Origin of the sequence: Streptomyces albipurpureus (genome assembly GCF_023701525.1) — a bacterium.
In the GTDB taxonomy this organism is placed as follows: Bacteria; Actinomycetota; Actinomycetes; order Streptomycetales; family Streptomycetaceae; genus Streptomyces; species Streptomyces albipurpureus.
The window spans coordinates 1-45,587 of the sequence record NZ_JAMQAW010000057.1 but is presented as its reverse complement, the minus strand read 5'-3'; the positions used below and the strand labels follow the sequence as shown (position 1 = coordinate 45,587).

The 45,587-nt window shown below is 67.9% G+C and carries 50 protein-coding genes, 4 tRNA genes and 2 pseudogenes; 31 read left to right on the top strand and 25 right to left on the bottom strand.

Annotated features, from left to right (window positions below; all coding sequences use genetic code 11):
• Nucleotides 1-97 precede the first annotated feature (97 nt).
• Nucleotides 98-1,144 (top strand): adenosine deaminase, encoded by a 1,047-nt coding sequence (locus NBG84_RS33255; RefSeq protein WP_250923406.1) that lies wholly within the window; start codon nt 98-100, stop codon nt 1,142-1,144.
• Here the strand turns inward: NBG84_RS33255 and NBG84_RS33250 are convergent.
• Nucleotides 1,141-1,755 carry a TetR/AcrR family transcriptional regulator gene (locus NBG84_RS33250; protein ID WP_250923405.1) on the bottom strand — a complete coding sequence of 205 codons (615 nt, stop codon included), beginning with the start codon at nt 1,753-1,755 and terminating at the stop codon, nt 1,141-1,143. The genes NBG84_RS33255 and NBG84_RS33250 overlap by 4 nt on opposite strands.
• Before the next feature lie 110 nt (nt 1,756-1,865).
• Between NBG84_RS33250 and NBG84_RS33245 the strand changes: the two genes are divergently transcribed.
• Nucleotides 1,866-2,498, top strand: coding sequence for an NAD(P)-dependent oxidoreductase (locus tag NBG84_RS33245; RefSeq protein WP_250923404.1), 633 nt, complete (start codon nt 1,866-1,868; stop codon nt 2,496-2,498).
• Nucleotides 2,499-2,556: 58 nt separating this feature from the next.
• On the opposite strand, the gene NBG84_RS33240 is transcribed toward NBG84_RS33245, so the two are convergent.
• The 7 genes from NBG84_RS33240 to NBG84_RS33210 form a co-directional block, all read right to left on the bottom strand.
• Nucleotides 2,557-3,612, bottom strand: a complete 1,056-nt coding sequence (locus tag NBG84_RS33240) for a UDP-N-acetylmuramate dehydrogenase (protein ID WP_250923403.1) — start codon at nt 3,610-3,612, stop codon at nt 2,557-2,559.
• 125 nt (nt 3,613-3,737) lie between these two features.
• On the bottom strand, nt 3,738-4,400 hold the full coding sequence (locus NBG84_RS33235) for a TetR/AcrR family transcriptional regulator (RefSeq protein ID WP_308312144.1): 663 nt from the start codon (nt 4,398-4,400) through the stop codon (nt 3,738-3,740).
• Between the two features lie 136 nt (nt 4,401-4,536).
• Nucleotides 4,537-4,965, bottom strand: coding sequence for a MaoC family dehydratase (locus NBG84_RS33230; RefSeq protein WP_250923402.1), 429 nt, complete (start codon nt 4,963-4,965; stop codon nt 4,537-4,539).
• The gene (locus tag NBG84_RS33225) at nt 4,965-5,417 is read right to left on the bottom strand and encodes an FAS1-like dehydratase domain-containing protein (RefSeq protein WP_250923401.1); all 453 of its coding nucleotides are present in this window, start codon (nt 5,415-5,417) and stop codon (nt 4,965-4,967) included. Before NBG84_RS33225 ends, NBG84_RS33230 begins: the two co-directional genes overlap by 1 nt.
• Nucleotides 5,418-5,545: 128 nt before the next feature.
• Nucleotides 5,546-5,710, bottom strand: coding sequence for a 50S ribosomal protein L33 (rpmG, locus tag NBG84_RS33220; protein ID WP_006347275.1), 165 nt, complete (start codon nt 5,708-5,710; stop codon nt 5,546-5,548).
• 93 nt (nt 5,711-5,803) lie between these two features.
• Nucleotides 5,804-5,876: transfer RNA gene (locus NBG84_RS33215), tRNA-Met, on the bottom strand.
• Nucleotides 5,877-5,924: 48 nt separating this feature from the next.
• Nucleotides 5,925-5,997: transfer RNA gene (locus NBG84_RS33210), tRNA-Thr, on the bottom strand.
• Between the two features lie 348 nt (nt 5,998-6,345).
• Between NBG84_RS33210 and NBG84_RS33205 the strand changes: the two genes are divergently transcribed.
• The 3 genes from NBG84_RS33205 to NBG84_RS33195 all read left to right on the top strand — a co-directional run bounded on the left by NBG84_RS33205 (nt 6,346) and on the right by NBG84_RS33195 (nt 9,062).
• Nucleotides 6,346-7,566, top strand: a complete 1,221-nt coding sequence (locus tag NBG84_RS33205) for an amidohydrolase family protein (protein ID WP_250923400.1) — start codon at nt 6,346-6,348, stop codon at nt 7,564-7,566.
• A 91-nt stretch (nt 7,567-7,657) separates the two neighbouring features.
• Nucleotides 7,658-8,314: an NAD(P)H-binding protein gene (locus NBG84_RS33200; protein ID WP_250923399.1), complete on the top strand. Its 657-nt coding sequence runs from the start codon at nt 7,658-7,660 to the stop codon at nt 8,312-8,314.
• Nucleotides 8,315-8,564: 250 nt separating this feature from the next.
• Nucleotides 8,565-9,062: a GyrI-like domain-containing protein gene (locus tag NBG84_RS33195; protein ID WP_250923398.1), complete on the top strand. Its 498-nt coding sequence runs from the start codon at nt 8,565-8,567 to the stop codon at nt 9,060-9,062.
• A gap of 70 nt (nt 9,063-9,132) precedes the next feature.
• On the opposite strand, the gene NBG84_RS33190 is transcribed toward NBG84_RS33195, so the two are convergent.
• Nucleotides 9,133-9,211 (bottom strand) — tRNA-OTHER (locus NBG84_RS33190).
• A 544-nt stretch (nt 9,212-9,755) separates the two neighbouring features.
• On the opposite strand from NBG84_RS33190, the gene NBG84_RS33185 reads away from it, so the two are divergent.
• Nucleotides 9,756-10,316, top strand: coding sequence for a hypothetical protein (locus NBG84_RS33185; RefSeq protein ID WP_250923397.1), 561 nt, complete (start codon nt 9,756-9,758; stop codon nt 10,314-10,316).
• Here NBG84_RS33185 and NBG84_RS33180 read toward each other — a convergent pair.
• Nucleotides 10,311-11,072 (bottom strand): glycosyltransferase family 2 protein, encoded by a 762-nt coding sequence (locus NBG84_RS33180; RefSeq protein WP_250923396.1) that lies wholly within the window; start codon nt 11,070-11,072, stop codon nt 10,311-10,313. The genes NBG84_RS33185 and NBG84_RS33180 overlap by 6 nt on opposite strands.
• 2 nt (nt 11,073-11,074) lie before the next feature.
• Nucleotides 11,075-11,863 carry a GntR family transcriptional regulator gene (locus NBG84_RS33175; RefSeq protein ID WP_250923395.1) on the bottom strand — a complete coding sequence of 263 codons (789 nt, stop codon included), beginning with the start codon at nt 11,861-11,863 and terminating at the stop codon, nt 11,075-11,077.
• Between the two features lie 725 nt (nt 11,864-12,588).
• Between NBG84_RS33175 and NBG84_RS33170 the strand changes: the two genes are divergently transcribed.
• From NBG84_RS33170 to NBG84_RS33090, 18 genes are all read left to right on the top strand, one after another.
• On the top strand, nt 12,589-12,798 hold the full coding sequence (locus NBG84_RS33170) for a hypothetical protein (protein ID WP_250923394.1): 210 nt from the start codon (nt 12,589-12,591) through the stop codon (nt 12,796-12,798).
• A gap of 5 nt (nt 12,799-12,803) precedes the next feature.
• Nucleotides 12,804-13,001, top strand: a complete 198-nt coding sequence (locus tag NBG84_RS33165; protein ID WP_250923393.1) for a hypothetical protein — start codon at nt 12,804-12,806, stop codon at nt 12,999-13,001.
• Between the two features lie 144 nt (nt 13,002-13,145).
• Entirely contained in the window at nt 13,146-13,409 is a 264-nt protein-coding gene (locus NBG84_RS33160; RefSeq protein WP_250923392.1) for a DUF6284 family protein, read from the top strand.
• Nucleotides 13,406-13,852: a hypothetical protein gene (locus NBG84_RS33155; protein ID WP_250923391.1), complete on the top strand. Its 447-nt coding sequence runs from the start codon at nt 13,406-13,408 to the stop codon at nt 13,850-13,852. The genes NBG84_RS33160 and NBG84_RS33155 overlap by 4 nt, the downstream gene beginning before the upstream one ends.
• Nucleotides 13,849-13,998, top strand: coding sequence for a hypothetical protein (locus tag NBG84_RS33150; RefSeq protein WP_250923390.1), 150 nt, complete (start codon nt 13,849-13,851; stop codon nt 13,996-13,998). Before NBG84_RS33155 ends, NBG84_RS33150 begins: the two co-directional genes overlap by 4 nt.
• Nucleotides 13,995-14,831, top strand: a complete 837-nt coding sequence (locus NBG84_RS33145) for a DUF2637 domain-containing protein (protein ID WP_250923389.1) — start codon at nt 13,995-13,997, stop codon at nt 14,829-14,831. Before NBG84_RS33150 ends, NBG84_RS33145 begins: the two co-directional genes overlap by 4 nt.
• Nucleotides 14,832-14,841: 10 nt before the next feature.
• Nucleotides 14,842-15,042, top strand: coding sequence for a hypothetical protein (locus NBG84_RS33140; RefSeq protein WP_250923388.1), 201 nt, complete (start codon nt 14,842-14,844; stop codon nt 15,040-15,042).
• Nucleotides 15,042-15,419, top strand: a complete 378-nt coding sequence (locus NBG84_RS33135) for a DUF6251 family protein (RefSeq protein WP_250923387.1) — start codon at nt 15,042-15,044, stop codon at nt 15,417-15,419. The genes NBG84_RS33140 and NBG84_RS33135 overlap by 1 nt, the downstream gene beginning before the upstream one ends.
• A 74-nt stretch (nt 15,420-15,493) precedes the next feature.
• Entirely contained in the window at nt 15,494-15,655 is a 162-nt protein-coding gene (locus NBG84_RS33130) for a hypothetical protein (RefSeq protein ID WP_250923386.1), read from the top strand.
• Complete coding sequence (locus NBG84_RS33125; RefSeq protein ID WP_250923385.1) at nt 15,652-15,855, top strand: DUF6257 family protein; 204 nt, start codon at nt 15,652-15,654, stop codon at nt 15,853-15,855. Before NBG84_RS33130 ends, NBG84_RS33125 begins: the two co-directional genes overlap by 4 nt.
• Nucleotides 15,856-15,943: 88 nt before the next feature.
• Nucleotides 15,944-18,196 (top strand): P-loop NTPase family protein, encoded by a 2,253-nt coding sequence (locus NBG84_RS33120; protein WP_250923384.1) that lies wholly within the window; start codon nt 15,944-15,946, stop codon nt 18,194-18,196.
• Nucleotides 18,197-18,337: 141 nt separating this feature from the next.
• Complete coding sequence (locus NBG84_RS33115) at nt 18,338-18,589, top strand: hypothetical protein (RefSeq protein WP_250923383.1); 252 nt, start codon at nt 18,338-18,340, stop codon at nt 18,587-18,589.
• Between the two features lie 26 nt (nt 18,590-18,615).
• Complete coding sequence (locus NBG84_RS33110; protein WP_250923382.1) at nt 18,616-18,804, top strand: hypothetical protein; 189 nt, start codon at nt 18,616-18,618, stop codon at nt 18,802-18,804.
• A 9-nt stretch (nt 18,805-18,813) separates the two neighbouring features.
• The gene (locus NBG84_RS40835) at nt 18,814-18,948 is read left to right on the top strand and encodes a hypothetical protein (protein ID WP_285368428.1); all 135 of its coding nucleotides are present in this window, start codon (nt 18,814-18,816) and stop codon (nt 18,946-18,948) included.
• 80 nt (nt 18,949-19,028) lie between these two features.
• Nucleotides 19,029-19,898, top strand: coding sequence for a bifunctional DNA primase/polymerase (locus tag NBG84_RS33105; RefSeq protein WP_250923381.1), 870 nt, complete (start codon nt 19,029-19,031; stop codon nt 19,896-19,898).
• A 2-nt stretch (nt 19,899-19,900) separates the two neighbouring features.
• Nucleotides 19,901-21,373, top strand: a complete 1,473-nt coding sequence (locus tag NBG84_RS33100) for an ATP-binding protein (RefSeq protein ID WP_250923380.1) — start codon at nt 19,901-19,903, stop codon at nt 21,371-21,373.
• A gap of 491 nt (nt 21,374-21,864) precedes the next feature.
• Entirely contained in the window at nt 21,865-22,074 is a 210-nt protein-coding gene (locus tag NBG84_RS33095; protein WP_250923379.1) for a helix-turn-helix transcriptional regulator, read from the top strand.
• Nucleotides 22,071-23,447, top strand: coding sequence for a tyrosine-type recombinase/integrase (locus tag NBG84_RS33090; protein WP_250923378.1), 1,377 nt, complete (start codon nt 22,071-22,073; stop codon nt 23,445-23,447). The genes NBG84_RS33095 and NBG84_RS33090 overlap by 4 nt, the downstream gene beginning before the upstream one ends.
• 175 nt (nt 23,448-23,622) lie before the next feature.
• Here the strand turns inward: NBG84_RS33090 and NBG84_RS33085 are convergent.
• A tRNA-Tyr gene (locus NBG84_RS33085) sits at nt 23,623-23,704 on the bottom strand.
• A gap of 192 nt (nt 23,705-23,896) precedes the next feature.
• Here NBG84_RS33085 and NBG84_RS33080 point away from each other — a divergent pair.
• From NBG84_RS33080 to NBG84_RS33070, 3 genes are all read left to right on the top strand, one after another.
• Complete coding sequence (locus NBG84_RS33080; RefSeq protein WP_250923377.1) at nt 23,897-24,385, top strand: YajQ family cyclic di-GMP-binding protein; 489 nt, start codon at nt 23,897-23,899, stop codon at nt 24,383-24,385.
• Nucleotides 24,386-24,539: 154 nt separating this feature from the next.
• Entirely contained in the window at nt 24,540-25,043 is a 504-nt protein-coding gene (locus tag NBG84_RS33075) for a methylated-DNA--[protein]-cysteine S-methyltransferase (protein ID WP_250923465.1), read from the top strand.
• Between the two features lie 13 nt (nt 25,044-25,056).
• The gene (locus NBG84_RS33070; RefSeq protein WP_250923376.1) at nt 25,057-25,722 is read left to right on the top strand and encodes an alpha-ketoglutarate-dependent dioxygenase AlkB family protein; all 666 of its coding nucleotides are present in this window, start codon (nt 25,057-25,059) and stop codon (nt 25,720-25,722) included.
• A gap of 161 nt (nt 25,723-25,883) precedes the next feature.
• On the opposite strand, the gene NBG84_RS33065 is transcribed toward NBG84_RS33070, so the two are convergent.
• The 13 genes and pseudogenes from NBG84_RS33065 to NBG84_RS33005 form a co-directional block, all read right to left on the bottom strand.
• A complete protein-coding gene (locus NBG84_RS33065; RefSeq protein ID WP_250923375.1) occupies nt 25,884-26,153 on the bottom strand; it encodes a GlsB/YeaQ/YmgE family stress response membrane protein in 270 nt (89 codons plus the stop codon).
• Nucleotides 26,154-26,536: 383 nt separating this feature from the next.
• Nucleotides 26,537-26,929, bottom strand: coding sequence for a YccF domain-containing protein (locus NBG84_RS33060; protein WP_250923374.1), 393 nt, complete (start codon nt 26,927-26,929; stop codon nt 26,537-26,539).
• A 2-nt stretch (nt 26,930-26,931) separates the two neighbouring features.
• Nucleotides 26,932-27,786, bottom strand: coding sequence for a zinc metalloprotease HtpX (gene htpX / locus NBG84_RS33055; protein ID WP_250923373.1), 855 nt, complete (start codon nt 27,784-27,786; stop codon nt 26,932-26,934).
• A gap of 169 nt (nt 27,787-27,955) precedes the next feature.
• Complete coding sequence (locus NBG84_RS33050; RefSeq protein ID WP_250923464.1) at nt 27,956-29,521, bottom strand: NADH-quinone oxidoreductase subunit N; 1,566 nt, start codon at nt 29,519-29,521, stop codon at nt 27,956-27,958.
• An 86-nt stretch (nt 29,522-29,607) separates the two neighbouring features.
• Nucleotides 29,608-31,194, bottom strand: coding sequence for an NADH-quinone oxidoreductase subunit M (locus tag NBG84_RS33045; protein ID WP_250923372.1), 1,587 nt, complete (start codon nt 31,192-31,194; stop codon nt 29,608-29,610).
• A gap of 3 nt (nt 31,195-31,197) precedes the next feature.
• Entirely contained in the window at nt 31,198-33,207 is a 2,010-nt protein-coding gene (locus tag NBG84_RS33040) for an NADH-quinone oxidoreductase subunit 5 family protein (protein ID WP_250923371.1), read from the bottom strand.
• On the bottom strand, nt 33,204-33,584 hold the full coding sequence (gene nuoK / locus NBG84_RS33035; RefSeq protein WP_250923370.1) for an NADH-quinone oxidoreductase subunit NuoK: 381 nt from the start codon (nt 33,582-33,584) through the stop codon (nt 33,204-33,206). Before nuoK ends, NBG84_RS33040 begins: the two co-directional genes overlap by 4 nt.
• Nucleotides 33,585-34,008: 424 nt before the next feature.
• A pseudogene (locus NBG84_RS33030) lies at nt 34,009-34,585 on the bottom strand (NADH-quinone oxidoreductase subunit J family protein); the annotation flags it as partial.
• Nucleotides 34,586-34,911: 326 nt separating this feature from the next.
• Nucleotides 34,912-35,532 (bottom strand): annotated as a pseudogene (locus tag NBG84_RS33025) (NuoI/complex I 23 kDa subunit family protein); the annotation flags it as partial.
• Nucleotides 35,533-35,534: 2 nt separating this feature from the next.
• Nucleotides 35,535-36,500 (bottom strand): complex I subunit 1/NuoH family protein, encoded by a 966-nt coding sequence (locus tag NBG84_RS33020; protein ID WP_250923368.1) that lies wholly within the window; start codon nt 36,498-36,500, stop codon nt 35,535-35,537.
• A complete protein-coding gene (locus NBG84_RS33015) occupies nt 36,497-38,461 on the bottom strand; it encodes an NADH-quinone oxidoreductase subunit C (RefSeq protein WP_250923367.1) in 1,965 nt (654 codons plus the stop codon). The genes NBG84_RS33020 and NBG84_RS33015 overlap by 4 nt, the downstream gene beginning before the upstream one ends.
• On the bottom strand, nt 38,458-39,111 hold the full coding sequence (locus NBG84_RS33010) for an NADH-quinone oxidoreductase subunit B (protein WP_250923366.1): 654 nt from the start codon (nt 39,109-39,111) through the stop codon (nt 38,458-38,460). The genes NBG84_RS33015 and NBG84_RS33010 overlap by 4 nt, the downstream gene beginning before the upstream one ends.
• Nucleotides 39,102-39,500, bottom strand: a complete 399-nt coding sequence (locus NBG84_RS33005) for an NADH-quinone oxidoreductase subunit A (protein WP_250923365.1) — start codon at nt 39,498-39,500, stop codon at nt 39,102-39,104. The genes NBG84_RS33010 and NBG84_RS33005 overlap by 10 nt, the downstream gene beginning before the upstream one ends.
• Before the next feature lie 240 nt (nt 39,501-39,740).
• On the opposite strand from NBG84_RS33005, the gene NBG84_RS33000 reads away from it, so the two are divergent.
• From NBG84_RS33000 to NBG84_RS32985, 4 genes are all read left to right on the top strand, one after another.
• Nucleotides 39,741-40,949, top strand: a complete 1,209-nt coding sequence (locus NBG84_RS33000; protein ID WP_250923364.1) for a sensor histidine kinase — start codon at nt 39,741-39,743, stop codon at nt 40,947-40,949.
• Between the two features lie 784 nt (nt 40,950-41,733).
• The gene (locus NBG84_RS32995) at nt 41,734-42,177 is read left to right on the top strand and encodes an MFS transporter (RefSeq protein WP_250923363.1); all 444 of its coding nucleotides are present in this window, start codon (nt 41,734-41,736) and stop codon (nt 42,175-42,177) included.
• A 604-nt stretch (nt 42,178-42,781) separates the two neighbouring features.
• Nucleotides 42,782-44,125, top strand: coding sequence for a sensor histidine kinase (locus tag NBG84_RS32990; protein ID WP_250923463.1), 1,344 nt, complete (start codon nt 42,782-42,784; stop codon nt 44,123-44,125).
• A 334-nt stretch (nt 44,126-44,459) separates the two neighbouring features.
• A complete protein-coding gene (locus NBG84_RS32985) occupies nt 44,460-45,158 on the top strand; it encodes a response regulator transcription factor (protein ID WP_285368425.1) in 699 nt (232 codons plus the stop codon).
• The last annotated feature ends 429 nt before the right edge of the window (nt 45,159-45,587 follow it).

Here is a 45,587-nt window from a genome sequence, read left to right as displayed (position 1 = left end):
GCGCCCGCCCGCGGCAAGGGCCGATTCTTCGTTCGGGCAAGACCCCGATCAGGGAATCCGGTTACGGGGCGGCGGGGCGGTACGGCAAGATCCTGGAATGGACCACGTACGTGACGTCAGCCGGCTCCCCAAAGCCCATCTCCATCTGCACTTCACCGGCTCGATGCGGCCCTCCACCATGCTTGAACTCGCCGATAAGTACGGCGTCCACCTACCCGACGCCCTCACGAGCGGCGAGCCCCCCAAACTGCGTGCCACCGACGAGCGCGGCTGGTTCCGCTTCCAGCGCCTCTATGACATCGCGCGCTCCTGTCTGCGCAGCCCCGAGGACATCCAGCGACTGGTGCGGGAGGCCGCCGAGGAGGACGTGCGGGACGGCTCCGGCTGGCTGGAGATCCAGGTCGACCCCACCTCGTACGCACCGATGCTCGGTGGCCTGATCCCCGCGCTGGAGATCATCTTGGACGCGGTGAACAGCGCGGCGCGCGAGACCGGCCTCGGGATGCGGGTCCTGGTCGCCGCGAACCGTATGAAGCACCCGCTGGAGGCCCGTACGTTGGCGCGGCTCGCCGTGCGGTACGCGGATCACGGGATCGTGGGCTTCGGGCTCTCCAACGACGAGCGTCGGGGCATGGCCAGGGACTTCGACCGTGCCTTCGCGATCGCCCGGACGGGCGGGCTGCTGGCCGCGCCGCACGGCGGGGAGCTGAGCGGCCCGTCGTCGGTGCGGGACTGTCTGGACGATCTCCACGCGGCCCGGATCGGACATGGGGTGCGGGCGGCGGAGGACCCCCGGCTACTGCGCCAGCTGGCCGACCGCAGGGTGACCTGCGAGGTGTGCCCGGCGTCGAATGTGGCCCTGGGGGTGTACGAGAAGCCCTCGGACGTACCGCTGCGGACGTTGTTCGAAGCCGGCGTGCCGATGGCGTTGGGCGCGGATGACCCGCTGCTCTTCGGCTCCCGGCTGGCCGCCCAGTACGAGTTCGCCCGTAGGCACCACGGTTTCACCGACGGGGAACTGGCGGAGCTGGCCCGGCAGTCGGTGCGGGGTTCGGCGGCTCCGCTGGACGTACGGACCAAGCTGCTCGCCGGGATCGACGACTGGCTGGCTGACGAGTCGGCCAGCCGGGCCGCACTGGCCTAACCCGGCGATCCGATTCCGCTGAGCAGGGTACGGGCGAGGCCCTGGGCGAACTCGTCGAGTGGTGGCGCGGCGGTCCCGCCCGCCGCGCTGTCGTAGGCGAAGGCGCGGTGGGTGCAGGCGCCGAGGAGGAGCGAGGCCGCGGCGTAGGTGTCGGCGTCGGCGTGGATACGGGCGGCTCGCTGCTCGGCCCGCAGATAGGCGTCGAGGCGCTGGATCGGCTTGTACGGTCCGGTGCCCATCTCCCGCAGCGCGGCTTCATGACGGGCCTTGAGCCTGGGGTCGGCATAGAGCGACGCGGCGATCGGGACGGTCTGGGCGTAGAAGCGGGCGGCCTGTCGGGCCACTTCGGTGAGGTTCTCCTCAAGGTCTCCCTCACCGGGCCGGGCGGTGAGTTCACTGAGCAGGGGGCCCAGCTTCGGCAACCGCTCGTCCAGGACGGCGATGAACAACTCCTCCTTGCTGCTGAAGCTCTTGTAGAGCGCCGCCTCCGAACAGTCCGCCGCCTTGGCGATCTCCTTGGTCGTGGTGCGGGCGAGCCCCAGGGTGAGCATCAGGACGTGCGCCGCGTCGAGGATGCGGGCACGGGCCGGCTTCTGTACCGGTTTCTGCATGGACTCTGTTCCTTCTCCGGCCGGGCTGCGGCGAATGGGCTTGACGGGTGGGTGAGTACTTACCCACCCTAGAGGTGAGTGAACACTTACCCACCTCGGAGGGACGCACGATGAAGCTCACGGTATTCGGCGCGACCGGCGGCATCGGCCAGGAGATCGTCAAGCAGGGTCTGGAGGCCGGCCACGAGGTGACGGCGGTCGTGCGCGACCCGGCCCGCCTGACCGTCACCGGCTCCGGTCTCACGGTGTTCCCGGCCGATCTGGCACAGCCCGAGTCACTGCGCGCGGCCGTCGGGGGCCGCGACGCGGTCCTCTCCGGCCTGGGAGCCAACACCCGGGCCGACGCCGGGATCGCGGTGAAGCTGACGCGCTCGGTGCTGGCCGCGATGGAGGCGGAGGGGACCCGCCGGCTCCTGGTGGTGAGCGCGTCCCCACTCGGCGACCCCTCGGCGGATGAACCGCTGCTCGACCGGTTGATGACCAAGGTGGTCAGCGCCGTGTACAAGGACATCTACGTGGATCTGACCGCGATGGAGGCGGAACTGTCCCGCAGCACCACCGACTGGACCTCGGTACGTCCACCCCGACTGCTGGACAAGCCACTGACCGGCACCTATCGGACGGTCATCGGCGGCAATCCGGTCAGCCCCAGGTTTATCGCCAGGGCTGATGTGGCCCATGCGATGCTCGCGCTGATCGATCGGGCCGAGACGGTGAAGCAGGCCGTGGGGGTGGCGTACTAGCTCGCCCCATCCGCACACCGGTGTCCAAGGTCACCGAGGATGGGTGTGCACCGGCCGCTCAGAGGCTCACACCGACGGTCACCGGCTCCGGGACCAGGGTGACACCAAAGGCGTCCCGGACCCCGGCGACCACCTCACGGGCGAGGGCGAGCAGGTCCTCGGTGGTGGCCTCGCCTCGGTTGGTCAGTGCGAGGGTGTGCTTGCTGGAGATACGGGCCGGGCCGCCGCCGTACCCCTTGGTGAAGCCCGCCTTGTCGATCAGCCAGGCCGCGGAGGTCTTGGTCAGCCCCTCCCCCGCGGGGAAGGCCGGCGGGGCGGCCTCCTCGCCCAGCCGTTCGCGGGCACGGTCGAGAAAGGCCGCGTACCGCTCGGCGCTCAGGATCGGGTTGGTGAAGAAGGACCCCGCCGACCAGGTGTCATGATCGTCGGGGTCGAGGACCATGCCCTTGCTGGCGCGCAGTCCCAGCACGGTTCGACGGACCTCGGCGAGGTCCGCGCGGTCGCCGGGTTCCACACCGAGGCCCCGGGCGGTCTCCGCGTACCGGATGGGGGCCGAGAGCCCGTCCGCGTCCTCCAACCGGAAGCGGACCCGCAGGACCACATAGCGGCCGGGGTGCTCCTTGAAACGACTGTGCCGGTACGAGAAGTCACACGCGGCATTGGCCAGGGTGACCGTCTCACCGCGGTGGCGGTCGTAGGCGATGACCTCGGTGATGGTGGAGGAGACCTCCTGGCCGTAGGCGCCGACGTTCTGGATCGGGGTCGCACCGGCCGAGCCGGGGATTCCCGCCAGACACTCGATTCCCGCCAGTCCCCTGGCCACGGTTCGGGCAACGGCCTCGGTCCAGACCTCGCCCGCGGCGAGTTCGAGTTCCCGGCCATCGAGATCGAAGCCCTCGGTGGCGACGCGCAGCGCGGTTCCCTCGAAGCCCTTGTCGCCGATGACCAGATTGCTACCACCGCCGATGATCAGCAGCGGGGTGCCGGCACTGTCCGCTTCCCGTACGGCCGCGATCACCTCGTCATCGGTGGTGGCCGTGAGGAGGCGGGTGGCGGGGCCACCGAGCCGGAAGGTGGTCAGGGGGGCGAGGGGAGCATCCTGGAGTTCCTGCACGGCACCAGGGTACGGTCCCGGGCCGCTGCTCCCCGGTGGGGCCACGGCGGGTGCCAACCGCTCGCGGCGGGCCGCCGCGATGCGGCGGGGTGAGGCCCGCGACGACGAGTCGCCGGCCGCCGACTTCACGGCCCGACGGCGCCGCCGCCCGGCTCATGGTCAAGATCGTCCCCCGCCGCGGCGCCCAGCGGGGAACCGTCCGGCTTGGCGGCGGCTGACTGCCGCGCATCCGTCGGCGAGGGGGGCGGATATCCGCCTGCGAAGCCAGCCCAGACCCGGTGGTCCCCGGGGAAGCCCATCGTCACCAGGGCGTTGACCAACATGCCCATGCTCATGAACTCGGTGGTGGCCTTGACCTCCCCGCCGAACGCGACCGAAGCCTGGTCCCAGATCCCGACCCAGGCGGTGCGTATCACCTCGCCGAACTCATGATCGCCGGTGGCCTCGGCCGAGGCCACCGCCACATACGTCTGCATCAGCATCAGCAGCTGCTCCCGGTCATCGAGGAGTTGCAGATAGGCAGCCGCCATCACATCTTCCGGAGGGGCGTCGGGCTGCTCGGCCAGGGCCTGTGCGAACGCCTTCGGCGTCTCTTCGAGGCACCGCACGGCCGCGGCGAGGAACAACTCGCGCTTGTTCCTGAAGAGCCGGAAGAGATACGGCTGTGAGACGCCGACCCGCTTGGCGATCGCCTCGGTCGAGGTGCCGGCATAGCCCCCCATCGCGAACTCGCTGATCGCCGCGCGGATCACACTCTTGCGCCGCTCCTCCGCACTCATCCTGACCATGGAGAGAAAGTTAGTGACAATCACTAAGGAGTCAAGCGCGCTGCGGTGCGGCCCCACGGCCAAGGGGCACCCCTTCGAGGAAAGAAGGAGCGCCCCTTGGCGACGGCCCGGGAGCCGGGCCGAGGGAAAGTGCTTCTCAGCCGAGCTGGACCACCGCGCGGGACATGGTCAGGACCTTCTCGTCAGCGCTGGTCACCGTCAGATCGACCCGCACCCGGTTGTCATCGAGGAGGGCGGCGACCTTCCCGCTGACCTCGATGACGGCACCCTTGTCATCGTTCGGCACGACGACCGGCTTGGTGAAGCGAACGCCGTACTCCACGACCGCACCGGGGTCCCCGGTCCAGTCGGTCACCACGCGAACCGCCTCGGCCATGGTGAACATGCCGTGGGCGATCACATCCGGAAGCCCGACCGCGACGGCGAACTTCTCGTTCCAGTGGATCGGATTGAAATCACCGGAAGCACCCGCGTACCGGACGAGTGTGGCGCGATCCACCGGAAAGCTCCGGGCCGGCAGCTCGGTGCCGACCTCGACATCGGCGAAAGCGATCTTCGACGTCATCACGCCTCCTCGGCGGCGCGGGCCACCAGCTTGGTCCACGCGGTCACCACATGCTCACCGGCTTCGTCGCTCACGTCACCGCGGATCTCCACCACATCATTGCCCGCCAGGGTCTTGATGCTCTCAATCGTGGAAACGACGCTGAGCCTGTCACCCGCCCGTACCGGCCTGGCATAGGCGAACCTCTGCTCACGGTGCACCACACGGTCGTAGTCAAGACCCAACTGCGGATCTTGGACAACCGCCGCGGCAGCCCGAAAACTGATGGCAAAGGCAAAAGTCGGCGGAGCGATCACATCGGGATACCCAAGCGCCTTCGCGGCCTCCGGGTCGATGTATACGGGATGGCCATCCCCCACCGCCTCGGCGAACTCGCGGATCTTTTCCCGGCCGACCTCATAGGACGAGGTGGGCGGATAGGTCCGTCCTACGAAGGACTGGTCGAGCGCCATGAACTGGCTCCCTCCTGACAGATTGACCATTCTGATCAACGGCCCCACTCATCGGGACATGGAGCCGTCGCAACAAATGCCACGAGGCCGCCCCCGAAAAAGGGGGCGGCCTCGTGGGACGAACCTGATCAGCGCGTCTCGCGATGCGCAGTGTGCGCCTTGCAGCGCGGGCAGTGCTTCTTCATTTCAAGGCGGTCCGGGTTGTTACGCCGGTTCTTCTTGGTGATGTAGTTCCGCTCCTTGCACTCCACGCAGGCCAGCGTGATCTTCGGGCGGACGTCGGTGGCAGCCACGTGAGTGCTCCTTGGACGGACTTAAACGAATGAGGTTGAACGCATAAAAGAGTAGCCGATCGGAGGACCGACCCCGCAATCGGCTACTGTGTGTAGCGGTGACCGGACTTGAACCGGTGACACAGCGATTATGAGCCGCTTGCTCTACCGACTGAGCTACACCGCTGCGATACCGGATCCCCTCGCCAAAAACGACGAGGATCACCGACATCAGAGCCCCAATACGGAATCGAACCGTAGACCTTCTCCTTACCATGGAGACGCTCTACCGACTGAGCTATTGGGGCGAGCGATGAAGACATTACACGGTCGCCCGCCGATCGCCCAAATCCGTTTCGTCGCCTGATGCCTGCGGCGACCGGTCTGCTCTCACCAGGCCCTCGCCAGGCCTTGCGGGACGCCCCACCGGGCCGACTTCCGCCCCTTCTCGGCCGACTCGGAACAACCCCGTCGAGCCCCACCCCACCCCGCCCCACCTCGCCCGGGATTCGCCGAGAACCTCACGCCGGCCACACCGGTACGACTATTTCGCTCTTCCCTGAAGCCCGGCCCAAGCGCCCCTAGGCTCGTCTCACGCTATGTGATCTTTCACTCCCTCACACGGCCCCGAGCCCGACCTCCCCCGCAGGAGCGCGATGCCCGACAGCCAGCCGCAGCCACCCGACGGTGCAACCGCGGACACCACCGCGTTGCTCCTGTGCGGCGCCCGGCTCACCGACGGCCGGACCGTCGACGTACGGCTCAGCGGCGGGCGCATCGAGGCGGTCGGCACCGCGGGCAGCCTCACCCCGCACTCCAGCCGGGTCGATCTGAGCGGCTACCTCCTGCTCCCCGCCCCCGCCGAACCGCACAGCCACAGCGACACAGCGCTGAGCGCGGACTCCTGCGGGCCCGTCTCCTACGCCATCCAGGAAGTGCAGCGCCGGGCCACCGAAGCCGCGCTGCTCCAGCTGGGACACGGGGCGACAGCGCTGCGCTCGCACGTACGGATCGGCGATGTCCAGGGCCTTGGCCCACTGGAGGCCGTACTCCAGGCCAGGCGGTCCCTGCGCGGGCTGGCGGATCTGACCACGGTCGCCGTGCCCCGGCTCCTCACCGGCGTGGCGGGCGCCGACGGGCTGGCGATACTGCGGGACGCGGTGAAGATGGGCGCCGGCGTGGTGGGTGGCTGCCCGGACGCCGACCCCGATCCGACCGGATATGTGGAGGCGGTGCTGGAGGTCGCCGCCGAGCACGGGTGCCCGGTCGATCTGCATACCCACGGTGACGATCCGGCCCGGCTCGCCCGCCTGGCGGCGATGGCCGGCGGTCTCAGGCCCGGGGTGTCGATCGGACCGTGCGCGGGACTGGCCCGACTACCGCGCGAGATCGCGTCCCGCGCGGCCGACCAACTCGCGGCGGCCGGGATCACGGTGATCTGTCTCCCGCAGGGCGGCTGCGGCGCGATCGAGCAGCGGGGCACAGCGCCCGTCCGGCTGCTGCGAACGGCCGGCGTACGGGTCGCGGCGGGCAGCGGAGCCCTACGCGACGTCTCCAACCCGGTCGGGCGTGGCGACCCCTTGGAGGCGGCCTATCTCCTGGCGTCACAGGCCGGTTTGCGGGCCTCGGACGCCTACGCGGCGGTGGCGACTCAGGCCCGCGAGGCGATGGGGCTGCCGGAGGTCCGGGTGGAGGCGGGGTTCCCGGCCGAGTTGCTCGCCGTGCGGGGTGGGCGCCTGTCGGCGGTGCTGTCCCTGGGGTACAGCAGGATCGTCATCCACCGGGGCCGAGTGGTGGCCCGGACGAGCGCGGTTCGGGAGTACTGCGACTCGGCGGTGGCAGTGGCCCTCGAACTACCGCGGCAGGGACGCCCATGACCGGCCGCGCCGCCTGGCCATCAGCCAGCCGTCACAGACTCGCCATCCTGCTGTCAGGCGCGGTTGGGGCCTGGGACGTACGGTCGTAGGCATGCGCATTGTCATTGCTGGAGGACACGGTCAGATCGCGCTCCGACTGGAGCGGCTGCTCTCGGCGGGCGGACATGAGGTCGCGGGCATCATCCGCAATCCCGACCAGAGCCAGGACCTGCGCGACGCGGGCGCGGAACCCGTCGTACTGGACCTGGAGTCAGCCTCCGTGGCTGAGGTCACCGAAGCCCTGCGGGGCGCGGACGCCGCGGTTTTCGCGGCGGGCGCGGGACCGGGGAGCTCGATCGACCGCAAGGACACGGTGGACCGAGCGGCAGCGGTGCTGTTCGCGGACGCCGCCCAGAGCGCCGGCGTACGTCGCTACCTCGTCATCTCGGCCATGGGCGCGGACTCGGCGCATCAGGGGGACGAGGTCTTCGACGCCTATCTGCGGGCGAAGGGGGCCGCCGACGACGATGTACGGGCTCGGCCCCAGCTGGTCTGGACGATTGTCCGGCCCGGCCATCTGACCAGTGACGCCGGTACCGGTCTCGTACATCTCAAGGCTTCGACGGGGCGGGGAACCGTGCCGCGGGACGATGTGGCGGCGGTTCTGGCGGAGCTGATCGAGACGCCCGCGACGGCCGGGCTCACGCTGGAGCTGATCACCGGTTCGGTGCCGGTGATGGTCGCGGTGAAGGACGTCGCGGGGAACTGAGGGCGCGTTCGGTCCGTCTGTTGCACGCCGATACGAGTCGATACGAGTCGACGCAACAGTCGGCCGGCTGGCCGCCCGGTCGCGGCGATCCGGCGGTCTGTTCCGTTCGGCCTGTCGCCCGCTCGTCGTCCCGTCATCGCACCGCGGTCCCAGCGATGAGCCGGCGCTCACCGGCCGGTCCCGACCGCCCGAAGGCCCCCTTCCCTTCCGGGCCCCGTTGTTCCGAGCCCCCTACTGCCCGAGGTATGAGATGTCTGACGTAGAGCCCGTGATCGTCGAGCGGGCAGAGCAGCCGTACGCCTTTGTCCGCGGCTCGGTCCGGATGGACTCCTTCGACCAGATCGCCGACCGACTCGGTGAGCTGATCGCCTGGCTGACGGCCCATGAGGTCGCCTTCGCGGGGGCGCCGTTCTTCCGGTACAACACGGTCGACCTGGAGGGCGAGTCGGAGGTCGAAGCCGGCATCCCGGTGGTGTCCCCACCAGAGCCGGAGGGCGATATCCGCGTCGGCATCCTCCCGGCCGGGCGGTACGCCACGCTCACCCACGTCGGCCACCCGGACGGCCTGTTCGAGGTGATCGACACACTCCGCGACTGGGCGGCCCGCGAGGGCCTGGAGTGGGACATGACCGAGGTGGCGGGCGCCGAGCGCTGGGGTGGCCGCCTGGAGTCGTATCTGACCGATCCCCGAGTGCAGCCGGACCTCGACAAATGGGTGACGGAGCTGGCCTTCCGCCTCGCGGACTAACGCTCCGACGAGGCCAACGCAGCTGGCCCCCGATCGGCGTTTCCGCTGATCGGGGGCCAGCTACATCAAGTGGCGGCGCCAGGATTCGAACCTGGGAAGGCTAAGCCGGCGGATTTACAGTCCTCCGACCTTTTCACACTCGAACCGCCGTTGACCTGCAAAGGAACACCTCAGGAACGAGTGGGGCGGGCTCCCCGTCCATATGTCGTCCAAAACTGAGCCGGGGTCGATGGAGGCAAGAACTTGAGTGCACATGAGTCAGCCCCATCCGGCTGTTCACAACCGGACAGTCGGACACCTCTTGAGGGACCGCGAAGGGTCACTTCTTCCGGGGCTTGCGTGTCTTCCCTTTGCGCCTTTCGATCGTGTAGGACGACCACTCACCCCGGTGCAGATTGCAGCGTGAGGCCCCGACCATGGCCAGCCGCTGGCATCGGCTGCCCTTTGCTGTAGGTGCTCCGCACTTGGACTGTGTTCGGGCCACGAGTCCCCCTTCTTGTCGGCACTGTGCGATGTCCTCAGGGTCGGTCCATCGACACAGCCGACACCAGGGCGCACAGAAGGGGCAAAGGGCGTCCGTTCCGGAGCACGCGTTCTGAGTGATACGCGCGCCCTGGCTGGATCTATCCCGAAGCCATCAGTTGCTCCATCGCCTATGATCCCGGCTGGACTTGATGCCGCGCTGGGGGATCGATGGACATCGTCGGGCAGCTCGTCACGATTGCTGCTGTGCTGTTGGGTGGGCTAACTACCCACTTCACCAACCACCGGATGGAGCGTCAGCGAACCGCTTTTGCCACGCTCACCCGGTGGGATGAGCGAAAACTCGATGCCTACGCGGAGTACATCGATTGCGTCCGAACATGCATCTACACGTCGGTACTCCTCTATGAGACCAAAGAGGGGATGCGCAGCATTGATCGCAGCGAGCCAGACCTCACCTTGGATTTAGCCGACGCGGAAGGCAGTCGCGGACGCGCCTTTGAGCGAGTCATGCTGCTGGCCGAAGACGGCGTGATTGAGGCAGCCCACGAGTTGAATAGCGCTGCTCACGCCATCGACTGGCGCGCCCACGGGAGAACCAGCGGAACACTAGAAGAATGGCGCGCCCTACATAGAACGGTTTTTGAGGCGATCAATCGCTTCCATGAGGCAGCGCGGGTTGATCTTGGGGTGAATGGGCGATTCCAGGGAGAGGACCATGGCGCCCGAGGGCTCATACTCCCGGAAACTCGCCGTGAACTCGACTCATAGATCCGCAATGGGGAAGCTCCAGCCGAGGTTTGCGAGACCTTCCGCTCGCGCTTCAACGACCGCCATTCGTGCCGACCTCTCGCCCTCATGAATATGTGAGGCATGGCTTGTGACCTGTCCGGGCCACTTCCGGTAGAGGAGGCCAGTCTGCGCAGTGAACCATCCGCGGGAGACCGCACTCAACGCAAGCAGCAGTCCGGTGTCTTCCGATGCAGGTAGCGCCATCCAGCCCCCCAGAGCCAGGACCAGATCGCGGCGAGCGAACAACGTCGCCGGGTGCACCTGAGCTCGGAAGTCGTGAGCCTTCCAGTGAGAAAGAACTGCTCCGCGCTCAATCGGCCCTTCCGGAGGGTCCTGGTCGAACCCGACAGTCGACCCGTCGGGTAGCAGATCAAGGACACGCGCAGTGGACCAGGCGATGGATGGGTTCCCAAGAAGCGCATCCAAGTCACGAGCGAGAGCTCCCGAAGTCAGCATGTCGTCAGCATCCAGCACCTTGATGTACTGACCAACCGCCCGCGAAAGGCCCATGGTGCGAGCCACGCCCGCCCGGCCTGGGCGCCCTTGGCCAAACGAAATGCGGGGATCGGCAGGGATGTGCGGAGCGACATCGTCTGACTCCCCGTCCTCTTGAATGACCCACTGCCAGTCCCAGCCGGTCGGCAGTTCCTGTTCGCAGAGGGATTTATACGCGTCCTGAAGATAGTGAGCGGCCGGCGCATGGACAGCAGTGATGACGGAGACAATTTGAGTCATGCTCACCACCTTGCCAGGGCGGTCGTGAAGATCAGTTCTGTGCGGTCACCCGGCAATGTCACATCTGATACCTCAACGACTCGCCCTTCGATGTCGAAGGAAGTCTTCCGGAGCACGATGACGGATACACCGCCCTGGAGTCCGAGTTCCTCGGTCTCCTCAACCGTAGGAGGACGCGCGGTGATGCGCTCTTCGATCCGGTCCAGCTCAATCCCCACCGTGTGCAACTGATTCTGCGTCCCACCAGGCCACGGCTCATTGGACGAGTCAAAAAGGTCTGGATTGGCCGCGATCATGTCGTAGACGAGGTAGGAGCGAGCGAGGTTGAGCGGCGTGTCTTCGTCGCAGTAGTTCGTGCGGAAGATCCGTTCAAGGAGACGCGTCCCTGTCGGCACATCGAGCTGTGCGGCTAGGTCCTCGCTTGCCTGCACTTCCCGATATGACGCGCTGAAGACGAGATCCGAGACCGACAGTCCGGTATCCCGTTCAGTTGCCCCCGTCGCCTGACGCTCCAACTCGCTCAGACGTGCCCGATCCTTCTCCCACTGGTGCCGCGCGTTGTCTCGCCGCACCAGCTTGCGAGGCTTCCGAACGAAGTTCCCGATCCCGTGCTTCTTATCGATCAGCCCCTCGGTCAGCAGCAAGCCGAGTGCCTCGCGGAGCGTTGGCAGACTCGTTCGGTACTCCTTCACGAGTTCCGTCTCAGCAGGAAGCCGCTGTCCAGGCTTCAGCTCACCTGCACGGATGCGCTGCCGGAGTCGGTCGGCGATCCGCTCGTACTGCTTGGCCATCGTGGCTCACCATCCATCTTCGATTGACCGTCCCAGCATAGGTCCTCAAGAGGAGTTGACGACCGCCCCCTTCTCCGTCATAGTTCTCATCAGCTCCTCAAGAGGACTTGATGACAAGTTCTCTTAAGGACTTCTTTGCGCCTAGAGAGGCCCTCAGAAAGGGGCTCACGGGCGCCCTTTGAACAACTCCATAGCGTGATTCACCGCAGTACGACGGCCGTGACAGATCCGGCCGGGGCGAGTGGAGACCAGTCGAATCCCCCTGAGGGGGACCGACTCAAAAGACCGGATCTGCCCGAGGGCACGAACGCCGCGCGATGACACCGAGTAGCACTTCCTCGGAGAAGCGGGATGAGGCACAGATCCAGAAGCGCGTACGACGGGCTGTCGCCTCCCGTAAAAGGTGTCCGGCGTGGCTCAAGGCCCACGCATCGCTTGATCCACTGCGTGATCCGTCTGGGAGCTCCCCGGATGGCTTGCGCGGTTCGACTTCCCGCGGGTCTCCGGATGCCGCGGCGGTTGCCTCCTTCACCCGTCCGGCCCTGTGGTCGTACGGGTGGGGTTGAGGGGAGCCGGAATCCCCCGGAACCAAAAGGGCGCCGCCCGGAGCTGTAACTCCGAACGGCGCAGTACAGGCACCTAATAGGAGGTCCCTGTGTACGTCAGTTTGACAGATGAGCAGATGGCCGCGATGGCCCGGAAGCTGGCTGAGGTCAACAAGCGTAGTGCCGACGTTGCGCGGGCTCGGGGTGGTCGTGGTGAGTGATCTGGAGCGGACCGCGTGGCGGTTGCAGTCTCAGGCGGATCAGTGGGCGGACGCGTTGAGTGGTGAGGCTCCGGATGCCACGGCGGGTGACCGCGTGTGGGAGCAGGAGCTCATCCGGACTGCGTTCGCGGACGCTGCCCGGCTCACCGACCAACCGAAGGGTTGGTAAGCGGTATGGGTTGGGGACGTTCGCAGGAGCCTGCCGAGGCGTTCGCGGCTGAGGAGCAGGCTCGGGCGGATGAGCTGGCCCGGCGGTGCGGTGAGATCGCGTCCACCCCGGACCACCCCTCGCAGCCGAGTCTGCACCACTACCAGGCCGCCTATCAGAACGCGTCCGGCAACGCCGCCGGTCACACCTCGCAACCGAGGTGACGGCCTAGAGCACATCGCCCCGATGGTCGAAGGACGGGTTCGACTCCCGTCCGGGGCACTCCACCCACGAAACGGCACGGCCCCGATGTTCAAGCACCGGGGCCGCTGAGAGCCGTACCCACCTACCAGGGAGAACCACGACTCATGACCATCATGCCCCTTCGGGCGGTCTATACCGCCCCCACCCTCCCCGACCGTGAGCCCACCGCCGTCGAGCTGGACGCCGTCGAACGGGAGCTCCCGCTCATCGTGGCCGAGGTTGAGTTGCTGGACGTGGAGATCAGCGTCCTGGACCGTCCGGTGTCGGAGCTGGATGAGCGGCGTATCCGCCGTGCCCGGCGTCGGGTGCTGGCTGCCCGTCGTGCCCTCACCAACCGCACCACGACCACGGCGGGGGGTGCGGCATGAGCGCCGCCGAGGTCGTTAAGGCTCACCAGCTGAGCGAACCCATGCTCCGAGCCCTCTACACGGGCGAGACCGGTGAAGTCGTGGCGTGCGATGTCCGCACAGAGCGCGCACTCATCGCCCGCGACCTGATCCACCCCGTCGAAAGCACGCTGACAGCCAAGGGCGCCGCAGTGCTGGCGGAACTGAGGGGTCAGAACAAAGACACGGTATCGAACAGCCCCCGCACCGCCGCTGACCTTCCGAAAGGCACCCGAGTAGCCAGCCCCGAAGGGCGCCTAGGCACGACCCTCGGATGCTGGACTGGGCGCGTCACTAACCCCGACCACCACAACTACGGCCGTGAGTACACCGGCGTGAACTGGGACGGGGACAACTCATGCCCCTGGGGAGAGTGGAGTCGTCCCTTCGTGGACGAACTGACCGTACTGGGGAGCGCGGCATGAAACTCCTCCACCTGCTGGCCCGACTCTTCAGCCAGCGCCCTGCGGCTCCCGCCCCTCCGCCGAACGCTACGTCTGAGGATTGGTGGGGTGGGTCGTGGATGTGGGAGCCGGGGGACCTCGACGAGATCGAGGAGAGCGACCAATGAAGCGCGCTCCTACCCGTGCGGCGCAGATCGCCGAGTTGACCCAATTGCAGACTCGGCTCACGCGGGTGTTGGTGGTGGTCGCGGTTGTCGCTCTGACGTTCACCGCGACGAACGTGACCTTGTTCGCGATCGACCATCACATTTCGCCCTGGATCGCTTGGCTTCTCGATCCCATGGTCGCGGTCGCTCTGGGCGCGGTCCTCATCGTGGACGGACGGCTGTCTGAGCACGGCATCGACCCGTCCGGATGGGCAACCGCGCTCCGCTGGTTCGCGGGTCTCAGTACATGGGTCATGAACTGCTGGTCGTCGCTGTGGCCGAAGGGGACAGTGTTCGGTGTCCCCTCCCAAGTGGACCCGGCAGGGCTCGTACTCCACTCCATCCCCCCGGTCTTGTTGATCGTTCTCGCGGAAGCGATCACGCACTACCGACGCGCGATCCTCGCTCGGATCGCCGAACTCCGGAGCGAGGTGGACAGCCCCCGCCACGCGGTGGACACGGTTCCTGTCCCCTCCTTGTCCACCCCGAGCGATGCCCAGCCACTGTCCCCGGCCCTCATCGCTACTCCAGCAGCGAAGCCGCTGGCCATCTGCGGGGGACAGAAGGTGTATCCCCTCGCTGTCCCCCCACCGTCCACCCCAGGGCCGGAAGAGGCGCCAGAGGTGCCGCGGCTCACTGCCGATGAAGCCTTGAACGTCATCCGTGAGTGCTGGGTGATGGGCGACACGATCGCGGAAGCATCCCGCAAATCCACCCGGTCAAGTTCCTACGTCCACCGGGTGTACCAGCGGCTCAACGGCAACGACGAGACCACACACCAACAAGCCGCCTGAGGAGAAACCCATGGCATTCTTCGGACGCAAGACCGTCGATGACGCACTGGAAACGGCCGCTCTGGCCCTGCACCGAGCAGGCGAAAAGGTCGCAGGGGACAGGGGCGCCGCTGTGGCGGCGCGGGTCTCCGATGCCGTACTTGGCCGGCACTTTGAGTTCTGCTCCGCCGCGTGCGGCTGGTGCAACGACCCTTCCAAGGGTGGTCACTGATGGAGTCCCTGCCCGAGCCCGCCCGGGTGCGGCTGCCGGACGGTAGCCAGGTCTACGCCTACATCAACCCTGGCGACCTCCCCACACACCAGCAGGTGCCGCAGATCGTGCACCAGCACATCCACCAGGCGCCCCCCGACCGGACGGTGCAGCGGGTCGCGCTCGGGTCCGGGATCGGTGCCGGAGCGGTCGCGGCTGGTGTGTACTTCGGTCCGCTGCTGGTCGCCGCCCTCACCTCCATGGCCGTATCCCTCGCTGTGGCTGCGCTGGTCGTCATCGCGATCACCTACGGACTCGTCACCGTCGTGCGATCCGTGGGTGGTCCGGATGGCAAGGCCGCAGCGAAGAACCTCAGCAAGGCCCGTCGCCGCGGCTGACGGCTGCCTGCCCTGCCCGCCACACGCGGGTGGGGTGGGGAGCCGGGACAGCCCCGGCACCAGAAACGGGAGCCATGACCAGCCAGGAATACCGCAGGCGGGCTGAGCAGCTGCTCACGCCCCTGCCCGGACAGCCGATGCCGTCCCTCGACGCCGTACGCCTCGCAGACGTCTACGCACGCCTCGCACTCTCCGCAGCCCTCGACACCACCGCAGCGAAGGAGGCCCGTCGATGAACCACGACGAACCCCAGCTCACCGTGGCCGAGAAAGCACGGGTCGGATGGCTGATCGCCCGCATGGCCAAGCGAGGCATCGCAGACCCCGACCGCCACGGACACGGCACGGTCGACCTCACCGACCTTGAACGACGGGTTGAGCGGGTCATCGACGGTGCCCGCAAGCGGCAGGAACAGACCGCGAAGAAGGCCCAGTAGCTCTGCCCGGGGTGACCGCCCGCTCTCGCCAAAGATGCGCGGTCACCCCGGCCCATCAGTCCCGAATCAGACCTCAGGAGGTCTCAGCATGACGGACGGTTCGACGGGTGCGCATCTGCGGCCCGTGCCCGACCTCGAACGCATCCCGACCCCGGCAGTACCGGCCGACATTGTGCCGTTCCCGCTCAAGAACACCACCGCACCGGCGGCTGTTGCTGATGCTCCTGCCGTGGGTGTGGTGAAGCCGGGTGAGTGGGAGGCCGAACTCCCCGATACCGACGACCCCGAGGCCGAGGGGCTGATCGAGGGTGCCCCGGTCGACCCGGCGCGCGAGGTGTATCCGCTGTCGGTCGCTGAGTGGATGCAGGAGCGGAACAAGACTCGTTTGCCGGTGTTGCCGGATTGGGTGAAGCTTCCCGACCAGCGCGCGGCCGTCCGTAAGTGGGCCATCCGCCACTACTCAACGATGCTCGGCTACCACGCCGTTCGCCTGCCGTGTATCTATGCGCCCAAGGTGCTGGCCTACTCCCCGCGTGGGGCGTGGCGGTGGTCGACCGCGGTCGGCCGGTGGGTGTTCGACGCCGAGGGCAAGGGCCTGCGCGTCGCGGCTGTCGCGGCCGAGGACGCGGGCGAGTATCTGAAGCTGTCGCGGCAGCGCAACGACCGTGTCCGTCTGCGGAGTATCGTCGCCACCGTGGCCGGGTTCGTGGGCCTCACTGCCGCGCTCACCCTGTATGTCATGGCGCCGTCCTGGCTGCTCATGCTGTCGATGGCTACGTTCACGACGGCGCTGGGTCTGGCCGGGGCTCCGGCTGACCGGCCGTTGATCGATCGGGCCAAGGTGACGTTCCGCAAACGGCGGCTGTCTTCCGACATCGTGGTTCGTGCGCACGATGCGGCGAACTTGACCAGCCGAGACCAGTCCATCGCTTTCCCCCGGCCGATCGGGCGGGACGGCGACGGGTGGCGTGTGGTGGTCGACCTCCCCTACGGCAAAACCTTTGAGGACGCCGTCAAGGCACATGCCCGTCTGGCGTCCGGTATGGACATCGCCCCGACTCAGCTCTTCCTGGACAAGGACGAGACCAGTGGCCGGCGGGTGTCGTACTGGATCGCTGACCGTGACCCGCTCGCCGTCCCGGCCGGTCGCACACCGCTCCTCGGAGCGACGCGGGTGGACTTCTGGAAGCCGTTCCCGTGGGGTGTCGATGAGCGGGGCAACCCGGTCATGGCCACCATGCTCTGGCTGTCGCTGCTGGTCGGCGCCGTACCGCGGCAGGGCAAGACGTTCTCCGCCCGGACGATCGCCCTTGCTGCCGCGCTGGACCCGCACGTCCGCCTGATCGTGTTCGACGGGAAAGCGTCACCGGACTGGCGCGCGTTCGCCAAGGTCGCGCACCGGATCGGGTTCGGGATCGTGCCCCGCAACGGCATCGACCCGGTGGAACACCTGATCAATGCCCTGATGGAGCTGAAGGCGGATGTGGAGGACCGCTATCACCGGCTGTCCGAACTCCCCCTGCACATCTGCCCCGAGGGCAAACTGACCCCGGAAATCAGCCGGGACCGGAAGCTGAACATGCCCCTCACCCTGGTCGTGGTCGATGAAGTGCAGGAGTACTTGCAGCACCCCACCCACGGCAAGACCGTTCTTGAACTGCTGGTCTACCTGGCCCGGGTCGCCCCCGCGGTCGGGGTACCGGTAATGCTCTCCACGCAGAAGCCGGACGACACCGCCTGCCCCAGCGTGCTGCGAGACCAGCACCAAGCCCGGTTCTCCCTGCGGGTCGGGTCCTGGCAGGTGTCCGACGTCGTCCTCGGCGCAGGCTCCTACAGCGAAGGGCTGGACGCATCCAAGCTCCTCAAGTCCCACAAGGGCGTGGGCCTACTCAAGGGCATGTCGGACGACTCCGGGATCGTGCGCACCTACCTCGCTGACGGCCGGGACGCCAACACCATCTTGACCCGCGCCGCAGCGCTGCGTGAGGCCGAAGGCACACTCACCGGGGACGCGGTCGGCCAGAGCACCAGCACCCGCGGCGCAGACGCCATCCTCACCGACGTGGCCGCCGTCCTCGGACGCAGTGAGGACAAGGTGTGGTCCGAGACCATCGTCGACCGGCTCGCCGAACTCAACCCGGACGCCTACAGCGAATGGGCGGAGCTGGAAGGCCGCGCCAAGGCCGATCAACTCGCCACCGCGCTCAAGCCCTACGGCATCAAAACAGACCAGGTGTGGGGCAAGACCGACACCGGCAAGGGCGCCAACCGGCGCGGCATCGAGCGTCAGCACATCATCGACGCCGTCACGGAACGCAACAAGAAGCGAGCCGGGAAGTAGCCGCGAAGCGTCGCTAGGTCTAGCAACACCTGTCGCTAGACCTAGCAACCTCGCTAGCAACAAAAACCGCCCTTGATCAGCCCGCTAGCACCTAGCGAGCCACCTGCGGAAACCCCTCAAACCCCACCTGGGAGCCCCCTCATGGGCCTGACCCTCCTTGCTAGCACCTGCCTACTCATCGTCACACTCAGTTACAGCGTTCGGTGCTGGCTGAGCCCGTTCGGCGACTGCCGCCGCTGCCACGGCATGGGCCACAAGCTCACCACCGACCGCAAAGGCAAGCCCAAACGCGGCAAAGACTGCCGCCGCTGCCACGCCACCGGCAAACGCATCCGCATAGGCCGCTGGCTCCACAACCGCGCCACCCGCACCTACCGCGCAGGCACCCGCTAACCACCCCACACCAAGGAGGCCCCTTCGTGGCCGTGACCATCTCCCTCGTCGCCCTCTTCGGCTTGGTCCTGTTCTTCCTCCTGCGCTCCAACTCCCTCAGCTGGGGAGCCGCATTCGTCGCCGCAGGGTTCGGATTCTTCCTCGCATCCACCGGCGCCGCCGAACCCATCAACAACCTAGCCAACGCCGTCATCAACACCATCCCCAACCTCTAAGGACCCGCCATGAACGACGACTCCCCATGCGGTGAAGGCATGTGTCGCTGCGACTGCATCGACACCTATCACGCCTGCGGATGCGACTGCCCCCGATGCCCCTACTGCCAGCAGCACCCCGAGAACTGCGACTGCGACGACTAGCAACACCAAAGGGCGGCCCCCTCTCGCCAAAGAAGCGGGGCCGCCCTGTCTCCCAGCCAACAGACCTGGAGGTCTCCAGCATGACCCATGACCGCACCACCGCGCTGCTATCCACGGCGCTGAATCTCGCTCAGCACGGGGTGCCCGTGCTGCCGCTACGGGCCAAGCGCCCCCCTGCGAACTGCCGCTCCTGCCGCGACATGGCGTGTGGAGGTAGGCCGCACATGCGCGTCCCTGGCCCGTGCGGGTGCCCGCTCCCCTGCCACGCGTGGGCAGCTGCCACCACCGACACCCGTGTGCTCACCTCTGCTCAGTGGGCAGCCGACTGGCGCCACGCGGACCACATCGCCTACCACCCCGGGGGAACAGGGCTGACCGTCGTGGACCTCGACAACCCCACCGCCGTCGCATGGGCACGCGAGACCCTACCCATCACCCGGATCGTGCCCACCACCCGCGGCGAACACTGGATCTACCAAGGTTCGATGCGGTCGGCGAACGCCGTTCGGCCCGGTGTCGACATCAAGAGCCTCATGGCCTATGCCCGTTGGCTCGGGCCCGGTACCGGCACGATGACCGCACTGCCGGACACCGTGCTCGCCCTGGTGGTGAAGGACATGGCCAGCCCCGGCAGGGTCGGTTCGGTCTCTGCTGGTGCGCGGCCCGTCCCAGTGTCCACGTCGGCCGGTGGTGGGGAGTGCCGGCACCGCACCCCCGCGTATCTGGCTCGCGGTATCGCCATGGCGGAGCAGCGCATCACCGAGGCGAGTAGCGGCATTCACACGGCGGTGTACCGGACGTTCCTCGCGGTGTTGTCGACGCATGGCCGGTGCGGCTGCCTCACCGAAGCCCACATCGACCGGCTATTCGCCGCCGCGCACGCCAAGGGCGAATCACCCCGCCACTGCTCTAATGCGTGGGCCAACGCCCTTACCGCGCTGGGGATGTGACCATGCCCGAGGATGAGAAGACCCCGGGCCGTGAGGTCATCACCGACTACGCGCAGGCCCATTTCCGGTACTTCCGCACCGCGGACGGGACCGTGTACGCGCAGCGCAACGGCCACCCCGTCGCCCGTCCGATCCGCTCGCAGGGAACGACCGGCAGCCACCGGCAAGAACTCATGGTCGGCCTGTTCCGGGACGGGCACGGCGTGTTCAACGGAACCGCGCTCAAGGAAGCCCTCGACCTGATCGAAGCCCTTGCTCTGACCACGGAGGTACAGGCCGTGCACATCCGCGTCGCCCCCGGCTTTGACGGGGCCACCTGGCTCGACCTAGGACGCACCGACGGGCAGTCGGTCCGTATCCACCCCACCGGCTGGGACATCCTCACTCCCGACCCGCGGGAAGTGTGCTGGCGACGTACCCAGCTCACCGGGGAACTCCCCATGCCCGCGAAGGGCACGAACGGCAAGGGCATCGACCTCCTGCTGCGGCTCAACAACTTCGCCACCGCTGAGACCGAGTGCTTGGCCATCGCCTGGTTGATCGGCTGCCTTGGCCCGTCCGTCCCCGTCCCCGCTCCCTTCCTCACCGGTCCCCAGGGGGCGGGAAAGTCGACGTCGGGAAGGATGCTCACCCGGGTGATCGAGGGCATGAGCGCCGACCTGCGGCGCCCCCCAAAGGACGAAGAGAGCCTGACCGCTGCGGTGGCGGCTGGATGGATCACCGCCCTCGACAACCTGTCCCACCTCGGGCCTGACCTGTCCGACCTGATGTGCTGCATCGTCACCGGCGCCGAGACCCTGAAACGGGCCCTGTTCACCGACGGGGACGTCTACCGGGCCCGCTACCGCCGCCCCCTGCTCATGACCGGCATCGACGTAGGAGTCATCCGCCCGGACCTTGCCGAACGGCTCCTGCCCCTGCGGCTCGAACGCCCCACCGTCCGCCGCACGGAAGCGGAGCTGTGGCGCGAGTTCGAAGAGGTACTGCCCGTCATCCTCGGGTCGCTGCTGGACCTGACCGTCCAGGTGCGAGCCGCGCAGACCGACATCCCGACCGACCTGCGCATGGCCGACTTCGCCCACCTGTGCGCCCAGTTGGACGCGGCGACCGGTCTGGGAGCGTTGAACGCCTACCGGGCCACTCTGGACGACCTCAATGACGACGTCATCGAGGGGGATTTGCTGGCGCAGACCGTCCTTCAGCACGCTGCCACCCTCGACCCCGGCGCCGTGGTCAGGATGACGTCGGCCGAGTGGCTCCACGCCCTCACCCGCCTCTACAGCGGCGAAGACTGCCGCCCCCTGCCCAAAGGCTGGCCCACCACCGGGAAAGTCCTCTCCGACCGCCTCAAGCGCCTCCAACCCACCCTCAGTGCCCGCGGCGTCGTCATCGAATGGGGCCGCACCAAAACCGCCCGATACATCGAACTCGACTGCCCCACACCACCCAGCCCGGACCAACAGGCAGCGTTCTAACCCACAGACATCCGCTGCGCTGCTGAACAAGCAAGAGGAGCACCCCGGCGCCGCGTGCTCCTCTTGCCTATCCGGCGCTTGCGCCGCCCAAGGTCGCGCCGCGAAGCGGCTCCTTCATCACGTCTAACAGTCGCACCACAACAGACACCCCCTCTCTTGTCCGAAGAGAGAAGACCCTGCGTCACCTGCGTCACCACCACTACCAAAACCGTAGATGACCTGCGGCTTCACGGGTGACGCAGAGACCAAAACCCTGCGTCACCCCGCGTCACCTGCGTCACCGATGACGCACGCCCTACGTCACCCATGACGCACCCCCAACCCTCTGCGTCACCCCAAAACTGCAGCTCAGACCACATCAGTGACGCAGATGACGCGATGACGCAGAAATCCGAGCCTCGGACAGCACAAGCAACGTGCGGAGCAGTAATGCCCCGCTGACAGAAATTGGGGCCGCCGCCCCTAACTCCCTGCCAAGGAGGCACAAGCCGATGACAAGCACGAACCGCCGTGTTCGCGTCACAGCCGACGAGTGGCTACCGCTCACTGACGCACTCGATCTGATCGGCATCACCCGGGCCACCTGGTACCGCTGGCGCAACCGCGGCTATGGCCCGGAGGTCAAGCGCCTACCCAATGGGCACCTCCGGGTGCGTCGCAGCGTCCTCGAAGCATTCATGGAAGAACTGGAGATCGCGTGACCGAGTGGAGCTATACCGTCCGCATTTGGAGTATCCGTAAGCGGCCGTACCGCAAGCCGTTTCAGCTCCGGTGGCGGGTAGGTACGCGGCCCCATTCCGAGTCCTTCCTTACCTCCGGACTCGCCGAAAGTCGACGTGCACAGCTCATTACCGCGACACGCGCGGGAGAGCCATTCGACGTGGACAGCGGTTTGCCCAAATCAATGGTGCAGAAAGCGCTGGACATCTCTTGGTACCAGCACGCCAGAAACTACATCGAGATGAAGTGGGATCACTCCCCCGCGACAACCCGCCGGAATCTTGCTGAGGCCATGGCCACCGTGACTCTCGCCCTGGTGAAGGACACCAAGGGCATGGCCGATCACCGGATCGTTCGGCGTGCTCTCTACAGCTGGGCGTTCAATGCCAACCAGTGGAATGAGGAACCACCGGACGACGTGAAAGCGATCCTTGCTTGGGTTGAGCGGAAGTCTCTGCCGACTTCCGCTCTTTCTGACCGCCTGCTCGTACGCAAGGCGCTGGATGCCTGCGCTCGCCGCCTTGACGGGAAGGCTACCGCTGGCACGGTTATCGCCAGAAAGCGCGCCATCTTTCACCAGTCGCTGAGTCTGGCGGTTGATGCGGAGCTGCTGACAGAGAACCCCATTCCGTCGGTGCGTTGGAAAGCTCCGGAAAAGGTGGAGGAAGAGATCGACCCCGAGTGCGTTCCTGCCCCCGAACAAGCTGCCGCGCTCTTGGCTGCTGTCCGTGGGCAGGGTGCCCGCGGTCGGCATCTGGAAGCGTTCTTCGGAGTCATCTACTACGCGGCCTGCCGTCCTGGTGAAACGGTCGGGTTGAAGTTGGCGGACTGCGAGCTACCGCGACGCGGGTGGGGCTTGCTCCGTCTACGGGAAAGCCGTGCTCGCTCGGGCACGGCTTGGACGGATAGTGGAGAGGCGCATGATCAGCGGGGGCTGAAGCACCGGTCCCGTAAGGCAGTGCGGTATGTCCCAATCCCACCTGAACTGGTAGCCCTGCTGCGCTGGCACATCACCCGGTTCGGGGCCGCGCCCGATGGACGGCTGTTCCGTACGGCGCGCGGTGGCATGGTGCAGGAGAGCGGATATGGGGAGGAGTGGGCTCGCGCCCGTGCTGACGCGCTCTCGCCTAGCGAGTACGCGTCCAAACTGGCCAAGCGTCCCTATGATCTTCGCCACGCGGCAGTCTCCACCTGGCTGAGTTCGGGTGTGGAACCGCAGCTCGTAGCCGAGCGAGCGGGCCACAGCGTGGCCGTGCTGTTCCGGGTGTACGCGAAGTTCCTGAAAGGTGGGGACGAAGCCGCGAACGCCAAGATCTCAGCCAGGCTCCGGGGACACGGGAGCCACCCGTCCTAGCCGTGCCGCTCAAAACCGCAGGTGGACCCCGAGAATCCCGTCCACACCCCGTCCACCACTACTGGTAGAGAGCGTGCGCGACCGAGACAGAGCGAGACAGTGGGCTCTGTTCGTCGCCCGCACGCAGATGGCCCCCGATCGGCGTTTCCGCTGATCAGGGGCCATCATCATCACGTGGCGGCGCCAGGATTCGAACCTGGGTAGGCTAAGCCGACGGATTTACAGTCCGCTCCCATTGGCCACTCGGGCACACCGCCATGGGATGTCACCTCGGGGTAGACCGCTGTACTGCGGCTCTCCTTGGCGACGACGTAAACGATACCCGATGTCCGGGGGTGCTCCGCCACTGGATTGATCAGCCCTTCGGGCGTTGCGGGTAGCTAGGCTTGTCCGAGCGGTTCGGGGACTCCGGCCGCTCTTCACACACCCGATCCAAGGAGCCACAGGACATGGCCGACTCCAGTTTCGACATCGTCTCGAAGGTCGAGCGGCAGGAGGTCGACAACGCCCTCAACCAGACGGCAAAGGAGATCTCCCAGCGCTACGACTTCAAGAACGTCGGGGCTTCGATCGCCTGGTCCGGCGAGAAGATCCTGATGCAGGCGAACTCCGAGGACCGGGTCACGGCGATCCTCGATGTGTTCCAGACCAAGCTGATCAAGCGGGGGATCTCGCTGAAGTCGCTGGACGCGGGGGAGCCCCAGCTGTCCGGCAAGGAGTACAAGATCTTCGCCTCGATCGAAGAGGGGATCTCCCAGGACAACGCCAAGAAGGTCGCCAAGATCATCCGCGATGAGGGCCCCAAGGGCGTCAAGGCGCAGGTGCAGGGCGAGGAACTGCGGGTCAGCTCCAAGAGCCGGGACGACCTTCAGGCCGTGCAGTCGCTGCTGAAGGGGCAGGACTTCGACTTCGCCATCCAGTTTGTGAACTACCGCTGACCAGTCGCCGGGAAACGGGTGGGCGGTAGCGCCCGCCCGTCCCGGCAGGGGCAGCCGCCATGTCGGATTTCCGCCAGCTTAGCCGGGGGCATGGGCTCAGACTCGTGGTGCGGGGCGTGGAAGAGACCGCGAGGAGAGGAGCGCCATGAGTGCGATGAAGGTCTATACGAACGTCGAGAGCCCCCTGGGCGAGTTGCTGCTGACCGGCGAGGAGTCCGCCTCCGCGCGCGGTGGCACGGCCCTCGCCTCGCTCTCGCTGCCCGGGCAGAAGGGTGCCGTCCGCGTCCAGGACGGTTGGCGGCAGTCCAGCCTGGCCTTCGCCGAGATCCAAACCCAGCTGGAGCGCTACTTCAGCGGTGAGCTGACGGACTTCGCGATGGAGTACGTCGGGGGCGGTACGGAGTTCCAGCAGCGAGTCTGGCGGGAGCTGGATCGCATTCCCTATGGAGAGACCACCAGCTACGGAGAGATCGCGCGGACGATCGGCGCGTCCAAGGTCGCGGTACGCGCCGTGGGAACCGCGGTCGGGCGCAATCCGCTCCTGGTGGTACGGCCCTGCCATCGGGTGATCGGTTCCGATGGGGCGCTGCACGGGTACGCCGCCGGACTGGAGCGCAAGGAGCGCCTGCTACGGCTGGAGGGCGTGCTGGCGTCATGAGCACGGGCCCCTCATGACGGCCGGCGCGCTCTTCCCCAGGGAGCCGGCCTTGATCGCGCCCGGCGCGATGCACCTGCCGGGGTGGCTCTCGGTGGAGCAGCAGCGGAAGCTGGTGAACGCCTGCCGGGCCTGGGCCCGTGGGCCGGTCCCTCTTCGACACACCACGTTGCCCGGTGGGGGCGTGATGTCGGTCCGTACGGTCTGTGTGGGCTGGCACTGGCTTCCGTATCGGTACAGCCGTACCGCGGATGATGTGAACGGCGCCCGGGTGGCCGAGTTTCCCGACTGGCTGACGGAGTTGGGGCGGGCGGCGCTGGTCGCGGCGTTCGGCGAGCGGAGCGACACCACCGGCTACCGCCCCGACACGGCACTGGTCAACTTCTATGACGGTGACGCGCGGATGGGGATGCACCAGGACAAGGAGGAGCGGTCGGGCGCGCCGGTGGTCTCGCTGAGCATCGGGGACAGTTGTGTCTTCAGGTTCGGCAACACCCAGACCCGGGGGCGCCCTTATACCGATGTGGTGCTGGAGTCGGGTGATCTCTTTGTCTTCGGCGGGCCTTCGCGGTTCGCTTTCCACGGAGTGCCGAAGGTCCATCCGGGAACGGGTGACCCGGCGACCGGGCTGAGCGGTGGGCGGCTGAACATCACCCTGCGGGAGACCGGGCTGAGCGGCTGACGCACCGCTTGGGCGGTGATGGGCGGCCGGGCGGGCCCGCCCGGGCCGTGGTGCGCGGGAACTGACCTGCGGGCGGATGGCTTGGTCCCCATCCGCCCGGGGAACTCACCCGGGGACTCAGAGGTCCTGGAGGCTCAGAGGTCCTGGAGGCTCAGGGGATGTCAGCGCGAGCGGGAGTGGCCAAAGAGCAGTCGGTAGGCGATGAGCAGCACCAGCGATCCGCCGATAGCCGCGGCCCAGGTGGCGCCGTCGTAGATCTCGTTGGTGATCGGCTTGTCGAGGAAGCGTGCCGAGAGCCAGCCGCCGGTGAACGCTCCGGCGACGCCGATGAGGGTGGTGCCGACAAGACCGCCGGGGTCGCGCCCGGGGAGCAGGATCTTGGCGACGACTCCTGCCAGCAGCCCAAGAACGATCCAGCTGATGATGCTCATGCCCTGAACCTGCCTTCCCTACGGTGTCGACTCCGTTGGCTTCGATCATTTGGTTGGTTTCGTACCAGGACGTCGTGGACGCGTCGAACAGTTGCGGGAATGAGCGGGCTGACTGCCACCACCCGCGCTGGCCTTGGGGATCGTCTGTCCAACTCGCGGCCCCTCATCCGCCGCCGAAAGGATCAAGGTGGGATGGCCGCGGGTGATCGCGTACGCCTGGTCAGCGCAGGGGGCGTGCGGGTGGGAGTGCCTCAGCGCAGGGCCGGTGAGCGCCGCGGTGGGCAGGCACCGGCCTCAGACGCACGGCAAGGGCGGCAGAGGTCAGGTCGTGCCCAGGGCGGCGGTGGCGCCGGTGAGCGGACTCCGGGTCGTACGGGTCGTGGTCAGCGGCCGGCGAACGGCTGGTCGGAGGGGACGATCTCCTTGCCCAGGGGCAGCAGCGAGACCGGGATCAGCTTGAAGTTGGCGATGCCCAACGGGATGCCGATGATCGTGACGCAGAGCACGATGCCCGTGACGATATGTCCCAGTGCCAGCCACCAGCCGGCGAGGACCAGCCACAGCACGTTTCCGACGCACGACGGCGCACCCGCGTCATGGCGGTCGACCACCGTGTAGCCGAACGGCCAGAGGGCGTAGACGCCGATACGGAAGGCGGCCAGGCCGAAGGGGATTCCGATGATGGTGATGCAGAGCAGCGCACCCGCGAATATGTAGCCGAGGAACATCCAGAAGCCGCACAGGATGAGCCAGATCACATTCAGGATTGTCTTCATGGTCAGCGACCTGCCATCTGTTCGAGTCGGGCGATCCGTTCCGCCATGGGCGGATGGGTCGAGAACATCTTGGTCAGGCTCCTGCCCGGCCGGAACGGGTTCGCAATCATCATGTGGCTCGCTGTCTCCAGCCGCGGCTCGGGGGGCAGCGGGAGCTGCTTGGTGCCGGCGTCGAGCTTGCGCAGGGCGCTGGCGAGGGCCAGCGGGTCACCGGTGAGCTGAGCGCCGGACGCGTCCGCCTCGTACTCGCGCGAGCGACTGACGGCGAGCTGGATGATGGAGGCGGCGACCGGCCCGAGAATCATGATCAGCAGCATTCCGACGAGGCCGGGGCCGTCGTCGTCGGAGCGGCCCACCGGGATCAGCCAGGCGAAGTTCGCCAGGAACATCACCACGGAGGCGAGCGCTCCGGCAACCGAGGAGATCAGGATGTCCCGGTTGTAGACATGGCTGAGTTCATGGCCGATCACCCCGCGCAGCTCACGCTCGTCCAGGATGCGCAGAATGCCTTCGGTGCAGCAAACGGCGGCATTGCGCGGGTTGCGGCCGGTGGCGAAGGCGTTGGGAGCCTGGGTGGGCGAGATATAGAGCCGGGGCATGGGCTGGCGAGCGGCGGTGGAGAGCTCACGGACCGTGCGGTAGAGCGCGGGGGCCTCGAACTCGCTCACGGGCCGTGCGCGCATGGCACGCAGAGCGAGCTTGTCGCTGTTCCAGTAGGCGTAGGCGTTGGTGCCGAGCGCCACGACCAGGGCGACGATCAGTCCCGTACGCCCGAAGAAGCTGCCGAAGGCGATGATGAGTGCGGACAGTCCCCCGAGGAGTACGGCGGTCTTCAGCCCGTTGTGCCGGCGGTGCACGGTAGGCCCTCCAGGTGGTGCGGCAGGGGAACCCTTGAGAAGCCGCGGCGGTGCCGCCGCAGTGGTGGTGCTCCACTCTCCAGTGGACCCTTCTGTACTGGTCAACGCCAGGCGAAGGGCCCTAGTTCCCTGGCGGGAAGGGCCGCGGGCTGAGCCGTACGGGTGACGGTCAGAACAGGCTGGTGGCCGCGAACCGCAGCACCAGTTGGGGATAGCCGGAGAGGGCCACCGCCACGGTTGCCGTCAGTGCGATCGCCACGGTGATCGCACTGGGGGCGCGGAGGACCGCGACGCCGCCACCGTCCGTCGTCTGCTCGGGTGCTCCCTCCGGGGCACGGAAGAGGATCGCCGTCCACTGGAGGTAGTAGTACAGGGCGATCACCACATTGACGGCCATGACGACGGCGAGCCATCCCAGACCGGCGTCGACGGCCGACGAGAAGACGGTCACCTTGGCGAAGAGACCGATGATGCCCGGCGGCAGACCGGCGAGACAGAGCAGGAAGAAGCCCATCGCGAGGGCTGCGAGCGGGCGGGTGGCGTAGAGGCCGCGGTAGTCGGAGATCCGGTTCATCGGATGCGTACGGGCGACGAGGGCGGCCACCGCGAAGGCGCCGAGATTGACCGCGGCGTACATCAGGGCGTACGCGACGGTCGCCCCGATCTGGTCATCGCTGGAGTACGCGGCTGCCGCGATCGGCACCAGGATGTATCCGGCCTGTCCCACGGATGACCAGGCCAGCAGGCGTACGGCGCTCCAGGCGCGGGTCTGCGACTGGCGCAGGGCGGCCACATTGCCCGCGGTCATGGTGAGCGCGGCCAGTACGGCGATGGCGGGGCCCCAGACATCGGCGTACCCCGGGAAGGCGATGACGGTCACCAGGATGAGACCGGAGAAGCCGACCGCCTTGCCGACGACGGAGAGATAGGCGGCGATGGGCAGTGGGGCACCGACGTAGGTGTCCGGCACCCAGAAGTGGAAGGGGACGGCAGCCGTTTTGAAGGCGAAGCCGATCAGGGTCAGTGCGACACCGGTCTTGGCGAGGGTGTCCAGCTGTCCGGAGACCTCGCCGAGTCGGGTGGCGATCTCGGTGAGGTGCAGGGTGCCGGTCGTGCCGTAGACAAAGCTGACACCGAGCAGGGTCACGGCCGTGGCGGTGACCGAGGAGAGGAAGAACTTCAGGGCCGCTTCGCTGGAGCGGCGGTCTCCCCGCTTGAGGCCGACGAGCGCGAAGGCGGGTAGCGAGGCGACCTCAAGCGCGACGACCAGGGTCGCCAGGTCGCGGGAGGCGGGGAGGAGCGCGGCGCCCGCGGCGGAGGCGAGCAGCAGGAACCAGAACTCTCCCGCGGGCAGGTCCCGGCGGGTGTCGTTGAGCGAGAGCAGCGCGGTGAGCAACGCGCCACCGAGGACCAGGAGCTGGATCGCGAGCGTGAAGTGGTCCGCGCTGTAGCTACAGGTTTCGGGGGCGGTGGTCAGGCAGAACGTCTGCCGGTCGCCGTCGCTCAGCGGTACGAGGGCGAGGAGCGCGAGGAGCAGTCCGCCGATCGCACCGATGCCCAGGAGCCGCTTGTGGGTGTCGGGTACGAAGAGGTCGGCGACCAGGACGGCCAAGGCGACCACGGCGGCGATGGTGGGTGGGGCGATGGCGAGCCAGTCGACCGACTGGACGAGGTTGGGGGTGCTGGCGGAGAGGGTGGTCAGGCCAGAGGCGAACTCGTTCGCGCCGCCGGCCAGCTCGCTGACGGGCGGTTGGTTCGCCGCCTGAGCGAGGCCGCCCGCGTCCGTGGTGGCCGCATGGGGGTCCAGCGCGGTTGCCGTGATCACGACTTGCCTCCTGCGAGGAGCTTCTGCACGGCCGGGTCGGTGAGACCGAGGAGGACCGCGGGCCACAGGCCGGCCAGGACGGTGAGGGCGACAAGCGGGGACCAGGTGGCGAATTCGTACCGCTGTACGTCCGCGAAGGGGGCCGGTTCCGTCTCCTGTTGCTGGTGGATCGCGCCCATGCAGACCCGGCGCACCACGATCAGGAGATAGGCGGCGGTGAGCAGGGTGCCGAAGCCACCGATCGCCATGAAGGTGAGGAAGAGGGGACGGTTCAGTCCCTCCGCCGGGTTGAACGCGCCGAACAGGGCGAGCATCTCGCCCCAGAAACCGGCGAGGCCCGGCAGTCCGAGAGAGGCGACGGCCGCGAAGGCGAGCAGTCCGCCGAGGCGGGGCGCCCGCCCGTAGAGAGCGGCGCCGGCGGCTCCCGCGAGGGTGTCGAGGTCGGCGGTTCCATAGCGGTCCTTGAGCGCCCCGACCAGGAAGAACAGCAGGCCGGTGATCAGGCCGTGGGCGATGTTGGCGAAGAGGGCGCCATTGACTCCGGTGGGGGTCATGGTCGCGATGCCCAGCAGGACGAAGCCCATGTGCCCGACGGATGAGTACGCGATCAGCCGCTTGAGGTCGCCGCCCGCTCCCTGTTTGGCGAGTGCCAGACAGGCGAGGGAGCCGTAGATGATGCCGACCACGGCGAAGGCCGCGAGGTAGGGGGCGAACGTCCGCATGCCGTCCGGGGCGATGGGCAGAACGATCCGCACGAACCCGTAGGTGCCCATCTTCAGCAGGACGCCGGCCAGCAGAACCGAACCCACGGTCGGGGCGGCGGTGTGAGCGTCCGGGAGCCAGCTGTGCAGAGGCCACATCGGGGTCTTCACCGCGAGGCCGATACCGATGGCGAGAACGGCGATGAGCTGCGTGGACGCGGTGAGGCCCCGGCCGTTGTCAGTGGCGAGTGCCACCATGTCGAAGGTGCCGCTCTTCAGTCCGATCAGGAGCAGGCCGAGCAGCATGACGACGGAGCCGAGCAGTGTGTAGAGGATGAACTTCCAGGCGGCGGCCTGCCGTTCTCCACCGCCCCAGCGGGCGATGAGGAAGTACATCGGGATGAGCACCATCTCGAAGGCGAGGAAGAAGAGCAGCAGGTCGAGGACGGCGAAGGTCGCCAGCGTCCCCGATTCCAGGACGAGCAGCAGCGCGACAAAGGCCTTGGGGGAGGGGCCTGAAGGCATCTTGAAGTAGCTGTAGAGCGCGCAGAGGAAGGTCAGCAGCGCGGTCAGGACCAGCAGGGGGAGGGAAATGCCGTCAACACCCAGATGGATGCGCACATCGAGTGCGGCGATCCAACTGATGTCCGTCGTGGCCTGCATCCTCGACGGCTGGTCATGGTCGAAGCCGATGACGAGGATGATCGCCGCGACCAGGATCGCGCCGGTGACGGTCACACCATGGCGCAACACCGCCTGGTCGGGACCGGTACCGCGCAGTCCGGGAGGGGCGGGCAGCAGCGCGGCACCGGCTCCCAGCAGCGGCACGACGATGATGAACGCCAGAAGGAACTGCATCACGGACTCGCTGATATCGATCACGGCTCACGATCCCGCGTTGGCGTTGGACAGGACGACGGCGGCGATCACCAGGACGACGGAGCCCGCCAGCAGTGCGCTGATATAGGTCTGCACATTGCCGGTCTGGGCGCGTCGGACGAGTTGGCCGAGCCAGTTGCTGCCGGTGCCCGCGCCGCGCACATAGGTGTCGACGACCTCGCGATCGAGGAAGCGGACCAGGTCGGCCCCTGCTTGGACGGGGCGTACGAACAAGGCGTGGTAGACGGCGTCGAGATGGAATCCCGTCACCGCGTGGCGGTGCAGTGGGCCGAGTAGCACCCGGCCGGGGTCGGTGGGATCGGCCGCGCTCGCCATGTCCCCGTAGGCGGGGGTGTGGGTGGCGATGGCCTCTGCCTCGGTGACCGCGGGGGATGCATCCGGGTGTGCGGCCTGTGCGCCCAGGGGGATGGGGGCGGGGGTGGCGGCGCTCGGACGCTTTGAGCGCCAGGCGGCGTAGGTGATCAGCCCGCCGATCAGGGAGACACCTGTGCCCAGGACCGCGGTGACCACGGTGGGCGCCAGGCTGTGGCCGTCGAACCAGTCGTCGAAGTAGCCGTAGGTCAGTCCGAAGCCGAGGGAGGGGATGGCCAGCACCCAGAGCACCGCGGTCATGGGGACGGGCTCCCGGCCGTGGTCGGGGGCTTCGGGGCCCTGGCCGCGGAAGGCGAGCAGCCACAGTCGGGCGGCGTAGGCGGCAGTGAGGAGGGCGGTCAGCAGTCCGGCGACCAGCACGACCCAGCCGGCGATGCCGGGGGCGGCGGTGGAGTCGCGCAGTGCGGTGTGTTCGGCGGCGACGAGGACGGCTTCCTTGGAGAAGAAGCCGGCGAAGGGGGGAATCGCGGCGAGGGCGACCAGGGCGATGGTCATCGTCCAGTAGGCATCGGGGATGCGTTTGGCGAGACCGCTCATGCGGGACATGGCCGCGAGTGAGTTGGTGCCGGCGGCGTGGATGACCACGCCCGCGCAGAGGAACAGCAGCGCCTTGAAGGCACCGTGGGACAGGAGGTGGAAGATGGCGGCCCCGCGGTCGGCGACGGCGAGCGCGCCCGCCATGTACCCGAGCTGGCCGATGGTCGAGTAGGCGAGGACGCGTTTGATGTCGTCCTGGGCCAGGGCGGCGAGCGCCGAGCCGATCATGGTGATGGCGGCCATCACGGCGAGGACGGTGAGTGCCGCCGCCGAGGACGCGAAGAGCGGGAGCAGCCGGGCGACGAAGTAGATGCCGGCCGCGACCATCGTCGCGGCATGGATCAGAGCGGAGACGGGGGTGGGGCCGGCCATGGCGTCGGGAAGCCAGGTGTGCAGCGGGAACTGGGCCGACTTGCCCGCCACACCCGCGAGCAGCAGAAGGGCGATCAGGGTGGGGTGGTCAATACCGCCCGCCGCGACGGAGTCGAGGATTCCGGTGATACGGAAGGTTCCGGCGTCGGTGGCGAGCGCGAAGAGCCCGATCAGGAAGGGGACATCGCCGAGCTTGGTGACCAGGAAGGCCTTGAGTGAGGCGGCCCGCGCCTCGGGCGTCTCCCAGTAGTGGCCGACCAGGAAGTACGAGCAGATGCCCATGATCTCCCAGCCGACCAGGAGCACCATCAGATCGCCGGAGTAGACGACGAGGAGCATCGCGGCGGTGAACAGGGAGACCAGGGCCGCGTAGGAGGCGTAGCGCGGGTCATCGCGCAGATAGGCGGTGGAGTAGATCTGCACACAGGACGCGACCAGCCCGACCAGTACGGCGACGAGTGCGGCGAAGCCGTCGATGTGCAGGGCGAGGTCGATGGGGACGGAGCCGGTGGGAGTGAGCTGGGTGGCGGCGTCAATCGTTTCGCCCCCGCCCTGACGGATCGCGACGACGACCGCGAGCCCGGCCGCGGCCAGAGTCGGCAGAACGGCCAGAGGGCGAACGAACCCGGGGGCGATCCGGCCGAGGAGCAGCCCGGCAGCCGCCCCCAGGAAGGGGAGCAGCGGGACAAGGACCGCGAGGGTGGTGGTGGTCACGCGTTGGCCTCAGCCTTCTGCGCCGGGAAGGCCGTGTCGGGGCCGGTGTTCTGGTCGAAATCGTCCTCGTGGCCCTCAGCGGTGTCACGGAGCCGATCGACGTCCGAGGTGCCGCGGTTGCGGTAGACCATCAGAACGATGGAGAGGCCGATGCCGATCTCCGCTGCGGCGATGGCGATGGTGAAGAGGGTGAGCGCCTGGCCGGAGTGAAGCGTGTCGCGCAGCCAGACATCGAAGGCGACCAGGTTGAGGTTGACCGAGTTGAGCATCAACTCGACCGACATCAGAACCAGGATGGCGTTGCGCCTGGCGAGTACGCCGTAGATGCCGACGCAGAAGAGGAGGGCCGCGAGGACGGCCGGGTAGGCGAGGTGCATCAGCTCTCTCCCTCGGGTGCCGTCGCGGGGGTGCCGCTGGAGCCTGCGGGCGGGTCGGTAGCTGGGGTGCCGGGGCGCGCGGTGGTACCGGCGGATGAGCCGGGCGCGGGTGCGGACTTCTCGGTGGGGCCAGGGGTGGCGTCAGGACCATGACCGGTGCCGGTGGTGGGGCTCGGGCTTGCGCTCGGGCCGGGGGCCCTGCTGGTGGAGGTGGGTGCGGCGGGCGCGGATCGCACGGCTGACTCAGCAGCAGAGGGCGGGGACTCGGCGGCCGCTCTGCCGGGGTTCCGGTTGGGTGCCTTGCCGGAAGCCTCGGCGGGTGCCTGGTCGGTGCGGGGGGCAGTGGTGTCTGGAGGGCTTGGCCGAGGGCTCTTGGGTGAGCGCGGGCGGGGCTTGGCGCCACGCTTCGGGGTGGGCTCCTGGGCCCGCTTGCGGGAGAGCACGATCGCACCGACAAGGGCCGCGAGCAGCAACACCGAGAGCGCCTCGAAAGGCAGCACCCAGTGCCGGAAGAGGATCGACCCGGTCACGGCGGTGCTGCCCTGAGCCGGTCCGCTCAGATCGATCCAGGTGGCGCGGAACGCGTCCACGACCACCCAGACAAGCGCGACCGCGGCACAGAGGGCCACGGCGAGCGCGACCCATCGATTACCGGAGTCGGCGTCCGGGGAGCGGCCGATGGGGGCCCTGGTGAGCATCAGCCCGAAGAGAAGGAGGACCACCACGGAACCGACGTAGATCAGGACCTGCACCCAGGCGATGAACTCCGCGGTGAGCAGCAGATACTCGACGGCGAGGCCGCCCAGCGCCACTACCAGCCAGAGGGCGGCGTGCACCAGTTGCTTGGTCGTCACGGTCATCACGGCGGCGCCGAGCGTGACCAGGCCGACGAGCAGGAAGGCGACCTCGACACCGGTCGGTGAGAGGAAGCTCCGCGCTTCGGTCGCCTTGGCGGCTGCCAGGGCGGTGGCGTTCACCGACGCGGCGGCGGTGAGCATCATTCCGGGCCTCCTTCACCCATGGGCCCGGAGGCGGAACCGCCGGTCTGTCCGCGACCGCTCGGGCGATCCGGGGCCGGGCCGCCGGAAGCCGCGTCACCCGACGTGGAACCACCGGAACCAGAACGGCCGGAACCAGAACCACCGGAACCAGAACGGCCGGAGGTAGAACCACCGGAGGTAGAACCACCGGAGGTAGAACCACCGGAGGTAGAACCACCGGAGGTAGAACCACCGGGTGTGGAGCCATCCGCGGCTGGGCCATCCGGAGCCGAACCACCGGAGGTAGGGCCGCCGGCAGCCGGGTTGCCGGGATGGGGGCCATCGTCAGGAGCGTCGCTGGCGGACGGGGCATCAGCGGACGGGGCATCAGCGGCGGCTGCCGCTTCAGCAGCCTCCTGGGCCTGCTGCTCCTTCGCGGCTTCCTGGGCGGCGGCGAGCTTCTCCGCCGTCTTACGAGCCGCCGCGATCTCCTTCGGCTCCTCGGCAGCGGGATCGAGCGCGGGCGGAGCGGGCACCGTCCACATCCACTCCCGGAGTTTGTCGCGCTCATGGGTCAGTTCGCGGATGTCCGTCTCCGCGTACTCGAACTCCGGAGACCAGAACAGCGCGTCGAAAGGACAGACCTCGATGCAGATACCGCAGTACATGCAGAGCGAGAAGTCGATCGCGAACCGGTCCAGGACATTACGGCTGCGCTCACGGCCACCGGGAGTGGTGGCGGGGACCGTCTCCTTGTGGGAGTCGATGTAGATGCACCAGTCGGGGCATTCGCGGGCGCAGAGCATGCAGACCGTGCAGTTCTCCTCGAACAGGCCGATCACCCCGCGTGTGCGGGGCGGTAGATCGGGCTGCACGTCGGGGTACTGCGCAGTGACTGTCTTCTTCGTCATCGTGCGGAGGGTGACCGCGAGGCCCTTGGCAAGGCCGGAGCCGGGGATCGGCGCCATGACTAGATCACCACCTTCACGATGCCGGTGAGGGCGATCTGGGCGAGGGCGAGCGGAACGAGCGTGGTCCAAGCGAGCCGCTGAAGCTGGTCCTCACGCATCCGCGGATAGCTCACCCGCAGCCAGATGACGACAAAGGCAAGAACGGCGGTCTTCAGGAGGGTCCAGACCCAGCCGAGCCCGTCCGCGCCCATCGGCCCGTGCCAGCCACCGAGGAAGAGGACGGTGGTCAGACCGCAGAGGACGACGATGCCGGCGTACTCGGCGAGCAGGAAGAGCGCGAAGCGCAGCCCGGTGTACTCGGTGTAGGCGCCAAAGATGATCTCCGAGTCGGCGACCGGCATATCGAAGGGAGGGCGCTGGAGTTCGGCGAGCCCCGCCACGAAGAAGACGATGGCGCCCACGATCTGCCAGGGCAGCCACCACCACTCGAAGGCGTCCAGGATGCCGGTCAGCGAGACCGTGCCCGCGGCCATGGCGACGGAGGCGGCGGTGAGCAGCATCGGCAGCTCGTAGGCCAGCAGCTGGGCCGCGGTCCGCAGTCCGCCGAGAAGGGAGAACTTGTTGGCCGACGCCCAGCCCGCCATCAGGGAGCCGAGGACTCCTACGCCCATGACCGCCATGACGAAGAAGATGCCCGCGTCGATGACCTGACCGACCGCGCCTTCGCCCGGGCCGATCGGGATGACGAGCACGACGAGTAGATACGGCAGCAGGGCGACGGCAGGCGCCATCTGGAAGATACGGCGGTCGGCACCGGCCGGAACCACATCCTCCTTCTGTACGAACTTCACACCGTCCGCGACCAGCTGGGCCCAGCCGTGGAAACCGCCGGCGTACATCGGACCGAGACGGCCCTGCATATGGGCCATCACCTTGTGCTCGGTCTGCCCGATGACGAGCGGGAAGACCATGAAGACGGCGAAGACGATGAGTAGCCGGATGGCGACGTCGAGAGCGTCGTTCACTCGGGGTCGCCTCCAGAGTCCTTGGTGTCGTTGTTGGTGGTGACGTCGTTGCTGTCTTGGTCAGCGCTCGCGCCCTTGCTGGTACCGGTGTCAGCACCGGTCCCGGGACGGGCGCCGGTGTGGCCACCGCTTCCGGTTCCGTTCGGCGCATCAGTTCCGGTTCCGGTTCCGACTTCGGTCCCAGTTCCGGCTTCAGGTTCAGCTCCGGCTCCGGTTTCGATCCCGGTTTCGGTTCCGCTGGCTGCGTCGGCGTCGCTCTCGGCCGGAGGGGTTTCTTCCGTGGAAGGCCCGGTCTCGGTACCGGCAGCGGAGGGCTCTGGGCCAGCGGCGTCCTGGGGGATTCCCGGTTGCCCGGCTTGGGCGCCCCGGGCCGAGTCCTGGGCCGCCTTGCCCTGCTCACCGGCTCCTTCGGAGTCGTCGAACGCCGGCCGGGCGTGGTGCCAGGGGGCATCTGCGCTACGGGTACGGCCGTCGCCAGCCAGGCCCTTCGAAACAGAACCGGCCGGCTCATCCGCAGCGGTGTCCGAAGGCGGGGCTTCCCCACGTTGAGCCGGGGAGCCAGCACCCGCGCTCCGATCTGCCCCCGGGCCGACCGAACCAGCGGAACCAGCGGAACCAGCAGGAGCATCCGGCACCGGTGGAGCCTCGGGAGTCACCGGACCCGCGGGAGCATCCGACTTCGCGGGGCCCTGTGCCGAATCGGCCTCGGCCGCTTCCTCCCGCTGAGACGGTGGCACCTCTGTGGACGCTTCTTCTGTGGAGGCTGGCAGATCAGAGGCCCCCGGAGAACCAACCGTCTCGGGCGCCCCCTGCCCCTCCCCGGTTGCCGGCACAGGCGTTGCTCCCGTTGCCGCTGCTGCCGCTCCGGGAGTTGCTGCCGTTCCTGGCGTAGCGCGCGGATCGGATCCAGCGGCTGTCGCGGGTCCAGTTGCGGTCGCGGGTCCAGTTGCGGTCTCGGGTGTCGCTGTTGCCTTGGGTCCAGTGGCTGTCTCGGGCGCCGGTGCCGTCCTCGGTGCCCGTGCCGTCGGGGGCGTCTCACCGTCCGACACCGCGCCGGGCCGCTGGGCCGCCTGGCTCGCCGAGCCCTCGCTCACGCTCCGGGAGCGCCGAGCGGGAGCGGCCGAACCCCCCGCAGCCGTGCCACCCGTTGCGGGCGACTGACTGGCCGAGCCCTCCCCAGCCGTACGGGCACGGCGAACCGGGCGTTCCCCGGCCGCCGCCCCCGCCGCGCGTGGAGTACGGGCCGGGCGGGCGGGCGCCGGGGGCAGTTGGCCCTTCAGCGGGCCCCATTCATTGGGGTCCGGGACCCCGGGCGGAAGCATCTGTCGTCGCTTGGGACCACCGTGTTCGGACTCTCCCGGCTCCTTGGCCCCGGGCCATGCCTTGGCAACCCGAGCCGCAAGAACGAAGTCCTTGCGCAGCGGGTGACCTTCGAAGCTGTCGGGCAGCAACAGTGGGACCAGATGGGGATGGTCGGTGAACTCCACGCCGAACATCTCGTGGGTCTCGCGTTCATGCCAGTCCGCCCCCGCGTAGACCGCGACGGCGGTGGGGAGTACGGGCGCGTCATGCGGAACAGTCGTACGCAGCAGCAGCCTACGGACCCGGACGCCGTCCGAGGTACCTGCCTCAGCCGCGTTCCTCTCCGTACCGTCGTGAGCAGTACCGCCCCCGCCAGCGCCTCCAGCAGTGCTCCCGCCAGCGCCCTCACCACCAGGCGACCGTGAGCCACCCCCCAGCGCCACCACATGGGCGCAGATCCGGAACCCGATGTCCGGTTCGTCCACCGCGCTCAGCCAGTCGAAGTAGGTGCAACCCAGCTGGTCGCGGGCGGTCTCCAGAGCCGCGATCCAGGATGCCGGCGGCACATCGACCGTGAGGAGGTCATAGGCCTGCTCGGCGGTGGCGTCGACGCCGAAGATCTCGGTGACACCCTCCGGCAGTTGGTCGTACGCGCTCACCGCGCACCCCCGGCCGCACCGGCGGAACCCCCAGCGGCCGCGTCGCCCGCGCTGTCAGCGGCGCCGGTGCCGGGCGCAGGTGGCGGAGTCACCAGCCCGCTGCGCAGCTCGGCGGTCGAGGCACCCACGCCGGAGCCCGGGCCGTACCGCTCACCGAGCGACTCACGGGCGATCTTCTCCTGCAGTTTGAGGATTCCCTGGAGCAGCGCCTCGGGGCGCGGCGGGCACCCGGGGACATACACATCCACCGGAATGATCTGGTCCACGCCCTTGGTCACCGAGTACGAGTCCCAGTAGGGCCCACCGCAGTTGGAGCAGGCGCCGAAGGAGATGACGTACTTGGGCTCCGGCATCTGCTCGTACAGCCGCTTGACCGCGGGCGCCATCTTGTCCGTGACCGTGCCCGAGACGATCATCAGATCCGCTTGGCGCGGTCCGGGAGCGAAGGGGATGACGCCGAGTCGGATGAAGTCATGTCGGGCCATGGAGGCCGCGATGAACTCGATGGCGCAGCAGGCGAGGCCGAAGTTGAAGACCCAGAGGCTATAGCGACGCCCCCAGTTGAGGACGACCTTCATCGGCTCGGGAGCCAGCCGGGAGAGGATGCCGAGCCGGCGTGGCTCGGGAAGCGACTCCGGGATCACGTCCATGTCAGGACGCCCTTCTTCCATGCGTAGAGCAGTCCCACGGCCAGGAAGCCGAGGAAGATGAACATCTCCACGAGCGTCGTCGCGCCGTATCCCGGGGCAGCGAAGATCGTGGCCCACGGAAAGAGGAAGATCGAGTCGACGGCGAAGATCACGTAGAGGAACGCATAGACGTAGTAGCGGACCTGTGTGTGCGCCCAGCCCTCGCCGACGGGGTCGACTCCGCACTCGTACGTCATGAGTTTCTCGGGAGTGGGCACGACGGGCCGCAGCAACCGTCCAGTCCCGAAGGCCACCGCCACGAAGAGCACGCCGATCAGGGCGAGCAGTCCGACGACTGAGTAGCTCTCGTAGTAGCTGGCTGCGAGCGTGGCCACGGTCGGTTCCGGCACGTCCGCTCCTCGCTCCCTGGCCTCATGGGCCTCGTCTACCTCGTCGACCTTCGAAGACCGCGTCAATCGCTGCGATGCCTTGGAATCAGTCAACGAGTGGTGTTGTGTACGCACGGGAGTCTAGGCCCTGCTAAAGGGACGGTAAGCAGTCGCGTCTGGTGCCAGGTGGGGTTATCCCTACTTCCGTCCCACCCAGGTACCCCATGGCGCGGGCCGACGCGGCCAGGCAGGCTGGCGCGTATGACCGTGAGCAACACCGCTATCCACAGCGACCCCGACACGCGCACCGCTGATGATCAGCCGCCGCCCGTGGCGTTCGCCTTCCCCCGCCACACCTGGAAGGAGATCGCGTATCTCCTCACCAACCTGCTGGCGGCACTCATCGGTTTTGTTTACGTGTCGTTCACAATCTTCCTGGGTGCGGGACTCTCGGTAACGGTGATCGGTGTGCCGTTCCTCGCGCTCGCGCTGGCAGGGGCCCGGCTGATCGGCAAGTCGGAGCGGGCTCGTGCCCGGGCGCTTCTCGGTGTACGGGTCGACGAGCCGAGCCCACTGAACGGGGGTCGCCGGGACGAGGGCGTCTTCGCCTGGGTGTGGGCCAGCTTGCGGGACCCGGTTGCCTGGCGGACCGTTCTCTACTGCTTTATCCGTATGCCATGGGGTGTGGTGACCTTCTCCGTGATGTCGGTCGGCCTCTTCGTCCTCTGGCCCGTGCTGCCCTACATCGCGCGTGGACTGGCCAATGCCGACCGGGCGATGGTCCGCGGTCTGCTCTCACCCTCCGATGAACTGGAGCGGCGGATCGCCGAGCTTGAGTCGGATCGGGGTGTGGTGGTGGACACCGCGGCCGCCGACCTGCGCCGCATCGAACGCGACCTGCACGACGGCGCCCAAGCCCGCCTCGTCGCCCTCGCCATGGACCTCGGACTCGCCAAGGAGAAACTCCTCGAAGACCCCGACGCCGCGGCGGTCATGGTCGAGGAGGCCCACGGCGAGATCAAGATCGCGCTGCAAGAACTGCGCGACCTCGCCCGAGGCATCCACCCCGCCGTCCTCACCGACCGCGGACTCGACGCGGCGCTCTCGTCCATCGCATCGCGCTGTACTGCCCCGGTGAAGGTGTCGGTGGAACTCGCCGAGCGGCCGGCGGCCGCCATCGAGGGAATCGCCTACTTCACCGTCTCCGAACTCCTCCAGAACGTCAGCAAGCACGCCCAGGCGAGAAGCGCCGCGGTGGATGTGTGGCAGTCCGATGACCGGCTGCTGATCCAGGTCAGCGACGATGGACGGGGTGGCGCTCAACTGGACGGCGGGACGGGGTTGGCCGGGCTGTCGGAGCGACTGGGCGCGGTGGACGGGCTCTTGGTGCTGGACTCTCCGGTGGGCGGTCCGACGACCATCACGGTGGAGATCCCCTGGCGCGCCCGCACCGAAGCCCAGGGGCGGTGAATCGCAGCGCCCCCACCAACGGTCGGCCGCGCTTCAGCAAGCAGCGGTCCGCGCTGCGAACAGCGGTGAACCGCGGGTCCGGGCTCTACGGGGACGGTCGGCATGCCGCGCCCGGGACAGGGCGCGGCAGCGGCCGGAGCAGAGGACGCGGGGTGCCAGCGGCCCGGTCACAGCCGCGCGTCATCCTGCACCACACGCGTACAGCTCACACACGCGTACAGCTCAGGTGTACTGCTCACTACAGCTCAGCCGTACCGCTCACGTGTACCCCTCACGTGTACCCCTCAGCTCTACTGCTCCTACTGCGACGGCTTTTCAGCCAACCGATGGGGAAATGCGGTCAAATAACATCCGCATTGAACTCCGCATATCGGAACTAACTATCCACAAAGCCGCTGCGCGCTCCTGAGACGCGCGCCTGGTCATCGGCGTCCAGTAGCCTCCGCAGAAGCTTCGTCAGGATCTCCCGCTCGGTCCGGGTGGAACCTGTGAGGAAGGAATCTGGGACTCTTCGGCCACCTGCCGCAGCCGGCGTTGGAGTCCCTCCCCCTCGTCGGTGAGTTCGACCAGTTGCCGACGCCGATCAGCCCGGTCCCGGGTGCGGCGCCTTCACCCTCGTACCGCTGCTCGCCCAGACCCCGTCGAGCGCCGGATACGGCTTCGATGCCTCCGCCACCCAGGCCGGACTGTTCATGGTGCCGATGGCGGTGACCATGCTGATCGCCAGTCCGCTCGCCGGGCGGATCGGCGCGACCCTGGGCTGGAAGTTACCGCTGGTGCTGGCGTGCCTGATCGGTATGGCCGGATTCACCACCCCGGATTCACCACCTACGCCGGGGCGCACGGCGCCGAGGGGGCGATCTACGCCGGTTCGGCGGTGCTGGGCATCGGCGTCGGCTCTGCCTTCGCCGCCCTGGCCAATCTCGTGGTCAGCGTGGTCGACCGGAGCCGAACCGGTGAGGTGACCGGCATCAACACCATCATGCGTACCATCGGCGGCTCTCTCGGCGCACAGATCGCCGCGTCCGTGGTCGCGTCCCGGACGATCCCCGGAACACAGATCCCCGCCGAGTCCGGCTACACCACCGCGTTCGTGATGTCGGCGATCGCGGTGGGGGTCGCCACCCTGGTCGCCCTCACGGTCCCCGGCAGGCTCTGGCAGCGGGCCACAGCCCCCGCCCCATCCCCGCCGCCAGGAGTGGCCAGTCCGGCCCAGGAATTCCCGTAGCTGCCCGACTACGGACACAGCCTCCTCGTCGGCACCGCCCTGACCCCGAGCGCGGGCTCCCCGAGACGGGTCCCGCCCGGCAGTGCGCCGCGAGGGTCCCGATCGACCGCCCCGGCACGGCGCGCGTGCCCACACCACCCGGCGACGCGGTGCCGCTTCGCCGAGTTCCGCGGTCGGCTCAGCAAGAACGCCATGGGACCGCCTGACCGCCCCTCCGTGCGGTCGTCTTCGCACCGTGCAGCGTCGCACCGTACGCTCTCCGAGCCGTACAGCGTTCGCACCGCACGCCCTTCGAGTCATACGGTCCCTGAGTCGCACGACCTTCGAGTCATAGGGCCTTCGAACGGTACGGTCTTCGAGTCGTACGGGCCGTCTCAGCTGCGAGCGGTCCGAACCGGCGGCTGCTTCGGGCTCAGCGGCCCGGTGTCGCCGAGCGGCGCCCTGCCTCCACTGCCGTCTCCCACCCAGGGTGCTGACCGGTGGTCCCGCACTCCATGGTGGGGAAAACCCCCCGTCCAAGAGGGCGACCGCCCTCATGGTGCGCCGGTCGCGGCCAGAGCACCCTTGACCCATGACAGCCCGCAGCGCAGAACGGACGACACCCATGGCCAGCGACTCCCGACCGGAGCGACGGGACCGGCTTGAGCACGACCGGAACCACCTGATCCCTTCGGCGCTGCGGACACCGTTCGAGCGCCGCACCTGGCGTGAGTTCGGGTATCACATGCTGAGCCTGCCGATCAGCACGATCCTCTTCGTCTTCGCGATCACCACGGTCTCGCTCGGCGCTGGTCTGCTCGTCACCTTCGTGGGCATCCCGGTCCTGGCTGCCGCGCTGGCCGGTTGCCGCAGCTTCGGAGCACTGGAGCGCGCCCGCGCCCGCGTGCTGCTGCGCCACGATGTGGAGCGCCCCGAGCCGGTGCGCCCTCGCACCAACGGGGTGATGTCCTGGATCGGGGCGATCCTCAAGAGCGGCACCTCATGGCGGAGTCTGCTCTATGCGGTGCTGCACTTCCCCTGGGCCGTCATCTCCTTCTCGATCCTCCTCACCCTGTGGAGCGTGGGCTGGTCGCTGCTGTCGTACCCGCTCTGGCAGTGGGTGTTCCCCACCTACGGAGACGCTCCCGGAATCCAGCTCTACGGTGACGGCTCCGGCTCCCAGGCCCGGACGCTGTATCTCGACACTCCGCTGGAGATCGCCATGGCATCGGCGACGGGCTTCGTGCTCGTTCTGGTGACCGCCTGGATGATCCGCGGCTTCTCCTATGTGGACCGGGTGATGGTCAGTGGGCTGCTGGGACCTTCGTCCCTCGCCACCCGGGTGGTGGAGCTTGAGTCGGATCGGGGTGTGGTGGTGGACACCGCGGCCGCCGACCTGCGCCGCATCGAACGCGACCTCCACGACGGCGCCCAGGCCCGCCTCGTCGCCCTCGCCATGGACCTCGGGCTCGCCAAGGAAAAGCTCCTCGAAGACCCCGACGCCGCGGCGGTCATGGTCGGCGAAGCCCACGGTGAAGTGAAGATCGCCCTGCAAGAACTGCGCGACCTCGCCCGAGGCATCCACCCCGCCGTCCTCACCGACCGCGGACTCGACGCGGCACTCTCCTCGGTGGCCTCCCGCTGCACGGTGCCCGTGACCGTGACCGTGGATCTCCACGAGCGGCCGGCGGCCGCCATCGAGGGAATCGCCTACTTCACCGTCTCCGAACTCCTCCAGAACGTCAGCAAGCACGCCCAGGCCCGCCGGGCATCGGTGGATGTGTGGGTTTCGCAGGGGCGGCTGATGCTCCAGGTGACCGATGACGGCCGGGGCGGGGTGGATCTCTCGTCGGGCAGCGGTCTGGCAGGTCTGGCGGAGCGGCTGGATGCCGTCGACGGCATCCTGGCCATCGACTCGCCGCTCGGTGGTCCGACCACGGTGACCGCGGAGCTTCCCTGGCGCCACTGATCCCTTACCTCGCTTGGCCGTCCCCCGACAGGCCCCCTCGCCTTCGCCCATCGGGGGCATCGCCGAGACCACGGCCCTCCCCGCCCATCTGCCAGGCCCAGCCCATTCCCCTCCAGTCCCGGCCCGTTCCCCCCAGTCCCGGCGATCCCGACAGCCCTGATAGCTCCGACAGACCTGATGGCGCCGAATAGCTCCGCCCCTGTGCTTGCGCTCCCCTGATTCAGGGATGTCACACCCCCACAAGCCCCAAAACACCCCCGATCCCCCGTATCACCGGCAGCGGAGACCGCACTGAGGTCCGGATGCTGGGATGCTGATTCATATAGGGCGAGATATGGATCGACATGGGGGATGCAGAGCAGTGAGCGACAGAGTGCGGGTGGTCATCGCCGAGGACTCGGTGTTGTTGCGAGAGGGTCTGACGCGACTGCTGACTGACCGGGGTCACGATGTGGTGGCTGGGGTGGGCGACGGGGAAGCGCTGATCAAGAAGATCAGTGAGCTGGCCGCGGAGAACGCGCTGCCGGATGTGGTGGTCGCCGATGTGCGGATGCCTCCCACCCATACAGACGAGGGCGTACGGGCCGCGGTGCGCCTGCGCAAGGACCACCCCGACATAGGGGTGCTGGTGCTGTCCCAGTACGTGGAGGAGCGGTACGCCACCGAACTGCTGGCGGGCAGCAGCCGCGGGGTGGGCTATCTGCTCAAGGACCGGGTGGCGGAGGTGCGCGAGTTCGTCGACGCCGTGGTGCGGGTGGCGCGGGGCGGTACCGCGCTTGACCCGGAGGTCGTCGCCCAGCTGCTTGGCCGCAGCCGAAAGCAGGACGTTCTCGCCAGACTCACCCCGCGCGAGCGCGAGGTCCTCGGTCTGATGGCCGAGGGACGGACGAACTCGGCGATCGCCAAGCAGCTCGTGGTGAGCGACGGGGCGGTCGAGAAGCACGTGAGCAACATCTTTCTCAAGCTGGGACTCTCCCCGAGTGACGGGGATCACCGCCGCGTACTGGCGGTGCTGACCTATCTCAACTCCTGATGACCTGACGATCCGTCAGATACGGAGCTGAGCGGCGGTCCTACAACCAAAGGATGAGCAGGGAGCGGCTCAGCCGGAAAGGCCCGAGGGGTGTGCAAAATATGCTAAACCATGACATTCAGCTGTCCCAAAAAGACGTCCACTATCTGAGCGACACCGGGAAGGGCACCCTTACCCACGTAGGGTGGCTCAGGGAACGGCTGGTGGGACGGCCGGACCGAACAGCCGCCTCAAAGGGAGGTCCAGTTCAGTGACCAGCCAGGTCAGTAGCCCAGCCGAACACGCCGACGATGCCGATGAGGCGAATGAGGCGCTCGTGGGAGGACCACGGTCCCCTGCGGCCAACACCGGAGACGGCATCACCAAGGAGGTTCGTCGGCTGGATCGGGTGGTGATCCGGTTCGCTGGTGACTCGGGTGATGGGATGCA

Coding starts and splice junctions, on each gene's coding strand:
- NBG84_RS33135 (WP_250923387.1), top strand. CDS start 15,042: ATGGAGTCCCTGCCCGAGCCCGCCCGGGTGCGGCTGCCGGACGGTAGC.
- NBG84_RS33100 (WP_250923380.1), top strand. CDS start 19,901: ATGCCCGAGGATGAGAAGACCCCGGGCCGTGAGGTCATCACCGACTAC.
- NBG84_RS33165 (WP_250923393.1), top strand. CDS start 12,804: ATGGGTTGGGGACGTTCGCAGGAGCCTGCCGAGGCGTTCGCGGCTGAG.
- NBG84_RS33000 (WP_250923364.1), top strand. CDS start 39,741: ATGACCGTGAGCAACACCGCTATCCACAGCGACCCCGACACGCGCACC.
- NBG84_RS33120 (WP_250923384.1), top strand. CDS start 15,944: ATGACGGACGGTTCGACGGGTGCGCATCTGCGGCCCGTGCCCGACCTC.
- NBG84_RS33180 (WP_250923396.1), bottom strand. CDS start 11,072: ATGACTCAAATTGTCTCCGTCATCACTGCTGTCCATGCGCCGGCCGCT.
- NBG84_RS33075 (WP_250923465.1), top strand. CDS start 24,540: ATGAAGGTCTATACGAACGTCGAGAGCCCCCTGGGCGAGTTGCTGCTG.
- NBG84_RS33115 (WP_250923383.1), top strand. CDS start 18,338: ATGGGCCTGACCCTCCTTGCTAGCACCTGCCTACTCATCGTCACACTC.
- NBG84_RS33145 (WP_250923389.1), top strand. CDS start 13,995: ATGAAGCGCGCTCCTACCCGTGCGGCGCAGATCGCCGAGTTGACCCAA.
- NBG84_RS33065 (WP_250923375.1), bottom strand. CDS start 26,153: ATGAGCATCATCAGCTGGATCGTTCTTGGGCTGCTGGCAGGAGTCGTC.
- NBG84_RS33160 (WP_250923392.1), top strand. CDS start 13,146: ATGACCATCATGCCCCTTCGGGCGGTCTATACCGCCCCCACCCTCCCC.
- NBG84_RS33105 (WP_250923381.1), top strand. CDS start 19,029: ATGACCCATGACCGCACCACCGCGCTGCTATCCACGGCGCTGAATCTC.
- NBG84_RS33175 (WP_250923395.1), bottom strand. CDS start 11,863: ATGGCCAAGCAGTACGAGCGGATCGCCGACCGACTCCGGCAGCGCATC.
- NBG84_RS32985 (WP_285368425.1), top strand. CDS start 44,460: ATGGATCGACATGGGGGATGCAGAGCAGTGAGCGACAGAGTGCGGGTG.
- NBG84_RS33235 (WP_308312144.1), bottom strand. CDS start 4,400: ATGGTCAGGATGAGTGCGGAGGAGCGGCGCAAGAGTGTGATCCGCGCG.
- NBG84_RS40835 (WP_285368428.1), top strand. CDS start 18,814: ATGAACGACGACTCCCCATGCGGTGAAGGCATGTGTCGCTGCGACTGC.
- NBG84_RS33245 (WP_250923404.1), top strand. CDS start 1,866: ATGAAGCTCACGGTATTCGGCGCGACCGGCGGCATCGGCCAGGAGATC.
- NBG84_RS33200 (WP_250923399.1), top strand. CDS start 7,658: ATGCGCATTGTCATTGCTGGAGGACACGGTCAGATCGCGCTCCGACTG.
- NBG84_RS33230 (WP_250923402.1), bottom strand. CDS start 4,965: ATGACGTCGAAGATCGCTTTCGCCGATGTCGAGGTCGGCACCGAGCTG.
- NBG84_RS33140 (WP_250923388.1), top strand. CDS start 14,842: ATGGCATTCTTCGGACGCAAGACCGTCGATGACGCACTGGAAACGGCC.
- NBG84_RS33255 (WP_250923406.1), top strand. CDS start 98: ATGGACCACGTACGTGACGTCAGCCGGCTCCCCAAAGCCCATCTCCAT.
- NBG84_RS33205 (WP_250923400.1), top strand. CDS start 6,346: ATGCCCGACAGCCAGCCGCAGCCACCCGACGGTGCAACCGCGGACACC.
- NBG84_RS33225 (WP_250923401.1), bottom strand. CDS start 5,417: ATGGCGCTCGACCAGTCCTTCGTAGGACGGACCTATCCGCCCACCTCG.
- NBG84_RS33010 (WP_250923366.1), bottom strand. CDS start 39,111: ATGGACGTGATCCCGGAGTCGCTTCCCGAGCCACGCCGGCTCGGCATC.
- NBG84_RS33195 (WP_250923398.1), top strand. CDS start 8,565: ATGTCTGACGTAGAGCCCGTGATCGTCGAGCGGGCAGAGCAGCCGTAC.
- NBG84_RS33070 (WP_250923376.1), top strand. CDS start 25,057: ATGACGGCCGGCGCGCTCTTCCCCAGGGAGCCGGCCTTGATCGCGCCC.
- nuoK (WP_250923370.1), bottom strand. CDS start 33,584: ATGCACCTCGCCTACCCGGCCGTCCTCGCGGCCCTCCTCTTCTGCGTC.
- NBG84_RS33185 (WP_250923397.1), top strand. CDS start 9,756: ATGGACATCGTCGGGCAGCTCGTCACGATTGCTGCTGTGCTGTTGGGT.
- NBG84_RS33060 (WP_250923374.1), bottom strand. CDS start 26,929: ATGAAGACAATCCTGAATGTGATCTGGCTCATCCTGTGCGGCTTCTGG.
- NBG84_RS33125 (WP_250923385.1), top strand. CDS start 15,652: ATGAACCACGACGAACCCCAGCTCACCGTGGCCGAGAAAGCACGGGTC.
- NBG84_RS33095 (WP_250923379.1), top strand. CDS start 21,865: ATGACAAGCACGAACCGCCGTGTTCGCGTCACAGCCGACGAGTGGCTA.
- NBG84_RS33155 (WP_250923391.1), top strand. CDS start 13,406: ATGAGCGCCGCCGAGGTCGTTAAGGCTCACCAGCTGAGCGAACCCATG.
- NBG84_RS33250 (WP_250923405.1), bottom strand. CDS start 1,755: ATGCAGAAACCGGTACAGAAGCCGGCCCGTGCCCGCATCCTCGACGCG.
- NBG84_RS32990 (WP_250923463.1), top strand. CDS start 42,782: ATGGCCAGCGACTCCCGACCGGAGCGACGGGACCGGCTTGAGCACGAC.
- NBG84_RS33130 (WP_250923386.1), top strand. CDS start 15,494: ATGACCAGCCAGGAATACCGCAGGCGGGCTGAGCAGCTGCTCACGCCC.
- NBG84_RS33150 (WP_250923390.1), top strand. CDS start 13,849: ATGAAACTCCTCCACCTGCTGGCCCGACTCTTCAGCCAGCGCCCTGCG.
- NBG84_RS33080 (WP_250923377.1), top strand. CDS start 23,897: ATGGCCGACTCCAGTTTCGACATCGTCTCGAAGGTCGAGCGGCAGGAG.